Genomic DNA, 46,007 nt, shown 5'->3' with positions numbered 1-46,007 from the left:
TAGCCCGTTTAGACAACCTGGGCTTAAAAACCCTGTTTGGGCGGGTGGAAGCATGGCCAACAAGCCAGGAGGAGGACAAACCACCGAAAGGTTATGCAGAAAAGGTGACCAAGACCTTCGAACAGGTGGCCAGAGACAACATCCCCTACCTGAAAGGTCAGGCCAATCTGCCCGTGTACCGGGCATTAAAGGGATTGGTTGGTTTTTAAAACGGGATAAGAGATGACCAAGAGAGTACCCTCAAACAATGAATCCGCTTACATGAATGAAGGACATAAAAAATTCTGCCCGGAAATACTTGACTCACACCACCATGTTCACTTGTGACTGACGAACAAAACCATGCGGTTGCGGGCGATGAGCACGATGCCCATCAGCAAGATCCCAACCGCACCTACGAGCAAGCCCTGATCAGGGGCTACAGCCAAACTACCCACCACCAGGGGACCAATGACAACCCCCAGAGAGAAAAAAGCATAAAACAAGCCAAATGCACGTCCCCTCTCTTCTCTACGCGCCTGATCAACCACCAGTGCCGCAATGGCGGGAAACAGCAAGGCAAAGCCAGCCCCAAACACCACCATGGCTATAAACATGGCAGGCTGCATGCTGAACAGGCTTAAGACGAGCAACGCCGTGCCGAGCAACAGCAAACCGTATATCATCGGTTTAATGCGCCCCAGCCGGTCAGACAGGCGGTTGGTAGGCAAGACAAACAATACAATGGCCACCAAGCCATAGACACTCATCAGCACGCCTGTCAAAGCTGACCCAAAGCCCAGAGCATCCACTTTCAACGGTAACATCATCGTCAAGATCCCTACTGCAAACATCAAGGCAAACGCACCCAAATAAGCCTGATTCAACTGAGGATTCTTCAACAGCCTCAGCAGATCATACCGATCCGCTTTCCCGCTCCCTGCACCCTGATAATGGTCCGGCAAAAACAAGAAGACCAACACTGCTGTCAAGATCAACAGTATGGCCACACTGACAAACACCCAGTCCAATCCCAGCCGCTGGGCGATAATGCCCCCGTAAGCCGGGCCGACAATGGCAGCCACACCGATAGCGGCTCCTGACAAGGCCATCGCCTGGCCCCGTCCTTTGCCTTTGGTACGGTCTCCCAAAAAGGCATAAGCAGCGGGGACTAACAGACCGCTCCCTATGCCATGTAAGAAGCGTACCACAGCCAACTGCTGTGCGGTGCTGACAAAGGCATACAAGGCCACGCTAACACCCGCCATGAGCATGCCGGCCACCATGATTTTTTTGCGTCCCCAACGGTCGATCCACCGGCCGGCAACCACATTACTTACCATGTTGCTAAAGGAATACAGGCCCACCACTAGGCCAATCAGAAAAGGACTGCCTCCCAGCTCTTGAGCATAGACCGAAATAATGGGCAACTGGGTAAAATTATCAAAAAAGCTGACGATAATTACAAAGTAAATAAAGTAATGCATGGCTGTCTCTCCTTTAAAAGAGAAAAACCGTTTCGTAACTTCATCGTAACAAGAGGGCCCTGGTTCTAATATGAACTATGTCACAACACATGGTCATTTTTTGGGGACATTTCCCTGTTGCAAGAAACGAAACCGGACCGTCAAAAGGCTTAAACCTAAAAACAAAAGTGCAATACCAAACTTAGCAGTTGATGTTAATATCTCCCCGACGAGAAAAATACCCAACAGCGCAGCTGTTAAGGGTTCGGCCAGAGAAAGGGTGACAGCATGCGCAGCAGGTATCCCTGTCAAGCCCCGCACAAACAGCAGGTAGGCCAATGCAGTGGCGACCAATCCAAGATGCAACACGACAGCCCAACCCCTCATCTCCAGCAACCAGCTTAAGTCATAGAAGAATAAGAGAGGAGACAGCAACACAGCACTTAAACTAAAGACGACAGCTACAACCTCTTCAGGCCGATGTTGGGCCAGCAACCCCTTGCTGACCAAAGTATAGACGGCAAAACTAAAGCCTGCCCCAAGCGCCATCAACAGGCCTCCAATATTGATACTCACTTCCCCTTGATGACCGAGCAAAAGGACACAGCCCGCCACAGCCAGTGCAGTAGCCAGCCACCATCTTTGGCCCGGTTTAACGCCGCGAAAAACATATTCTAACATCCCGGCCAAAATAGGGGCACTGCCGATGGCCACCACAGTTCCAACGGCCACTCCCGTTGAAGCGACAGCCGAAAAAAACAGGGGCTGATAAAGGGCCATGCTTACAGCTGCTATCAAGGTAGCCCCAAGCGGCCATGCTTTTTTACGGCTAAGGGTGCCCCGTACGAGTACAAAACATAATAAGGCCAATCCTCCCACTGCCAGGCGCATGGCACCAATGGCCAGGGGACTTGCCCCTTGGGGGGCAAAGGCTTGGGCGGTGCCCGTCGTGCCCCATAAGACTGCCGCCAAAAGAACCAAACTGCCAGCAACTCTTGAATCCATTTTTCCGTTCCCCCTGTAACCGTGTCTCTTACACGCTTGCCTGCCCTTTACATTCTGATTTATGATCTAGTTCTGTCTGTATGACACAGATCTGCCAACACTGCATTGGTGATTTTAATTAAATCTCTGCTCCTTAGCATCATCAGCACGCCCCGTTTGCCACCGCTGACCGCTACTTTTTCTTCCTTTGTCACACGATGGTCAATATAGAACAGGTAATTTTTCTTCATACCCACTGGAGAGACCCCTCCCCGGACATATCCAGTCACTTTGGGGATCTCTTTAACTGGCAACAGTTCTACTTTTTTGTTGCCGCTGGCCCGGGCCAGCGCTTTCAGGTTTAAGTCGCAATCCGCAGGCAGGGAAGCCAGCACAATTCCGGTCTTGTCCCCATTTAGTACCAGTGTTTTAAATACCTGTGACGGAGGCAGGCCGACTTCTTTCGCTGCTTGCGTTGCCTCTAAATCTGTTTCATCATAGGTGAAAGTCAATATTTGATATTCAACCTGATGCTGCTCCAATAACCTCATGGCGTTGGTTTTCATCATGATTCACCCCCGTGTACTGCAGGTTCACCAAATTGTGGGTGACCAATAGTAAACCCTTCATTTATGATAAAACCAGCTGATTTTAACAATCCATACTCTCTGACGATACTGAAATTTTAGTACAAAAGAGAGCCACCATCAACTCCATCCCTGAAACGATGTCCGCCAAACGATGTCAGTCAACAGGCACCATAAAGGGGACCAGCCTCATGAAGCTGATCCCCCGTATTTACACCGCCTATAATAAATGCTGAATTAATTCAATGAGCACCAATACAAATTATATTACTCCTATATGTTGCCGCAGCACCGGAATCGCGTCAACAATATGTCGGTTAATGGCTAATTCTTCCGGTTCGAATCCAAGGGCCAATCCGATGAGCTGCGGGAGATGCAGAACAGGCATGGTAATATTGTCGCGGCATCCTTTTTGCGCATCGGGCTGGTACATATCGAGCTGCATCTGGCATAGAGGACAGGGGGTCACAATGCAATGGGCACCGGCCTTTTTCGGCGACAAGCAGTTTAACGCTGTCAGTCTCATCACTTCTTTTTCCGCTGGAAAAACAGCGTGGAAGCCGCAGCAGGCCAACCTTTGAGAAAATTCGACACTCTCCGCCCCAAGCGCTTCCACGACCATCTCCATCGAACGGGGATTCATATGGTTTTCAAATCCCAACACTTCTTGCGGCCGAATGATGTGACAGCCGTAAAAATTGGCAACCTTCAAGCCCTTGAGCGGTCTTTTTACTTTTGCCCTTAAATTTTCAAGGCCATAATCTTGAATAAGGGCCCACAACAAGTGGGTCACTTCACTTGTACCTTGATATTCCACATTTGCGCTGCTCAATCTTTGATTCGTTATTTCTTTCAGCTGTAGATTTTCATCGAGCGTTTTCTTTGCCGTCCGCAGCATAAGCGTGCAAGTGTTGCAAACGGTAAGCAGCGGCGCGTTCAGCTGTTCGGCCAAGGCGATGTTGCGCGCATTGATCGCCAGAGCCAATTGCTCGTCAACATCTTGTAAATGCGTTGCCCCGCAGCAAGTCCATCCTTCCAATTCAATCAATTCGATGCCTAAGGCGGAAGCGACCTTTTTGGTGGAAATCATCAATTCCGCTGCCGCCGATTCCAATGTACACCCGGGAAAGAAAGCGTATCTCATGATTTGCTTTCCTCCTCTACCTGTTGGTAAATTTTTCTTACCCCTTTAATCCCTTTCACCGCTTTAGGCAAACGAAGCGGGTTTATCTTTCCTTTGACTATCATGCGATAAGCAAAAGGAATTCGTTTGCGCAAGGTGGTGACCATGCCGTCCGTTTTAATGGGCAGCGTCATTTCGTTTAATCTTCCCCATTTTTTTACGTCATGATAAAATGCGTAGGCATGCCGGGCTCCCTGATTATGGACTTCGCCCATTTTCATGGTCTCTTTTCTTAGATAGGCGATTTCATCCGTTAATGGGATCTCTTTCGGACATTTTGAAACACATTGCATACAATGAATACATTTCCACAGCTCGTTTTCCAATACGGGCCTAATGTGTTCTTCAGGTGCGTTATCCCTTGAATCGACGGCAAAGCGGTAAGCTTTGTTTATGATGAACGGCTCCAAATAACCGCCGTCATTAATGGCAAGCTGGCCGCATTCGGAAGCACATATACCGCAAAGAATGCAATCGGTAGAGGAAGAGATTTTGGCAAATTGCTGCTTGCTTTGCCGAAACCCCTCTTCTATGCTTCCTTCCCTGGAAGGAAGCAGCCATGGCTTTATCTTTTTCATCTTTTCCATTTTTGGCTTCCAATCGACGACCAAGTCTCTGACCACGTCATAATTGCCCAGAGGTTCAAAGTATAATACAGATGTATCAAAGGTTTCGAGCAATTTATCCAAAGACGTTTTGCAGGCCAGGAAGGCATGACCGTTAACTTTGACACCGCAACTGCCGCAAATGGCATGCCTGCATGCGGAAGTAAAGTTTAACGTAGGATCAATTTCATCTTTGATTTTGGTTAATGCCCAGAGAATTGTCTTTCCTTTTTCATATGGAAGCCGATATTCTTGAACCCATGTATTAGTACCGTCATAGCGCCGAATTCGAAAAGTTATGTTTTCCATTAGTACTTTCTCTCCTCCGGTGGATATTTCGTAATTTTGACAGGAAGATACTTCAGTTCATAACGATCGCCTCGTTTATAAATTAGCGTATGCTTCAGAAAGTTCTCATCATCTCTTTGCGGATAGTCAGCCCTTGCATGGGAGCCTCTGCTTTCTTTCCGGTTTATTGCTCCTAGCACAACGGCTTTCGCCAGAGTTAGCAGGTTTCCGATTTCGACATAATGGACAAAAGCCGTATTGTAACGAAGGGCGGGATCGCCAATATACGCATGTTCATAATCGTTCAGCAGTTGATCGATCGTCTCCAGGGCAACCCTCATTTCTTGCTCATGACGGAAAATGCCGACATAATTCCACATCACTTCCGCCATTTTGTTGCGTATATCGACCAGACGAATACCTGAAGTTTTATTGCGCATAGTTGCAAACTTGCTCTCCCATTTTTTTGCCTCTTTAATCACCAAAGTTTCGAGGCCAAACGGGCGCTTCCTCGCACTTTCGCGCGCGCCGATGCCGGCATACTTGCCAAACAGCACGACATCCGCCACGGAATTACCGCCCAGACGGTTTGCCCCGTGAATGGAAACACAGGCGCATTCGCCGGCGGCATGAATCCCTTCCACGGGCGTTGCCAATGTGGTGTAATCGCTGACATGTATACCGCCCATCATATAATGGCAGCTCGGGCGGATCGGAACCGGCTCATCGATGAGATCGACGCCTTCGAAATCCATAGCCAGCTCCCTTACTTGCGGCAGACGTTCCATAATTTTTTCCTTACCCAAATGTCTCAGGTCCATCAGCACGTATGCTTCCAAACCTTGGCCGAAACCACGCCCTGCTTTAATTTCCATCTCGATGGACCGCGACACCAGGTCGCGCGGGGCCAGCTCCATTTTTTCCGGGGCATAGCGTTTCATAAAACGTTCGCCCTCCCTGTTGATCAAATAGCCTCCCTCGCCCCGGCAAGCTTCCGACAGCAAAATGCCTGTAGAAGCCAATCCAGTCGGATGAAACTGCACAAATTCAGGGTCTTTTAACGGAATGCCGGCGTTGAAGCAGGCGGCCGTCCCGTCGCCGGTCATGTTGATGGCGTTGGTCGTACGGTTCCAGTAAATGCGGCCAAACCCGCCCGTCGCGATCACAACCGCTTTGGCCAGAAAAGGGTGAATTTCGCCCGTTTTGATATTCATCGCGACCAGTCCATGAAACGTTTCGTCCGCCACGACAAGCGACAGCAAAAACCATTCGTCCAAAAACTCAACGTTGTTTTTCAGGCATTGTTCGTATAAGGCATGCAAAATCACGTGGCCGGTTTTGTCCGCCGAATAGCACGTTCTAGGACTTGAAGCGCCGCCAAACGGACGCTGGGCGATTCTTCCGTTTGGATCACGGGAGAAAGGAACGCCGTAATAATCCAGTTCCGAGATGATAGCGGGCATGTTGGCGGTAAAAAATTCAACCGCATCCTGATCCGCCAAAAAATCGCTTCCTTTCACCGTGTCTCTAAAATGCTTCTCGGGGGAGTCTGTTGCGTCCCGGTAACCCATCGCCGCGTTGATGCCACCTTGAGCCGCGCCCGTGTGGGAACGCGTGGGGAATATTTTCGACAAGCAGGCCACGCGCAAATTCTTGTCTTTACTCGCATAAAGAGCGGCCATCATACCCGCTCCCCCGGCGCCGACAACGATCACATCGTACTTCAACATCTGCATTCACTCCTGTTCCAACGTCTGTTCTTCGATTCTGTATTGTTTGACGCCTATTTCATACAGGTCGTTTCCTTCGCAGTCGACAGCGACAATGCAAGGATAGTTTTCGACTTCCATCCGGCGAATCGCTTCCGGACCCAGTTCCTCGTAAGCCACGACTTCCACCTTTTTGATCGTGTCCGCAATCAGGGCGGCGGCCCCGCCGATAGCCGCAAAATAAACCGCGCCGTACTTTTTCATTGCGGCAATCACTTCCCTGCTTCTCGGCCCTTTGCCGATCATCCCTTTAAGTCCTTGCTCCATCAAGGCCGGCGAATAAGCGTCCATTCGCCCGCTGGTGGTCGGTCCGCACGAACCGATGACTTTTCCAGGCTTGGCCGGGGTTGGTCCCGCATAATAAATCACCTGATTTTTCAGATCGACAGGCAGCGGTTTGTTTTCTTTAAGAGCATCGACCATCCTTTGATGAGCCGCATCTCGCGCCGAATAGATAACGCCTGTAATCGTAACTTGATCGCCGGCTTTTAAAGATCGGATCTGTTCGTCAGTCAATGGAGTCGTTAACTTCTTTACCGTGCTCATTTCTTTTCCTCCCTTATAACACAGCCTCTTTATGGCGCGCCGCATGGCAGTTCAAGGTGACACAGACAGGCAGCATCGCGATGTGAGTCGGATAGGTTTCGATGTGAACGGCCAAAGCTGTCACTTTTCCTCCAAAGCCCTGAGGCCCAATGCCAAGCTTATTGATTCTTTCAAGCAATACTTTTTCCACTTCCGCGTACTCTTTGTTGGGGTGGGGCTGCCTCACATCCCTGACCAGCGCTTTTTTGGCCAGAAGGGTGCATTTATCCATCGTCCCGCCTATACCGACGCCGACAATCACCGGCGGGCAAGGGTTGCCGCCCGCTTGTGTGACGGTGTTTACAACAAAGTCCATCACCCCGTCCAATCCTTCCGCCGGTTTGCACATTTTCACCGCTCCCATGTTTTCGCTTCCGGCGCCTTTGGGCATCACCTGGATTTTAAGTTTATCGCCAGGCACGATTTCGGTATGAATCACCGCGGGGGTGTTGTCGCCAGTATTATGCCGGTAAAGAACCGGATCTGCGACAACCGATTTTCTTAAATAACCGTCTTTATATCCTTGCCGAACTCCTTCGTTAATCGCTTCGTTTAGAGCACCGCCCACAATACGAACGTCTTGTCCTATCTCCACGAAAATGACCGCTATTCCGGTGTCCTGGCACATTGGCACCAGTTCTTCCCGGGACAGATGCACGTTTTTCAAGATTTTCTCCAAACTGTATCGGCCAAAATGCGATTCTTCCACAGACAACCCCTTCCGCAAAGCTTGCTCCACATCTTTAGGCAAATCGCAGGCAGCCTCGATACATAGTCTTCTTACCGTCTTTATCACTTGTTCTGCCGAGATTTCACGCATCTTTTTTCCCCCTTCCAGTCATATCTGCCATTTGCAACAGCGAGACAGGTTCGCCGCACTTAACACAGATGAAAAACGGAACGCTCAACTCGTATTCGTCATCAGCTACATGGTAAAGTTCAATCCGAAATTCCTTGACCACCTTCGCCGAACAACAGGGAGATTCCACCCCATTCATCAGCACCGCCACTTACATCACCTCCTTAAGGAAAAAACGCTCTTACCAAAGTCCTAACAATTTCCACCACAGCCCGCCGATTCCCAACCAGACAAGGATATGAATGATCGAGATAAGGAAGCCGATGGACCACCATTTATTTTGACTGACATAGCCGGTGCCAAAAAACACCGGAGCGGGCCCGCAGCCGTAATGCGTAGTGCATGCGAACAAACTGCTGAAGAAACCGAGAACCAGAGCGGACAATAAGGGCGGCGCTCCTGCCGCAACTAATACAGCTAAAAATGCCCCGTACATCGCACTGACATGAGCTGTATTGCTGGCAAAGAAATAGTGTGAATAGAAGTACACTAGAGCTAAGACAATAAGTGCGACTACCCAAGACATGCCGGACACACTGCCTTCCATTATTCCACTAAACCATGGAATGAAGCCGAGCTGATTTAAAAAGGTGGCCATCATGACGAGGGCCGCAAACCAGACCAGCGTATCCCATGCCCCTTGTTCATTTTTGATGTCTGACCAGGACAAAACCTGAAGCAAAAGCAACGCGCACAATCCGATAAAAGCGGTCGTGGTCGCGTCGATCCCCACTTTTGTTCCGAAAATCCAAAGGCAGAGGATAAGGAAAAACACGCCGACCATATACCATTCCGATCTTTTCAACGGCCCCATTTCCGCCAACTTCTGTTTGGCCAGTTCTGCCGCGCCAGGCGTTTCTTTAATTTCGGGCGGATAAATTTTGTAAATCACAAGCGGGATAAGGATCAAACTTACAATGCCGGGAACAAATGCTGCGACCATCCACCCGGTCCAGGAAATGGTTTCTCCCGTAATTTCAGCCGCAATGCTCACCACTAATGGGTTGGCTGCCATGGCAGTCAGAAACATCGCCGATGTAATCATATCGCCCTGAAAGGCCACTTTGGTCAGGAAAGAACCGATTTTTCTTTCCGTTCCGTCTTCGACCCGGGAACCGTACGCTTCGGACAACGAGCGGATAATCGGCAACACAATCCCTCCCGCCCGGGCAGTATTGGACGGCATCGCCGGCGCCAAAAGCAGATCGCTGAACAGCAAGGCATACGAAAGCCCAAGCGTCTTTTTGCCAAATTTCATAACGAAAAAGTAAGCCACTCTCGAACCGAGTCCCGTTTTAATAAACCCTCGGGAAACAAAGAAGGCGATGACGATCAGCCATATGACGGAATTACTGAAACCGCTCAGTGCGTCGTCTATCGTCAGCGTTTTGGTCAATACGGTCGCCGTCAGACCGAAAATAGCCACAACTCCCATCGGCATGGGCTTAATGATAAGCCCGACAATCGTAGCTACAAATATGGCGAAAAGCTGCCATGCTTCCTTTTCCAATCCAGCCGGGGGAGCAATATTCCAAATACCAATCCCAATCGCTAACGTGATCAATAAAGGAATAAGCTTCACATCGCTTTTTGTCGTCATTTTCTGTCACTCCCTTTGTCCATTCATTTGTCCATTCAAGTTGCACGATCAACAAAGCTGAATTGTGAATTATTTCACATATAACTTTTAAAAAATCGTTCCCCTCTTATAGCCATGATCCTTCACTCTGTAAACACCTATCAAGCTGGCCTGTTAGTGATTAGACTGTTGTCCTTTTCCCAGTCAGGATCAAATAGGCCCGCTGAATGCCCTTATCTGTTGGCGGGCGTACGTCTGCCAAAGGATAATGAAGTCCCAACGCACGCCACTTATGAACACCGAGCTGATGATAAGGGAGAATCTCTATTTTTTGCACATTGGGCAATGTCTTGATAAATTGACCAAGACGGACTAAATCAAGTTCATCATCGGTATAACCTGGCACAAGCACATGCCGGATCCAAACAGGCGTTTCCTTTTCCGCAAGGTAACGGGCAAAATCTAAGATGTGAGCATTGGACCGTCCGGTGAGGCATCGGTGCTTGGCCTCATCAATATGCTTCAGGTCAAGGAGGACCAGATCGGTGACCTCCAGCAAACGATCTATGATCTGGCGCTGTACCCCATGGCCGGTGAAACAACCCCCTGAGGTGTCCAAAGCAGTATGAATGTCCCGCTCCTTACATCCCTTGAACAGTTCTGCCACAAATTCGGCTTGCAACAGCGGTTCACCTCCAGAGACAGTGACACCACCACCGGAAAAAGTCATGTAAGGGACGTACCCTTCCATATCTTGCAGCAATTCCTCTCTCGTGACTGTCTTTCCTCCCTTCAAGTCCCAAGTATCTGGATTGTGGCAGTATTGGCAGCGCAGCAAGCACCCTTGCATAAACACCACATAGCGGATGCCAGGACCATCAACGGTCCCGCAAGTTTCAACGGAATGGATACGTCCTCTTACCATGGCATGCTCAACTCCTCAATTTAATGGTTACATCTGTTCATGGAAGGTCCGCTTCAACACATCTAACTGTTGTTCCCTGGTCAATTTAATAAAGTTAACGGCATATCCAGAGACGCGGATGGTCAGTTGAGGATATTTTTCTGGATGTTCCATCGCATCCCGCAATGTTTCCCGATTGAGCACATTCACATTAATGTGGTGTGCCTGTTGGCTCATATAACCGTCCAAAAGCCCTTTCAGATTGTGGACGCGGTCTTCCTCTTCTCTGCCCAGGGCTTTGGGTATGATGGAGAACGTGTTGGAAATCCCGTCCAACGCATCCTGATAGGGCAGTTTGGCCACCGAGTTGAGGGAAGCCAATGCCCCTTTAGTGTCCCGTCCATGCATGGGATTGGCCCCGGGGGCAAAAGGTTCTCCTGCCCGGCGTCCATCAGGGGTGTTACCCGTTTTCTTGCCGTAGACCACATTGGAAGTAATGGTCAACACAGACAGGGTGGGAATGGCACCCCTGTACGCTTTGTGTTTGCGCAGCTTGTTTATAAAGGTGTGGACGATCTCTTTGGCAATAAAGTCCACCCGGTCATCATCGTTGCCGTATTTGGGATAGTCTCCTTCGATCTCGAAATCTACAGCAAGCCCGTTTTCATCCCGGATGGGCTTCACTGTGGCATATTTGATTGCGCTCAAAGAGTCTGCGACGACGGACAATCCGGCAATGCCGCAAGCCATGGTACGGACAATTTCCCTGTCATGCAGGGCCATTTCAATCCGTTCATAGCAATATTTGTCGTGCATATAGTGAATCACGTTCAACGTGTTCATATACAGTTTGGCCAGCCAATCCAAGATCTGGTCAAAACGCTCCCTGACCACTTCGTAATCAAGGATCTCATCCCTGATTGGTTCAAACCGGGGTGCCACCTGAATCTTTAACTTTTCATCCTTTCCGCCATTGATGGCATACAGCAACGCTTTCGCTAAATTGGCCCTGGCGCCGAAAAATTGCATCTGCTTGCCGATACGCATGGCCGACACGCAGCAGGCAATGCCATAGTCATCCCCAAACTCGGGACGCATCAGGTCGTCGTTTTCATACTGGATGGCACTTGTTTTAATGGACATTTTGGCACAATAGTTCTTAAAAGGTTCGGGCAAGCGTGTCGACCATAGCACAGTCAGGTTGGGTTCAGGAGCCGGTCCCAGATTGTCCAAGGTATGCAAGAACCGGAACGACGTTTTGGTGACCAGCGGCCGCCCATCAACAGCCATACCGCCGATGGACTCGGTTACCCAAGTTGGGTCCCCGCTGAACAGTTCGTTGTACTCAGGCGTGCGTAAAAATTTAACCAAGCGCAGTTTCATCACAAAGTGATCGATCAGCTCCTGGGCTTCTTGCTCAGTTAAGGTGCCTTCCCGCAAATCCCGCTCAATGTAAATATCCAGGAAGGTGGAGACACGCCCCAAGCTCATGGCTGCCCCGTTTTGCTCCTTAATGGCAGCCAGATAGGCAAAGTACAACCACTGGACCGCCTCTTGTGCATTTCCAGCCGGCTGGGAAATGTCATAGCCGTAGCTGGCTGCCATCTCTTTCAGCTCCTGGAGCGCTTTAATTTGCTCAGCCAGCTCTTCCCGCTCCCGGATTGTTTCGTCCAACATGACTTCTGCTTCCAGGAGGGCCAGTTCCTGCTGCTTTTGTTTAATGAGAAAATCGACGCCGTACAGGGGAACGCGGCGGTAATCACCAATAATCCGCCCCCGCCCGTACGCGTCAGGCAGACCCGTAATAATGCCTGCCTTGCGGGCCAACCTCATCTCCGGGGTATAGACATCAAACACCCCTTGGTTATGAGTTTTGCGGTACAGGGTAAAGATTTTTTCCACCCCAGGGTCCAGCTCATAACCATAAGCCCGACACGCTTCTTTGACCATGCGGATGCCCCCGAACGGCATAATGGCCCGTTTAAGGGGAGCGTCCGTTTGTAAGCCCACCACTTGCTCCAGCTCTTGATCGATATAGCCTGGCTGATGGGAGGTGATGGTGGAGACAGTTTTCGTGTCCACATCCAGCACCCCGCCCTTTTCTCTCTCTTTTTTTAATAACACTTGTACTTTTTCCCACAGTTGCTTTGTTCTTTCCGTGGGACCGGCCAGGAATGATTCATTCCCTGTGTAAGGAGACCAGTTCAGCTGGATAAAATCCCGGACATTCACTTCCTCCATCCATTTTCCAGGTTTAAAACCTCTCCACTTGTCCATACCACATGCTCCTTTCAAGTTTTTATGAGTATGCTTTGTTCAGTCTTTGTAACCTTCGTAAGCTTGACGGTAAATTTCCGCTAACTCACTGACCAGCGGCAATTTGGGGTTGGTGGTTGTGCACTGGTCTTCGAAGGCTTTTTCGGCCAGCTGATCCACCTGGGCTTCAAACACCTCACGCCCGACACCGCACTCGGCAATGCTGAGGGGCATTTCCAGTTCTTTAGCCAGATCAATCACCGCTTTGATCAGGCTTTGTACCCCTTCTTCCACTGTCCGGCAAGGCAAACCCAGAACCCGGGCTATCTCGGCATATCGCTGGTCGGCCACAAAGTGTTCATACTTAGGGAAAGAGGAAAATTTGGTCGGCTTCAGGGCATTATACCGGATCACATGGGGCATCAGGACCGTATTGGCCCTGCCGTGGGGAATGTCAAAGGCTGCCCCCAGCTTGTGGGCCAGGCTGTGATTGATGCCCAAGAAGGCATTGGCAAAGGCCATGCCGGCGATGGCCGAAGCGTTATGCATTTTTTCTCTGGCCACTTCATCCCGTCCATTATGATAGGCCCGGGGCAAGTACTCAAACACCAGCTGGATCGCCTTGATGGCCAATCCGTCCGTATAGTCGTTGGCCATGTTGGAAACATAGGCTTCAATGGCATGGGTCAGCACATCCATCCCCGTATCTGCCGTTACATTTTTAGGCACACTGAGCACATACTCCGGGTCAATGATGGCCACATCAGGGGTTAATTCATAATCAGCCAGAGGATATTTCACATTCTCTGCTTTATCCGTGATGACGGAGAAGGGCGTGACCTCAGACCCGGTTCCTGACGTGGTTGGAATGGCCACAAATTTGCCCTTTTTGCCCAACAAGGGATATTTATACACCCGCTTGCGGATATCCAAAAACTTCTGCTTTATGCCGTTTACATCCACTTGCGGATATTCGTATAACAGCCACATTGCTTTAGCTGCATCAATAGGGGATCCTCCGCCCAGGGCAATAATCACATCAGGTTCATATTTTTTCATCAGCTCTGCCCCTTTGAGCACGGTGTCAAAGGAGGGATCTGGCTCCACTTCCGAGAATGTTTCCACCTGGACATAATCGGGACGTTTGCGCAGCCAGTACAGCACCCGGTCTACGTAACCCAGCTTTTCCATGTGAGGGTCTGTCACAATAAAGACCCGGCTGATGTCCCTCATTTTTTCCAGGTATTTAGTTGCGCCTTTTTCAAAATAAATTTTAGGCGGCACTTTAAACCACTGCATGTTGTACGTGCGTGTGGCCATACGTTTCACATTGATGAGATGGATGGCAGACACATTGGCTGTGGTCGAGTTATGGCCAAATGTGCCGCAGCCTAAAGTCAACGAGGGGATGCAGGCATTATAAATATCGCCATCGCCGATGGCCCCCTGTGAAGACGGAGCATTGACAATGATCCGTCCTGTTTTCATGCGCTTGCCGTAGGCTTCAATCACCTTGGGATTGCTGGAGTGAATCACAGCGGAGTGGCCCATGCCTCCAAAGGCGATGATGTTCTCAGCCAGCCTGAGGCCCTCTTCTGTTGTTTTCGCTTGGTAAAAGGCCAAAACCGGACTTAATTTTTCCCTGGAAAGGGGATGCTGGGGGCCGACCCCTTTCAGCTCAGCCACAAGAATTTTTGTCTGATCAGGCACCTTAATACCGGCCAGTTCAGCAATTTTGACCGCTGGTTGACCGACGATATCGGGGTTCACTGCGCAGGTAGAAGGGTTAATCACCAGTTTCTCCACTTTTTTCAACTCAGCAGGTGATAAAAAGTAGCAGCCATTGTCAGCCATAAACGCCTTGACTTCTGGGCAAATGTCTTTATCGACAATAACAGCCTGCTCTGAAGCGCAAATCATGCCGTTGTCAAAAGTTTTGGAGAGCATCAAATCGGTCACAGCCCGTTTGATGTGAGCTGTCTTTTCAATGTAGCACGGCACATTCCCCGGTCCCACACCCAAGGCCGGCTTGCCTGAGCTGTAAGCTGATTTGACCATGGATGCACCTCCGGTGGCCAGAATTAAGGCCACTCTAGGATGCTTCATCAGCGCCTGGGTGGTTTCCACAGAAGGGTTCTCTACCCATTGGATACAATGCTCAGGTGCCCCTGCTTTGACCGCTGCATCACGGACAATACGCGCCGCCTCACGGCTGCATTTTTGAGCAGAAGGATGGAAAGCGAAGATGATAGGATTGCGTGTTTTAACGGCGATTAAGGATTTAAACAAGGTTGTTGAGGTGGGATTGGTGACGGGTGTCACCCCCAGCACAATACCCACGGGTTCGGCAATTTCCACTATTCCGTTGTATTGATCTTCCTTAATGATGCCTACTGTTTTGTCGTATTTGATATTGTGGTAGATATATTCAGTAGCAAAAATGTTTTTGATCGCTTTGTCTTCATAGACACCTCTTCCGGTCTCTTCCACGGCCAGTTTGGCTAAGGCCATATGCTGATCCAACCCAGCGAGGGCCATCTCCTTGACAATGTGGTCCACTTGCTCTTGATTGAGGTGCATATACTCTCGCTGGGCATGCTCAGCATTGGTGATTAACGTGTCAATCACTGCAGCTAAATCAGATGGTTTGGCTTCTTTGTGTTTGACCGCCATGATTTCTCTCCTCCTATCATTATTAAAGGTTTAACAAGTTTAAGCTTGTGAATCGTTTCACATATATAGCTAAAAAAAGAACAGGTGTTGCACAGAACAATTATTTTTTTATCTCTCTTTATGTTTATTTCTCTACTTGTGTACTTCCCTAGACACCAGTTTGTTTAAGCTCCTTACCCCGGTTGAGCAGCGCTTGCACTCCTTGTCTGATGTAAGGAATGACCCAGCGGTCCAAACCGATTTTACCGGCATTGGCCCCAGCAACCAGGATAAATATGGCTACTAGCACCATGTTAGGGTTGGTGCTGATGGTTCCGGAGAACAGGAAAGCAAAGTTCATCACAACACCCATCAGAGTTGCAAATGTTGTAAAAGTCCCTAAAATAAGACCCAGACCGACAAGTAACTCTCCCCAAGCAACTAAAAAATTGAACAACTGAACATTCGGAAGTGCGAATCCACTTAAAAAGTTGGCCCACCACTCTTGTACAACTGGATTGTCTCCGCTGGCTTTGGCAATGGCTCCTTGTAAATACCCTGAAGCGTCAAATTCCCCTGTCACTTTGCCCCAACCTGCCTTCAACCATTTCCACCCCAGCCACAGACGGGCAATTAATAATAACCAAGCAGCAACAGCACTCTCTCTGAGAAACTTGACAAACATCAACCATTCCTCCTTTCAAAATGTAGTGGTGTTGTTTACACTTTAAGTGTACAGTTCTTAGCAGCTAAAGACATGTGAAATACATCACATTTTTGTTTGGTTTCATAATTTGGCCACAGTCTTGTTAGAAATTTTTACCTTGACATCGGCTTTCAACGCTTTATACTTGCAAGAGAATAAGAATGGTATCAGCCAAGGTATAAGCCTGGCAAGAATAAGGAGGGTTATCGATTATGCTGTTGAGGAAAATCAGGGCGCAATCTCCGCTTATTCACCATATTACCAATCAAGTGGTGATGAACTTTGTGGCTAACGGGACACTGGCTGCCGGCGGCAGTCCTGTCATGTCCCACCATGCTGAGGACGTAGAAGAAATGGTCAGCCACGCCCAAGCTTTGGTGATCAATATTGGCACCCTTGACCCTGGCCTGGTCGAAGCCGCGGCACTCGCCGGAAAAAAAGCCAACCAGCTGAACATTCCCGTTGTGCTGGACCCGGTTGGGGTGGGCGCAACCGCTTTTCGCCGCCGTGCAGTGACACGTTTGATGGATGAGGTCTCCTTTGCCGTGATTTGCGGCAATAGAGCAGAGCTCTCCTTTCTGGCCAAAGGCAGCTGGGAAGGAAAGGGAGTGGATGCCGGCTCGTCTGCTGCTCCCGTCGACTGGCCTTTTGAGGCGGTGATGGCTTTGACGGGAGAGACGGACTATGTCAATCACGTGGCCATAACGGGTGGACATCCCCTGCTGGCCAGAGTGACAGGCACCGGCTGTCTAGCCACTTCCCTGATTGGATTATTTCTGGCTGTGGAACAAGACGCTCAGAAGGCAGCGGTTCATGCCTTAAGCATGCTCAAACTGGCCGGGGAGATGGCTGGCGCTAAGGCATCCGGACCGGGCAGTTTTGTTCCGGCCCTTTTGGATGCTTTGTATCACATTACACCTGAACAGCTGGAAAAAAGGGTGGCATCCCTCTTGTAATTTGGGCGGCTGATCTGGCTGCCCTTCATCATCCTCAAAAAGCGGTCCTGACATTAAGCAACCCACTCCGCCAGCTTCCAAGGTAGGTTGCTTCTTTTTTGTACTTGTGCTGTGCTGTCGTGGTTGTTTGAGATTAACAATGAAAGAAACTTTGAGGACTGGCGAACTACCACAAGAGTTGATAAACAAGGGCGTTAGTCTCTATAATGTGAAGGTAAGCTGTCTTGGAGGATGAACGATGAGACCGGAACCAACCCAACGGATAGATAAGAAAGCCTTGACCGTATGGCGCATCAGCGGCAGCCTGATGGCCGCCCTGTATTGGATAGCAGTCCTGATCTATTATGTGCTTTATTCCTATCTCAGTCTCCCACCACAGTTTTCCTGGCTCTTAGCACCTTGGTTATTGTGGATATTGCTATTAACAGCCGCTGTGATGAGTATTGTTCATATTGGAATAGTTCCCGCGGTGCGCTGGAAACGTTGGAGATATGAAGTCAACGAATATGAAATCGATCTGAAACATGGCGTGCTGGTAGTCAAGCGGACGCTGATCCCCATGATCAGAGTGCAACATGTGGACACCAGACAAGGTCCCCTTTTGCGCTATTTCGGCCTGTCCAGTGTCACCATCAACACCGCTGGAGGCTTGCATGAAATCCCAGCTTTGCAAGACACGGTGGCCGATGCATTGCGGGACCGGATTTCGGTTTTGGCCCGGGAGGCGAAAGAAGATGTATGACCCCCGCCGCCTCCATCCTGTGGCCATCCTTTTGCAAACCTTGCGTCTGATAAAAGAATTAGTTTTCACGGTGGTCTTTTTGTTCATCAGTTTCTTGAGTACTGGGGTCAGCCAAAAGCTCTTTCTGCTGGTGACCATTTTGAGCGGAGTTGCCATCGTGTTGTTCATTACCGGATCCGTTCTTTATTGGTGGCGGTTTGTCTATTATGTAAACAATGGTGAGTTGCGCATTGAATATGGAATAGTGGTGCGTAAACGGCGCTATATTCCAACAGAACGCATCCAAACGATTAATTTGACAACGGGCATCCTTCACCGCCTCTTTGGCGTGACCAAAGTGGAAATTGACACGGCCACCAGCAGTGAACAGGCAGAAGTGTCCTTAGCTGCTGTTAAATTGACGGAGGCTAAACAGCTGCAAGAGCTGTTATCCCCTGACAAAACTGAGACGAAAGCGGGACATAGGGATATCAACGAATTAGCCCTTTCCAGACCAACAGCTGGCGTCTGCTTTCAATTGTCGGTCAGGGATTTACTGGTGGCTGCGTCTACCTCGGGGAGTTTCGGGATACTATGTTCTATTTTGGTGGCTGTTCTCTCTCAAGTGGATCAACTCTTTCCTTCACTTAACTTGTTTGAACTGTTGACCAACTTTGTACAATCCAACCTCACACTCATCTTGTATCTGGTTCCGCTGATCGCGTTGATGTCCTGGCTGGCAGCCATAGTGGCGACCGCAGTAAAGTATGCCAACTTTACACTGGTCCGCAGAGATTCAGATGTGTATGTTTCTTATGGATTGTTAGAAAAACGGGAATTTACAATCCCTCTCAGAAGGATTCAGGCCATCAGGATAGCGGAAAATCCCTTGCGCCAGATGTTTGGCCTGACAACAGTGTATATTGAATGTGCCGGATACGGCCAAGAGTATGGGGGATCACGGATACTACATCCCTTAATCCCCCGCCGTGATCTCGAGTCTTTTTTACAGGCGGTTGCACCCCAAGACTGGGGGCTGGACACCCATTGGCCTGGCCAGCTTGGCATCCATTCTGTGCCGAACCGGGCATTATTCTGCTATGAATTGCGCTTGTGTCTGCCTGTTATTTTGGTGGTGATCCCGGCTGTCATTTGGCTGCCATACGGGTTGGTTGCTTTTCTCATCTTGGGGTTAGCTTCTCTTCTCGCTTACTGGCAATATAAAGATGCTGGATGGAGAACATCGGGACCACTGCTAGTGCTACGATACCGTCTCTTATCTAAGGCCACGATATTGATCCCTAAACGATGTGTTCAGTCAGCCCATGTGAACCGCTCTTTTTTCCAGCGGCGGAGAAAGCTCGCTTCGATCGGTGTGCGTGTTCTATCCGGTTTTGGAGGAACATTTTTCTTGGTCAGAGATGTGGATGCACGAGATGGAGAAGCACTGCTGGACTGGTGCCAGCCAAAAAGAGTGCCATCTGGGAATCACTAAACGTCATTGCGTTTTCTGTACAACTCATTCCTTGCAAAAAAACAATAAACAGCCCTCTGAACTACAGAAGGCTGTTTATTTGTAATCACCAGCATCCGGTATCAGTTTGGGCTCATCTTGAAAAATATGTTCTAAAACATAACGCACCTCATCTAAATCATCCAAGTACTTCCAGAACAACTCGCCGTAAATGAGCAAATCAGCATGCAGATGGAGCCCTCCATATTCATCCCCTTTGACGGCAAAGCTGGTACCCGAGTTACCCACATAGCCCAGCACATCGCCCCGCTTAACTTCCTTGCCTACTTCAATCCCCTCCTCAACGGCGGACAAATGGGCATAGCGGATCATCACCCCGTGATCATATTGCACCCAGACGGAGCGTCCTCTTAGTTTGTCCAATAGATAGTTGGGGGTGTCGCTCAGTTGGGCTGACCAGGACAAATAGCCTTCCCGTTCCTCCAGATCCATTTCCACATAATCATGGTCGGCCCGTACCACTACGCCATCGGCCACTGACAAGACAGGCGTATCCAAACCAATCTCAATCCCCGTGGCTCCCCCGTACCAGTCAATCCCTTCATGGTAACCATTGCGGTATGAACGGGGGGCGCCGGGAAGATGAGAGTCCCGCGTGCTGATTTTGGCCCCGGGGATAGGATTAGACAAAAAGGACAGGTAGTCGATCAAATCATCGGCCGATAGTTCCTGAAGGTTAAAGGTGGTCTGACCATGCTGACTGAAAACAGCAACGGCCTCATGATCGAGCGATAACCGCACCTTTTGTTCTGTTTCTACAAGCTCATATTCTGCCTCCAGGGCATTTTCGAGAAAAGCCAGCGGAAGGAGCACATCATTTTCTGTAAACAGGGGCTCCAATTCATAAGGCAAATACACCCCATTTCTCTCCACAACAGACACTTCTTTGATCAGGAAAAAGGGGACACCGAGAATGTCCAGCTCCGCTGTTCCGTTAATCTCATCCACTTCAACCGAACCCTCGGTGACCTTAGCCAGCTGGCGGGCCGATATCCACCACTGCCCTTCACGGTGTTCAGCGTCCAGCGTCAACCATTCGCCTCTTTGATGTTCTACCTGTTTTTCCTGCTGTTTACGTTCATTCTGCTTAACTGTCTGCTTGTCTGAGTCAGGAGAAAGCGCACACCCGGCCAGAATAAGAATCATGACTGTAAATATGGCGATCCATCTACGTCTCTGTAACGTAATCAAGGGCACTCCATCCTTTTGTTAAAACTAATGCTTTTATCGGACTAGTTCCTATTATAAAGGATGAAGCCCCAAAAACAAAACAACTTCTGTTCCAATTAGCTTATTTTTTGGGCAAAGCTGGCTCCCGGTGAATCAACAAACAACCACCCCAAACTGGAGTGGTTGTCATTAATGATTACCGCAACTGCCACATCCGCCGCTGCATCCCCCACCACCGCAACCAATCTGGTCAAAGAATGGATTGCCAGTGGGCACTTTAATGCTATCTGAAACGGCATAGGCAATTTTTTCGCTGATTTCTATCAAAATGGCCTCAAGCGTTCGTTCCGCCTTTTTAAAGTTGGCCACACTTTCATTTAAGTCCAGTTCACGCTTTAATTGGCGCATTTCTTGTTTAATGCGGTCATAATCGGGATGATAGCGTCCAAAACGCTCTACCTCTTCAAATTGTTCCTTCTTTTGAACAAAACGCTTGATTAACTTTTGGGCCTCTTTATCCTGCTTTAAGCGCTGTTTGCATAAACGGTACTGCTTCACTTCTTCGGAGCGGAGAATGAGTTGCGCCAGGCGGTCGGTCTCCTCCAGGATCTCCGCCAAGTCAAGTGAGGCTATCATGAGGACCAACACCTCCGTTATCCAATTGTAACACGTTTTGACTTAAACGGGAAACAACAGTTGGAGGCGGTTCAGCTGGTTTAACTTGTAAGTTTTGCCCTCCTGGTCACTGACCACCCATTCCCCATGCTCCATGCCGAAATCGACAGCCTCAATGGTGGCCACGCTCCCCCGGTCGTCCTCTATTTTCAGCCTTAACTGGTGAGTGACAGCCTGTTGAACCATATCCCGCTTCGTTTTGGCATGATAAGAAGTAAAATGTTTTTTCCATGTTTCGGGAAGCTGTTTCCAGGCCGGAATGGCCTCAGTCCAATCAGGAAAAACATTTTCCACTTTCAACTGCCTGTTTTTGTCCCGGGGGAAAGCAATGAGTTCGTGATCAAACGGTATGAGAGGCCATGGCGTGTCATCATTCTTTTCGGTACTGAGGTGAATGCCTTTTTTGTGCAGAACATGGGCGATCTCATCCACCCTTCCTTTTTCGGCAAGCAACAGGCGTGGTGTGGCGGCACGCAATTCAAAGGGCTGTAACTCAGGCATCTCGAGAATGGCCTGGGCCAATTCTTCCTGATTCACTTCCAGCACCACCATCTCCTGCAGTTTAACCTGATTGGGCTGCTTCAGCCACAGCTTAAGCTGTTCTTTAAATGTCTCAGGCACGGGGATACTGCTGTTCTGTTCTAACCAGATAAACCACTTTTCCAAAGCGTGTCCTCCAGAGGCCATGCTCTGAACATAAGCCTGATCCAGGCGCAAAACCAGCATATCTTGCCACGCATCAAGGGCCAAATACTGTGTCAGACGCCACAGATCACGAAAAGGAATCACCTGGGGAACGAGTACTTCCAGGTGAGGCTGAACCCACCACGGACAACACTGCTCATGCTCCCAACGATAACGCCACACCTTTGCGCCTTGAGGGGTTTCAGCATATTCAACCAGCCCCAGTCCCATAAGCGGTAAGATAATTTCTTGCTCCAAGCGGGCAATAATGTCTTGGGCGGGAGGTAAAGCATAGTTATCTTCCCAAGCTTCAACAGGAGATAAAAGATAGACCCAGTCCGACCCCTGAATACCAGCCGTCGTACCGGTGGCAGCCGGCGAATCTGCCCTGGTTCGGAGCAGGTGCTTCATATCAGCTAAATAACGCTGTAACCAGGTTGCCGAGGGCACATAATGGCTAAACCAATAGTCTAAAAAACGAATACTCATCTCCTGCCGGGAGTTCCCCATCCATTGATCCACTTGATCCAAATCTAGAACAAGGCTATGTTTATACCAGCGAATGAGCTGCTGCCTTGTCATGAAATCTAGCAACAGAGCCATCTGTTTACTATACGTTTCCCGGTCAGTAACGGCCAATGGGCAACCTTCCAAATTCACCTTCCGGTTGGTCAATTTTTCCTCACACATGCGCAAAAAACGCTTATGAATACTTTTACGTTTGGTTAAGGGGATACAGTTGTCCTTCTCCTGGCGCCAGACATACATGAACCAGAACAGGTCAACCAAAACAGAAGGCTGAACAGCCCGAAGATTGATCACCTCCTCCTGGCAAACCTCCCATAACTGGACCTGGTTAACGTCCAGATAGGCTTCGTACAGGCTTTCCCTGATATCTTCCGGCATTGAGTAAGCCACTTCCCCCCGTTGGCGGCGCAAGGTATATACCAGGCCCTTTCTTCTCAAACCAATTAAACCTAGCTGAAACAGATTAGGTTTTAGGACAAACTGTTCCTCTTCCACCTGCCGGCATGTTAAAAAATCCCCTCCTGTTTGAAACAGAAAGTAGTGAACGACTTTCTGCTCATAGGGGGAAAGAGAGCGGTACAACAATTGCATTGCTTGTCCATCAGCAAATAGACGCGCCAATTGTTGGCGCAACATTTGCTCCTTTTGTTCCGGATCAAACTGTGTTTGTCCTTTGTCAAGCAGGATCGCGTGAAACCTTTGATTCATCCTTCCTTCTGTTTTTTCTGTTTTTGCACATGTGAATCTAAGCCATTCTTCTAGTATGCGCTCAATGGTTGAACCGGACAACGACTCAATAAAATCCCAAGCTTTTCGCACCGCTCTGCTCCTTTCACTCTGAGTAATCTTGAAGATAGTCAACAACGTGATAACGATAACCTTGCTCAACCAAGAACAACTGGCGTTTTAACGCGTAGTCCTGATCCTTTGAATCTTTGGTGACAATATGGTAGAAATAGGCTTTATTTTCTCCCGGCTTAGGCCGTAAAATCCGTCCTAGCCGCTGGGCTTCCTCCTGCCTTGAACCATAGGTGCCGGACACCTGGATGGCCACAGCCGCAGCAGGGAGATCGATGGCAAAATTGGCAACTTTGGACACGGCCAAAACCCGGATCTCTCCTGAGCGAAACTGTGCATACAGCCGGTCCCTCTCCCCATGCTTTGTCTTGCCGGTAATAACAGGCACCTCAAAGAGTATGCCTAATGCCTCCATCTGGCGCACATACTGGCCGATAATCAACACCTGGTCCTCCCGGTGCTTATTCAAAAGCTCCTTGACAACGGCCAGCTTTTGCGGATTCTCCTGGGCTATTCTCATTTTGTCCTTCTCTGGGGCCAGATGATACGCCCGTTTCAAAGCCGGATCCAAGTCAACCCTGATTGCGGTGCATATAGCCTCAGCAATGTGCCCCTTATGCTCCAGCTCTTTCCAAGGCAGATCGTAACGTTTGGGTCCGATCAGGCTGAAAACATCTTCTTCCCGTCCATCTTCCCGTACTAAAGTGGCAGTGAGTCCCAGCCGGCGGGTGGATTGCAGCGATGCCGTAGCCCGGTAGACAGGTGCCGGCAACAGGTGCACTTCATCATAGATAATCAATCCCCATCTCCTGCGTTTAAACAGATGCATATGACCAAATGCTGCGGACTGAGACGGACGGAAGGTGAGCATTTGGTAAGTGGTAATGGTAACCGGCTTGATCAGTTTCGTTTGAGTTGTATATTCTCCCACTTCATTTTCCGTCAGTGTTGTTTTTTCTAAGATTTCCCTCTTCCACTGCCTGGCAGAGGTTTCATTGCTGGTCAGAATCAGTGTGGCACACTGCTGTCTGACCATGACTGCAATGCCAATAATGGTTTTTCCTGCGCCGCAGGGAAGCACCAAGACACCCTGCCCGCCATAAGCTGAATCAGGGCCCAAAAAAGCATCCACCGCCTCACGCTGGTAATCCCGCAATTGAAACGGGGAACCGTCAGCCAGCACAGGAGCGAAAGCGCAAGGCAATGATTCTCCGTCATCGTAGCCCGCTTCATCCGTTATTGGGAAGCCAAGACGCATACATTGCTGCTTAAGCTCACCCCTTTTTTGTGGGGCAACAGCAATCCCCCATTTCTGCTCCTTTGTCCATTGCAGTCGTTGTGGCTCACCGCTGAAAAAGGAGGATACTGAAGGATAATGGATGACCGCCTGCAAAGCTTCAAGTTTATCGGCGATTAAAAACAGACTTGTATCCAAAGCAACCAGCGTTAACTGTCCATACTTGTCCATATCCTCCCGTATCGACTGGGCGACATCATTGGTCAGGGGGAACTTAGCATAAGCTTGCAAAAAAGAAATGATGTCCTCTGCCCGTTGACCCCGGGCAGCCGCATGCCACAATGACAGTGGTGTGATACGATAGGTATGTATATGTTCGGGACTCTTAATTAAATCGCTAAACGATTGCAGCTTTTGGCGCACATCTTCATATTGGGGATGGTTAACCTCTAAATAGATGGTGCGGTCTGGTTGTATAACAAGAGGCCGGTCAGCAAAATACTCCATTGTTTTCACCTTTCTAGTCACAAAACCGCTTTCATCTTTTATTCACCTATAGTTTAAACGAAAGGAGAGAGGGTTATGAACCGTTTCGCTGGTGAATATCCGCGCTGGATCGAAGAAAAACTTGAGCAAATCCGAAAAAAAGGAGGTGTCCTCACTGTTTCGGATGACACTCATACCTATATCTTGCTGGCCACAGGGGAACGCCTGACAGGTGGATACAGTATCAAAGTGCTCGATGCCGAAGAACGGGTAGAAAACGGGAAAGCCTATATTCTGGTAAAAGCCAAAGAGTTAAAACCGGCACCGGATGCCATTGTGATCCAAGTCATTACTTACCCCACCGCCGTCTACCGCCTGCCTAAAACAGATCTTCCTGTTAAAGTGGAATGGGTCAGGGAATAAATCCTGCTCCGGACCGGTCTCCACCCAAAATTCCCGGCACCGCGCCATTGCGCTTGCCGGGAACTCCTGGAGGATAGGATGGCCGCTATGGAAGGAACTTCTGGATCAGTGGAAGGAAAGTGCTGGTGGGGATAGCGAAACCCATACTTTGATGAGACTGAATGATAATGGCGTTCATGCCGATCACCTGGCCCTTAGTGTTAAACAAGGGTCCGCCGCTGTTTCCGGGATTTAAGGTTGCATCGGTTTGTAACATGTCTTCGTATTCGTTGTTCGCCGTAGATACTGTGCGGCCCTTGCCGCTTAACACGCCCATAGTTAGTGTGTGTTCAAAACCGAATGGGTTGCCAATGGCAAAAACACGTTCGCCGACACGGGTTTCTTTACAAAAGGTCACCGGCGGCAGTTTCCTGGATGTATTAATTTTGAGCACAGCCAAATCTTTATCAGATTGGGCCCAAACCAGTCTGGCTTGATATAGTTGCGGATTTTTCCCCCATTTGACTTTGGCTGCCTTCATACCTGCCACCACATGGTAACAAGTCAAAATATACCCCTTGGGATGAATAATCATGCCGCTTCCATAACTGATCTTGCGCTCGGCCCTTTCCGGGGAAAGCAAGTAGGGAGAAAAGACAACATCTAATCTTTCTGACAATTCCATTCCTTCAATTGACACAATCCGCCTTTTGAGCTTTCGATATAAATCAGTGATCCGGCTATTCATGTTGTCAACGACTCCTTATTGAATAGTCACCCTTCCCGCCGGCCAGTTGTGATGATACCCGGTTCTTAAGGTTCCTTGCTGAATGGGGGAGCGGGGATCATGATAAACATGCGAGGTCCGGTTGGCTCCCGGGCTAACTTGGGGATAGACAATGTTCTGCATCTGGGGAAAATAGGAAACAGGGGGATGGTGAGTACTTGGTATGCCATTGAGCTGTCTGAGCAGAACATTGATCTGTTCTACAACCTGGTTCACCTCAGCCAGTTTATGTTTCAGTTTCATCAAATCAACCTGCCGGACCAGTTGGGCAAGCTGAGTCCATAAGATGGAATCAGGTGTCACCGCCCGATGATGGGTAACAGGAGAGCCTGCTCTTCTTTTTTGCGTACGGTTATGCTGCCCTTGACGCTCTTCTGTGCGTATATGTTGCATCAGGCGTTCGTCCCTGTTTCCGCTTCTGTTTGTCACACCTCTGGCCGAGTTGGCCCTTCTCTTTCGGTTTGCCATGACTCGCCCTCCTTACAGGCGAATGCTTGTTAACTAGTATCATCTTATGGAACATCTAGCAGATATGTTCCATAAACTAGTGATGGGTGTAAACACATCATAGAGGGGAATACAGGTTCATGATCGTGATCGCACACAGAGGCTCGTCCCAGCTTGCACCAGAAAACACATTACCTGCCATTAAACAAGCGTTAAGAGACCGGATTGAAGCGATTGAAATTGATGTCCAGATGACCAAAGACGGACAAGTGATCGTCTTTCACGATGAATGGCTGGGCCGTACCACGAACGGGAACGGCTTTGTCTATGACACACTGTATGCCGAAATCCGCCGTCTGGACGCCGGGAAGTGGTTTCATCCCCGCTTCACAGGGACCCATGTTCCCCTGCTGGAAGAAGTACTTAAACTGTTAAAAGATCACCCCGTTACCCTTAATATTGAGTTGAAAAATAATCTCATAGATTACCCGGGATTGGAGAAAAGCGTCATTGACCTGGTCCACCGTTACAAAATGGAAAACAAGGTCATTTTATCTTCATTCCGGGTTGACAGCCTCCAAACATGCCTGTCCTTGGCCCCCCATATTCGGCGTGGATTGTTATGCTGGGGAACGTTAGACCCTTTTTTTAGCAATCATGCCTGGCGCGAACTTCAACTCTACTCTATACACCCCCATGTTGCATTACTGGGAGATAATCTGCGCCTGCTGCAACAAGAAGGATATTACATTTTCCCCTATGTGATTGAACGTAAATCCCAACTAACGCTCTGCCAAGATTTTAACGTGGATGGGGTGTTTACCAACTGTCCCCGCCGCATCAAAAAGCTGTTAAGGCAAAACTGAACTAAGGCTCAATATGAGGCTTGTCCAGTAAAAAACCCTCGGGAATTTCCTCTCCCCGAGGGTCACTGTTTTACAAAATTTTGGGTATAATATTTGTCAACGACACCAACACCCAAATGGGTAAACGCCGGTTCGACAATGTTTTGCCGGTGGCCTGGACTGTTTAGCCAGCCATGATGGACATCGGGGGCATCCACGTAGTTCCAAGCAATGTTTTCCCCTGCCCGGGCAAAATCAACACCTCCCCGCTGCAGGCGTTCCCCCAAGCCGCCATAACGGGGAGAATGGTGGTCAAAATAGTTGTATTCAAGCATATCCCGGCTGTGTTCGCGGGCAATCTCCGCCACCTCATCATGCCAATCAAAAGGAGACAGTTCCATAGCAGTCCGGGTAACGTTCACCAAATCAAAGATTTGCCGTTCATTGGCTTGGGCCACAGCTTGCCGTTCGCTTTCACTTAAAGGAGGGGGTTCTGGCAGTGAACCAATATAATTCAGGGTGTACGGCCTGTGTAAAAGAAGCGTCTCCAGATCCATCAGGCGAATGCCAGCAATACTTTCTCCCGCATGGAGGTCAATATAAAGCTGTACAGCCATATCCCCCTCAAAATGAAGGGGCCTCTCCCGTTTGTCATCGTCGGAGAGTACAAACGTATAATAACCCCATTGATCTGTAAACGCATATTCTTCTTGCTGGGACCAGTTCTCCTTCCACTCAGCTTTGGCCTGGCCCACACGCCAATCTTTCCATTGCCAGCCTGGTGCGCTGGTATATACCGTGTTTACCCGGCCATCCTTCATGCCAATCTGAATATATGTTTCCCAATCATCATGATAAATCCACCATTTATAACCAAACGCACTGGGATCAATGCGCTGCGGCTCACCCCATCGTTCTCTTAATTCTGCCGCTGTCATACCCAGGAAAACGTATAAATCTTGATCAGAAACAGAGTACAGGGCTCTATCTTCAGGATGCTTTTCTCTTGTTTCCGTATTTGGCCCTGATTCAACAGCGGGCTCTTTATTGCTAAGCGTAACCGGGATATCAGCAAACTCATCCCATCTCATCTGCCAGCTTTCTGACCATGTGTCCCATCCCACTAGCCACAGATGAATCAGGCAGCCAGCCATCAGCCCCAATATCATTCCACGCCACAGTTTCATTGCTTCACTCCTCTCTCGCTTGTCATATAGTACAGCAACAGTTCTTCACACTCTCCGCGAAGCACATCATTGGCATAACGCTGTTGGTATAAGTACCCTCGAAACTTGGCGGTGACGCGCCGGAAGGTTTTTTCTTGTTCTTCAGAGATAATGTGTCCCCCCAGTTCAGCCATTTGCCGCCGCAGCAGCTTTATATCTTGCTCTACCCGGCCGTGAACACGCTCTAACAGCCGGCAGTACAGGCGGGACAATTTGAGTCTCGAATGCCGCAGTTCCTGCACTTCCAGGGGAATCACTTTTAACAAAATATGCAAAACGGTATATCGTTTTAACAGCTCCGTAAATAATTGATATTCTTTCAAATCCATGATCATACCGCTACAACTCCGCTTCTTGTTATCATTCTTTCCCTCAACTTTCACTTTACAAACATCATAAACGAACATATGTTCTTTTTCAAGTAAAAAAATGAGTCTGCTAAGCAGACTCAAGGCTTTTACTCGATTGGATAAGGAAATAAGAAGCAGCTTACGATTGGTAAGTAGGAGACTGAGTATCCGTTTCGCCCCGTCTTTCGGAAATCTCGCTCAGCGCTGCTTCTGCTTCATCCTCATGAATTTCACGAACAGCCAAATCCCCTAACGCTACAATACCCACCAGCTTGTTGCCTTCTACGACCGGCAGTCTGCGAATCTGATGGCGAGACATTAATTGGGCAGCTTCATCTACCGTTGTGTCAGGACTGCAAGTAATGACATCGGCTGTCATCACTTCTGTCACTTGGGTTGAATTAGGTTTCCGTTCAGCCACCCCGCGAATCACAATGTCACGGTCAGTAATCACGCCGAGCAGCTGATCATTGGAAACAACAGGAATAATCCCAACGTCCCATGTTTTCATTTTAACTGCCGCTTCATAGATGTTGTCTTCAGGAATACAGCAGTTGACCTGACGGGTCATAATATCGCTAATCGTTTGCTGTGCCATGTTTTAACCTCCTTGTTAAGCTGAAAAATGCGTGGTCAATCTTAACCTGCCCAAAGTCAAATGAATCATACATGCTAAAGAAATCCTGTGCTTAAAAGGTGAAACCATTTGCATCTTCATGTCTTTCATACTATCATAGATAAAGATGAAACGGGCAAAAGGAGGAATCGTCAATGATCATTAAGGATACAGGCTTGGAAGGCAAAGAAATTTCGATCCGGGACCTGGACGTTGCCATGAACCATGTGGGCTTTGTGCGCTGGGCTTGGGATTACAAACGGGCCACCTATGATTATAAATATGTCGACAGCAAAGATGGAAAAACTTACTATATTCGTGTACCGGTTGAAGCGGTTGAGGGGATCATTGAAGATAGCGGCCACGCCATTGTGAAAATCGGTGAACCGTACATTGGCGTGCACACCTTTCCTCACGGTGTTGCCTATGATTACGACTTTCCCAAACATGCCTTAAACCGGGCCAAGGAAAAGCTGGCTGAGCTGAATAAGTTGCTTAAAGTGAAAGAAGAGCACGAACAAGAACACATGGCCCATTAAAAGACATTAAAAGAGCAGATCACAATGGAGATTCTGCAAAAAAAAATGACCTCCTGACTCAGGAAGGTCATTTTTTATCACATTATTTCTCTGAGGCCTCAGCCTGTTCGGCAGACTGGCCAAAATCAACCCCTTCTACACGGACGTTCACTTCATTGACATACATGCCAGTCATATTTTCAACGGCTTCTTTTACATTGTGCTGAACATTGCGGCACACCTCATCAATTTTTTGTCCGTACTGCACGATCACTCTCAAATTGATGGTTGCCTCATTATTGTTGATGTTGACCTGCACGCCTTTGTGGACCTGCTTGCCACTCACACGCCGGGCAAAGCCTTCCACAATCCCACCTGACATGCTCGTAATACCTTCCGTATCCAGGGTGGCAATGCTGGCGATAACCGCCACCACATCATCAGCTATGCGCACAATGCCTTTTTCTTTAGTTTCCTCCATCATATTCACTCCTTTAGCATGCTCTACTATCAGTTTATGACCAATGTAACTTTTTTAACAGCAGATCACCTTAGATTTTATCAAATCTACAATGCTTTCACCATTCCTCCGTCTACCATGTAGGTGGATCCCGTCAAATAGGTGTTCGCAGGTGACAAGAGATAGGCAACCAGCTGACCAAATTCATGGGGCTCGCCGTACCGTTTCAAGGGGATGTCTTTAAGGGATTCCTGCTGAACCTCTTCCAGCGTTTTTCCTTCCCGTTGCGCACGGGACTCATCTAAGGCACGCAAGCGGTCAGTGGCGATGCGTCCTGGGCAGACCGTGTTCACCAATATCCCTTTTTCGGCCAATTCGATGGATAAGGTTTTCATCAGCCCTTGAACCCCTGCCCGCATGGTGTTGGAAAGAATCAAGCCAGGAATAGGCACCTTGACGGAAGACGAAGCAATGGCCACGATCCGGCCGCCATTGGCTTCCATAAGTGGCACACTGGCCCGGACCAGACGCACCACACTGAGCAGGTTGGTTTCAAACGCCCGTTGCCAGTCATCGTCAGTAAAGGACAAAAATGAGCCGGCTGGAGGACCTCCTGCATTGCACACCAAGCCAAATAATTGATCACTGACTTTCTTGACCTCATCAAAAAGGCGTTTCACATCTTCCGGCTTGGACACATCAGCCGGAATGGTCAGCACTTTTTGGCCTGTTTGTTGTTCGATTTCCTCAGCCGCCTTAGCCAGAGCCTCTTGGCTACGGCTGGAGATGATGACCCGGGCCCCTTCCCTGGCCAGAGCCATGGCACTCGCTTTACCCAGTCCTTTACTGGCAGCCGTGACCAGCACCACTTTACCATCATAATGTAAGTCCATCAAACTCCCTCCTTCTATGTTTTACCTCTTTATGTTATTCACCAAACATGCCCTAAAGTCCTTGTTGAAAAACTGAAATCATACCTGGGAGGACTAGAACTGTCCGCCATTAAATACTATAATGAAAATAACGGGACTCGTGTCCACAGAAAGGAGAGCAGCATTGAAAGAGATCATCACACCCAAACGTATCCTGATTGCCGTTGTGCTGTTGATCAGCGGGTTCATTTTATATCAGTATTTATCTGTGTTTATGCCCTTGATTCTGGCTTTTGTTACAGCATTAATGCTGGAGCCGCTCGTCAAATTGACCCAAAGAACGTTGCACTTGAAGCATCGGCTGGTGGCTGTCACCATTGTCTTTATTTTTTTTGTCTGTTTTATCGGCATCTTGTTCTACCTGGGAATTACCAAATTGGTTAACGAGGCGATGAAGTTTATCGACCGTCTGCCCTACTACATGATTGAAGTGACTTTCTTTGTGGAGAATGCCATCGAACAATTTAATGAAACGATTGCTACACTGCCCCAGCCGCTGGTGGAAGAAATTCAAAGGCAGAGCTTCCTGATCATCAGCAAAGCTAACCAAATTTCCGGCCAAGCCCTTTCTGCCGTAGCAAGCTGGGTTCAGGCCATACCCAATCTGATCGTTGTCATCTTAATTTATTTGATTGCCCTGTTTTTATTCAGCAAAGAGCTTCCCCGGTACATTGAAGGGTTTTACAGCATGTTTAAGGAGGAAAATGCGGAGAAGGTCCGCTATATGTTTCAGCGCTTGTCCCGCGTCTTTACAGGCTTTTTTAAGGCCCAGTTTTTGGTCAGTATTATTATTTTTATTGTGTCCTATATTGGTCTGCTGCTGATCTCTCCCCACAACGCTTTATTGATGGCGGTGATCATTTGGATTATCGATTTTATTCCCATTATTGGATCTATTGTCATTCTGGCGCCTTGGGGCATATTTAATCTGATCACGGGAGATACGCATACAGGTTTTCAACTGCTAATCCTGGCTATGGTGTTGTTAACCATCCGCCGTACCGTTGAACCAAAAGTGATGGGAGATCAGATCGGATTGCCTCCTTTGCCCACTTTAGTGGGTATTTACCTGGGATTTTACTTTTTGGGTGTGGTTGGCCTCATTGCCGGACCCTTGCTGATTATTGCCTTCCTATCTGCGAAAGAAGCGGGCCTGATCCGCCTCAATTTCAAGATTTAGCCACAGTGCTAACAACTTGAAAAACCAGCTCTGCCCCTGCCTGGTCGAAGATGGCAGGAGAAAAGAGCTGGTTTTTCTTTTGTGCTAACCACTGAGGGATATGCTATTTTCTGTCAGCCGGCAATGACACATAGTTAACTCCGCTTCTGGCCAGCCAGTATAAGACAAAGCTGAGACCAAGCAAAACAGGGGCTTCTAGCCACTTCCATTCCTCCCGAAAAGCACGCAGGTCAGCTAATGTATATCCCCCCAACCAAGACAGGCCCAAAATAACTAAGAACGGCAAGCTTAAGATATTCAAGGTCAGCAGCATGCGCATCCAAAGCCGCTGAGTGAAAACAGCATTGAAAAAAGCGATGCTGAACACAAACACATACAGGGCAAAAAGCAGCGCTGCCAGAGACCAAGCCGCTTTATCAATCGTGCGCCCACCGCTCACCAAGGCCAACAGCCCCAACCACACAAGAAAAATAACACTTAAACTTAAGACACCAAACCACCATTTGCTGCTGAGTGCCTGGCCCCTGGAGATGGGCAACGTGAGCAAAAAATCTAATGTACGCTGTTTTTTTTCCTTCATGACCAGCCGCCCGCCAAAGATAAAGACAGCCAGCAAGTGGAACGGGACAAGAGCAAAAATCCCTCCGTCCCACAGCAAGTTGAACTGAGCTTGCCAAAAGGACCAAGTTCTCCACTCCTGCCAGACAGCAGACTGCTCCAGATGGGGGAGATGGAGCAGGATGGCATAAAACACTGGAGATAACAGAAAAAATAAGAACAAACCCAGGACAGAACCTTTATGATTGAACCATTCTTTCCATAGCAAAAGGCTGCATATACGCTTCATGTCCAACCCCTTTCTTAAGTTCACAAGGAAAAAGTTGCCCCGCTTCCAACCGAAACCCATAATCAGCAAATTCTCTTATCTCGTCCTCTATACTGGTCGTGAACACAATGGTGGTTCCATGATTAACAACATCCTGGGCCAACAACTTTAACATCTCCCGTTTTTCGGCAGGGCTTAATTCTTTTCCAGGTTCATCCACAATCATCAACTTGGGACGGGCGGACAGGGCGATAATCAGGGACAGCCAATTGTGTTTCTCCTTAGAAAGTTGGTTCACTTTCCTATTTAATGGAATTTCAAAACCTCTCACTAAGGAGTAGCACCGCTTTTCATCCCAATGGCGGTACAGACGCTGTAACCAGCGCAACAAATCCTTTACTTTGAACTTGGGATATAGGGCGCTGTCATGTAAGACACAACTGACCAACTGACGATAATAAGGCGTATCCTGGGCAATGTTTTGCCCAAAAATGCAAATTTCTCCTTTGGTGGGGCGGATCAATCCCCCCAAGAGACGGGTCAGTGTTGTTTTGCCAGTTCCCGGAGCACCCACGATGCCACACACATATCCTTGAGGAACCTGCAGATTAATGTTCCGCAGCACAAACCGCCCGGAACGATACCGCTTGGATACATTTTTTATCACAAGACATGGCTGTTCGGACACGGTCAGTTTTCTCCCTCCCGCAATGAATAAAAAGGATCGGCATAACAACCAGTGAAAAAAACATCATGCTTCAAAACTCCCAACAGAATAACCAGAAACAACGCTTTGGCCAACCATCAATATTATACGTCTCTTCGTGTATAGAGGAAAGATTAAAAGCACCCCAAAGATGATCTTCTTAGAGCGGCGATTGCCAAGGTGAAGCATGCATGGAATGAAAGCGAAAAAAATTGGACAATATAAGGTCAAACCAAGTTAGGAGAGGAATTGAATGATGAAAGCAAATGAAAATCGAAAAACCCCTTCCATAGATTCATTGGAGCAAAAGCAAAAAAAGGCCCAGCCGTCAGAAAAAGTGAATCTGACCGACAAAAAATTATCGGGATCAGACCGACCTTCCACTTAGATCCCATCTGTTACCCCTTATAACGATAAAACGGCTGCCATCATTAGGCAGCCGCCCGTTTGTACGGTAAGTTTCCAGTCAATTAAGCGTTGTTGTCTTCTTCCTCTTCTTCTAACTCAGCATCAGTTTCTTCAGCGTCCTCTTCAACGTCCTCTTCTACTTCTGCGTCAGCATCTTCTACTTCATCTGTTGTATCTTCTAAGTTGGTGTTGGTGTCTTCAACACCAGGTTGTTCGGCAGGCTCATCTGCATCTTGGGAGCTACAGCCAACCAAAGCAGCTCCAAGTGCCAGAGTCAAAACCAAGGTGAGCAGCAAAGATTTGTTCAGTTTTTTCATGCTCAATACCCCCTGTTCATTTTAATTTTTTATTGGATTACGCACATATCATTCGGGGGGTGGCCCTGTTTTAAGGGGGGTATGCGCTAAAAAATGTGACTTTTTTCCTATATTTAACTATTTATCTTAACTGAAGGTGAGTTGCCGGTTTAATCCATCACAATCAGCAAATCGCCTGCGGAAATACTTTCACCCTCACGAATCACAATCCGCCCGATTTTACCGTCCCGTGGGGCTTGAATCGTCGTTTCCATCTTCATCGCTTCAGTGACCATGAGATGTTCCCCTTTTTTCACCTCTTCTCCTTCTTTAACCAACACTTTCACCACGGTACCTGGCATGGTGGCGGCAATATGGTTCGGATTGGCCGGATCGGCCTTTTCTTTTGTCACCACTTCTTTTTCGGCTGACTCATCCACCACCCGGATTTCACGGGGCTGACCATTTAATTCAAAATAAATGGTTCTTGTTCCGTCTGCCTGAACCTCTCCCACAGAGACAAGGGAGACAATTAACGTTTTTCCTTGTTCGATTTCAACCGCCACTTCTTCTCCAAGGCGCAATCCGTAGAAGAAGGTTGGCGTATCCAGAACCGAGACATCCCCATACTGCTGGCGGTGCCGTTCAAACTCCTCAAAAACTTGAGGGTAAAGGACATAGGACAGGACCTCTTCCTTGCTGAAGGAACGCTCAAATTTTTCCTCCAGTTCGCGCTGTACCTGCTCAAAATCGATAGGATCCAGCAGTTCACCGGGCCGGCAGGTAATCGGTTCTTTTCCCTTAAGAATCACTTGTTGCAAACGCTTCGGGAAACCCTGATAGGGCTGGCCCAGGTAACCTTGGAAGAACTGAACCACTGAATCAGGAAAGTCAATGGACTCGCCCCGTTCAAGCACATCCTCTTCGGTTAAGTTGTTCTGGACCATGAACAGGGCCATGTCGCCCACCACCTTGGAAGAAGGGGTCACCTTGACAATATCTCCAAAAAGCATATTGACCCGGCTGTACATCTCTTTCACTTCTTCCCAGCGGTCCGCCAGTCCGACAGCTTTAGCCTGCTGTTGGAGGTTGGTGTATTGGCCACCGGGCATTTCATGCTGGTAAACTTCCGTGCTGGTGGACAAAAGACCGGCGTCAAACCCTTGATAGTAACGGCGCACATCTTCCCAATAGCGGCTCAATTTCTCCAAGTTGGCCAAATCCACTTCAGTGTCCCGGTCTTGACCCTTTAAGGCAGCCACCAATGCGTTCATGCTGGGCTGGGAAGTCAGGCCTGACATGGAGCTGATGGCACAATCAACAATATCTACCCCGGCTTCCGCCGCTTTAAGGTACATGGCCACGCCGTTCCCGCTCGTGTCATGGGTATGCAGGTGAATGGGGATATCAACGGCCTCTTTTAATGCTGAAATCAGATCATAAGCGGCATAGGGTTTTAACAAACCAGCCATGTCTTTAATACCCAAAATGTGGGCCCCCGCTTTTTCCAGCTCCTTGGCCAGATTGACATAATATTTCAGATCATACTTACTCCGCGACGGATCATGAATGTCACCGGTGTAACAAATGCTCGCTTCGGCAATTTTTCCGTTTTCTCTGACAGCCTCGATGGCCAGCCTCATCCCTTCCAGCCAGTTCAAGCTGTCAAAAATACGGAATACATCAATGCCGTTTTCAGCGGATGCCTTGACAAATTCCTTAATGACGTTATCCGGATAATTGGTGTAACCTACCGCATTGGCTCCGCGCAACAGCATCTGAAACAGCACATTGGGCACTTTTTCCCGCAACCGCCTCAATCTCTCCCACGGGTCTTCCTTCAAAAAACGCATGCTGACATCAAAGGTGGCTCCTCCCCACATTTCCAGCGAGAATAGATTGGAGACCAATTTACCCGTTGCTTCCGCCACGCGCAGCATGTCATAGGTCCGGAAACGGGTGGCATACAGAGATTGATGGGCATCCCTGAAGGTGGTGTCGGTCAAAAGCAAACGTTTCTGATCCTTAATCCAGTTGACCAGTCCTTCTGGCCCTTGTTGATCCAAAATCTGTTTGGTCCCCTCAGGATAAGGATCTTTGTATGACGTCACCGGAACGCGGGGGTTAGGAAAGTTCGGTTTTTTCTCCACTTTTTCCAGCCCTGGAAAACCGTTGACAATGGTTTCCCCAATATATTGCAACAGTTTCGTTCCCCGGTCCCGGCGTTCCGGGAAGACAAATAATTCAGGGGTGTTGTCCACAAAAGAAGTGTCATACTCCCCTCGCAGGAATGCTTCATGTTGTACCACGTTTTCCAGGAAAGGAATATTGGTTTTGACACCGCGGATGCGAAATTCTTTCAAGTTTCGCAACATTTTGCTGGCCGCTTGTTCGTAAGTGATCGCCCAGGTTGAGATTTTAACCAGCAATGAATCGTAATGGGGAGAAATAACAGCTCCTGGAAAACCGTTCCCCGCATCCAGGCGTGTGCCAAAGCCCCCGGCCGTTCGGTAAGCTAAGAGCTTCCCGGTATCGGGCATAAAGTTGTTAGCCGGATCTTCTGTGGTGACACGGCATTGAATGGCATAACCCCTGTAACTAATGTCTTCCTGCCGGGGAATATTAAGGGGTTCATCGTGCAGTGAATAACCGGTAGCAATCATAATTTGGGATTGAACGATATCTATACCGGTAATCAATTCTGTAATCGTATGTTCAACCTGCACCCGCGGATTCACTTCAATAAAGTAAAATTGGCCGTCTTTGTCCACCAGGAATTCAACGGTTCCAGCATTCACATAATTTACATTTTTCATCAAACGAACGGCTGCCTCACAAATTTCCTGCCTCAAACGCTCATCCAGTGCCACGCTGGGAGCGACTTCAACCAGCTTTTGATAACGCCGTTGGACGGAGCAGTCCCGCTCAAACAGATGCACAATATGGCCCTGTGCATCACCCAAAATTTGAACTTCAATATGCTTGGGACGTTCAATATATTTTTCCAAATAAACATCCCCACTACCGAACGAGGCACGCGCTTCGGAGCGGGCACGATTGAACGCCTCTTCCACCTCTTCCCGGCTGTTGACAATGCGCATGCCGCGTCCGCCCCCTCCGGAGGCAGCCTTAATAATAAAGGGATAGCCATGTTCCTTGGCAAAAAGCAAGACTTCTTGCAACGATGAAACCGGTTCCTCCGTGCCGGGAATCACAGGCAATCCGGCTTCAATAGCCTGTTTTCTGGCCTGGACCTTATCGCCAAAGATCTGAATATGCTCCGGTTTCGGACCGATGAAAACGATCCCCTCTTCCTCGCAGCGGCGGGCAAACGTGGCATTTTCGGACAAGAAGCCATATCCAGGATGGATGGCATCCACATCATGACGTTTTGCTATTTCAATAATGCCTTCAATGTCTAGATAGGCTTCAATGGGACCTTTGCCTTTACCCACCAGGTAAGCTTCATCCGCTTTAAAGCGGTGCAAGCTTGTCCGGTCTTCCTCAGAGTAAATGGCCACCGTGCGGATATTGAGCTCTGTGCAAGCCCGGAATATGCGGATCGCAATTTCCCCGCGGTTGGCCACCAAGACCTTGTTAAAGGGTCTCTGTCTGAGATGGGTTTTGTTCATGGTGACTCTCCTTTCTCCTGTTCTGTACTGCATAGCGGGATATATTAAGTAAAATCCCTGTTGAAACCAGATTAAGTAACAGGGATGATCCACCATAACTTAAAAAAGGAAGCGTTAATCCAGTGACAGGCAGCAATCCAGACACTACACCAATGTTAATCAGGGCTTGAATGCCAATCATCCCTGAAATTCCAATCCCTAACAACATACCGAAGGCGTCGGGAGCGTGAAGGGAAAGCTGAATACCCCTTAAAATCAGCACGAGGTAAGCAAGCAGGACTCCGATGACGCCTACCAGCCCCCACTCCTCAGCAACCACAGCAAAGATAAAATCGGTATGGGGTTCGGGAAGATAAAACTGTTTTTGGATGCTGTTATTAAACCCCATCCCCCATAAACCACCATTCCCAATGGCATATAAGGACTGTATCGTATGATAGCCTGTGTCCAGCGGATCCGCCCACGGATCCAGAAAGGCGGTCAGCCGTTCCAATCGGTATGGCTGGGTCACGGCAAAAATACCCACCATCAAAAAGCCCATCAACCCAAGGGCCAACATATGCCGCATTCTGGCGCCAGCACAAAACAGGATGACAAAAGTAAACAACATGAGCATAGAAGCAGTTCCCAGATCCCGTTGCAACAAAGTTAAACCAAAAAAGAGCCCGACAATCACCAACGGAGGAAGCACACCCCGTTTAAATTGGGAGATATACCCTTGTTTTTTAGAATATATGGAAGCCAAGTACATAATCAAGCCCAGCTTAACAAATTCGGATGGCTGTAAGGTTACCACCCCTAAATTGAGCCAGCGCTGAGCCCCTTTTTCTTTAAGTCCAAATCCGGGAACCAGCACAAGCACCATCATAACCAGTAAGACAAGCAAAATAACGGGCACCAGTTTCCTGTACAAACGGTAAGGGATGTTCATCGTTATGTATAACATCAACAGGCCCAAAAAAGCCCACACTAATTGTCTTTTAAGGAAATACGCACTGTCTTGGTGTTCCCAATAAGCGATATGGTGGCTGGAGCTGTAAATCATAACCAAACCAAAACCTAGCAAGATCAGCGTAACAATCAGTATGATAAAATCTGGCCGCCCCAGCTCAGAGTGTTGTTCAAGGTCTAACCGGGTTTCGCTCATGTTGTCACAACGCTCCCCTTATCTCAACCTGTGTGTTTCATGACAGGGCTATCCTGCTCAAATGATTGGTGTTAGGCTTATTTTAACATAAACAGACCGGGATGGGACAAGTTAAAATTAAGCCCAGTGATGCCGGGGTCGAAAGCATGAACCATGCGATTATGAGTGTTCTGGCGGAAAATCGCTCATGAGTTAAGACTCACTTCAGAGACTCTCCCCATAACCTCCCTGTACAACTTTAAGTATGTTATAATAAATGAGCATACGGAAAAAGAGACGGCGGGGGAATTCCCTTGTATCCAAAAGCTTATGTGGATTATCTGGTTCATTTTCATGGCAGCCGGGACTACTTTGAGTGCCATGAGGTATTGGAAGAATATTGGAAAAGCCAGCCTGACCGGGAAAAAGTATGGGTCGGGCTGATTCAGTTGGCAGTGGGACTGTATCATCATCGCCGGGGCAATTTCAATGGCGCAGCCAAAATGCTGGCCAGTGCCCGGCAGATTTTAGGCAAGGAAAAAGCAGCTGTTCAAAAACTAGGCCTGGATCCGGCGGCACTTTTAAAGCAGATCAGTGAGCGGTTAAATGATGTACAGCAGCGGAAAGCTTATACAAGCCTTAATTTGCCTATTACAGATCACCAGTTGTTGCAACACTGCCGGCAGGTTTGCCAGGAGAAAAACTTAACCTGGGGAAAAGACAGTGATCCAGACAATGCATTTCTCATCCATAAACATAAGCTTCGTGACCGCAGCGATGTGATCAGGGAACGGGAATGGCAGAAGAAGCGCAAGGCAAAGCAGCGCAAAACCTGATAAGCTTTATAGACCTCATAAGCTCACAAAAAAGGATGCCAGATTGGCACCCTTTTTTATTGCTTATCTTTATCCTACCGCCTTAATCTTCCATGGTGGACAGGTCGCCGGTTGGCAAGCCCAGCTCCCAAGCTTTCAGCACCCGGCGCATAATTTTTCCGCTGCGGGTTTTGGGCAATTTATCTCTAAACTCAATCTCACGGGGAGCCGCATGGGCAGCCAAGCCCTTTTTGACAAATTGCCGAATTTCTTCCTTCAGCTCCTCTGACGGCTCATAACCTGCTCTTAGTGAGACGAAGGCCTTAATAATCTCACCCCGGACAGGGTCAGGTTTGCCGATCACTCCTGCTTCTGCCACAGCAGGATGTTCAACAAGCTTGCTTTCCACCTCAAATGGACCAACACGTTCGCCTGATGTCATAATGACATCATCCACACGTCCCTGGAACCAGAAATAACCGTCTTCATCCTTGTATGCGGAATCACCGGAAATGTACCAGCCTTTAATGCGGAAATACTCATTATATTTCTCTTCATTTTTCCAAATCTTTCTCATCATGGACGGCCAACCGGCCTTAATAGCCAGATTGCCCATCTGATAAGGTGGCAGCGGATTGCCTTCGTCATCAATAATGTCTGCTTCAATTCCGGGGAATGGCTTGCCCATGGAACCGGGTCTGATCTCCATGCACGGATAGTTGCAAATCATCATCCCGCCTGTTTCCGTCATCCACCAGGTATCGTGAATCCGCCGTTTATACACTTGTAACCCCCAGCGGATCACCTCCGGATTAAGCGGTTCACCCACGCTTAAAATATGACGCAGGGAGGACAGGTCATAACGCTCTGCCACAGCTTCTCCCGCTCCCATTAGCATGCGGAAAGCGGTCGGTGCACTGTACCAGACTGTGACTTTATATTTTTCAATGGTGTAATACCAATCTTCTGGGCTGAAACGGCCGCCCCGGATGACATTGGTCACACCATTGAGCCAAGGGGCAAAGATGCCGTATGATGTGCCGGTCACCCAGCCCGGGTCTGCGGTACACCAATAAACATCATCTTCTTTCAAATCAAGCACCCATTTGCCGGTCTGATAGTGTTGCAGCATGGCGTAGTGTACATGCAGAACCCCTTTTGGCTTTCCAGTAGAACCGGAAGTATAGTGTAAAATAAGCGGATCTTCTTTATCCACCCAGACGATGTCAAACTCTGTGGACGCTTCAGCCATTTCCTTATGAAAATCATGGAAGGTCACTGTCGGATGATCTTGTTTAAATTGGTCAAGGTCAATGTTTTCCCCAACCAGGACAATGTGTTTCAAAGCAGGCAAATCTTTACTCGGCACACGGGGTAACAGTTCAGGTGTGGTGACCAGCGCAACAGCTTCGGCATTTTCCAGACGGTCTCTAACCGCCCCTTCCATAAAGGCCTCAAATAACGGCCCAACAATTGCCCCCAATTTGATGGCCCCAAGCAAGCTGAAATACAACTCCGGTGAACGGGGCATGAAAATAAACACCCGGTCACCTTTCTGAATACCTAATTTTTTCAGGACGTTGGCAGCCTGATTTGACTTTTCCTTCATCTCCTGGAAAGTATATTGCTCATCTCTGTTGGCATCGCTGTAGTACAGGGCTACCTTGTCTCTGCGCTTCCCTTCAGCGTGACGGTCAATGGCTTCATAAGCCATATTCACTTTACCAGTCTCATACCAGGAAAACGCTTTTTCCACATCAGACCAAGAAAATGTGCGTCTGGCTTCCTCATAATCCTGAAGGTTAAACCCCGCTCCTTGTACTTCAATCGTTTCTGTTTTCATAGCCAACACTCCTCCCCTTGTCATACTCAACATAAGATAAAAATGTTTGTCTACCATTAGAATAGACTATATGGAATGTTTTTTTAAATGCCAACATTTATCTTATTATAAAATGTAAACGCTTGCTTATTCATATATTTTATTGATTTTTTCTCAATTTTCCATACCTGCGGTCCGAAACGTGAGCACTGAAGTCTGAAATGTGTTCAAACACCGTCTAATGGTTTGCTTAAAACAAAAGTACCATTCCCTCCATTTTTCTTCTAAAGCCTTTTTGGTATAATGTGAAAGAGCAGGGGTTTGCCAAGGGAGGTGGAAAGTTGAAGATCTATAAATGTTCAGGGTTTGAATACGAAAAGGCGTTACCCACCACAATGGAAGACCAATTTAACGAATCTGAAGTGGTCTATGATCATCTTGGTGAAAAACGGACATTAACTGTCACCTATGTACGTTATTTTGATACATATGTGCAAGAAAAAGGGATTTATGATCCTGAACAGACAGGCATTCCCTTTTACCATCTGGTCGCTTTGCTGGTTTTAATGAAGCATCACGGTTTTGTCAATGCCCAGCGCTTGTACTTTAACGATACCAAAAAGTTCCTCAACGCCTTTAACCAGGAGGATATTGAAGAGGCGGTCTCCATTTACCGCTCCCTGCAACAATCCGAACCATTAGCAGAAGCAAACCATTCGGAAACCATGTCTTGAACCAAGGCATGGTCTTTTTATGCTTCTGGAGGAAAAAGAATCTAGCCTATGCTCGCACATGGAGTCTAACAAACATTGGCATACTATGAACTGACACAGGAGGTGAAAGCATGGCTAAACGCAATCATGATCCTGATCACGAAGGGCGTGACCGCTATTTTGTGGATATTGACCGGATGATTAATGAGGGCCTGGGTGGCGGACAAGTGACGTTGGACAACGGATTAATTGAAGAAGCTCGGGAGTTATCGGAAGAAGTTAACCGCACTTCCCCCACAAAACAAGAAGAGAGATAGCCGGCAGAGCTACCTCTCTTTTTGTTTCGTGATTTTTAAGCAGGCTGTAAAACGGCCTTAATGCGCTCAAAAGCCCAATCCAATTCTTCTTCTTTGATAATGAGCGGCGGAGCCAGGCGGATGGTATGTTCATGGGTTTCTTTGCACAAGAGCCCTTGTTCCTTTAGGGCTTCGCAATAGGGACGGGCCGGCTCGGTCAGTTCGATGCCAATGAACAATCCCTTGCCACGGATTTCTTTGATCTTTGGATTACGGAGTTCCTGTAATTTGGACATCAAATACGCTCCCAACTTTAATGAACGGTCAACAAGATTTTCTTCTTCAATCACTTCCAAAGCCGCAATGGCACAAGCACAGCCAAGGGGATTGCCTCCAAATGTAGAACCATGGGAACCAGGGTCAAACACACCTAGCACATCCCGGTCAGCACTGACGGCAGAGATGGGGAACACGCCCCCTCCTAGTGCCTTGCCCAGAATATAGATGTCCGGTTTCACATCCTCCCAGTCGCAAGCAAACATCTTCCCTGTCCGGCCAAAACCTGTTTGGATCTCATCGGCTACAAACAAGATGTTGTGCTCATCACATATACGGCGAACCTCCCGCAAATACCCTTCAGGAGGAATAATAATGCCCGCTTCACCCTGAATGGGTTCCACCAGGAAAGCTGCCGTACGGGGTGTAATCGCTCGCCTTAGCGCCTCAGCATCTCCGTAAGGGATGATTTTAAACCCTGGTGTAAAAGGGCCAAACCCACGACGGTATCCTTCTTCGGAAGAGAATGATGTCACTGTGATGGTTCGCCCGTGGAAGTTGCCCTCACAGACAATGATCTCCGCCTGGTTTTCAGGGACTTGCTTGACCTGGTAAGCCCAGCGCCGAACCGCTTTGATTGCTGTTTCCACCGCTTCAGCCCCGGTATTCATGGGCAAGACCATCTCTTTTCCGGTTACGGCGACAATTTTCTCATAAAATTCACCCAGACGGTCATGATAAAACGCCCGTGAAGTAAGGGTAACCCGGTCCGCTTGTTCTTTTAAAGCCCGAATAATTTTGGGGTGACGGTGACCCTGGTTTAAGGCCGAATAGGCACTTAACATATCCATATATTTGTTGCCCTCCGGATCTTCAATCCATACACCCTCTGCTTTGGAAATCACAATGGGTAACGGCAAATAATTCTTTGCACCGTAACGTTCAGTTTGCTCTATAATTTGCTTGGACCCACTCATTTTGTCTATCATCCCTCCTTTCCGCTAAAAGTCCAGAAACACTCCCCTTACATCTTAGCAAAATCTTGCAGCTGAATACAAATAGGTCCCCTAAACTGAAATATTCCTTTAAAACCTATAAAAAGCAAAAAAGCTACCTTCCCAGGTAGCCAACGCTTTCCATCTATCACGATCCTTTAGCCTATTATAATCCTTTACCATTTTGCTGTTCGTACGCCTCATGTAACTGGGCGAGGCGCTGTTCTAGCTCGGAGAGGATCTGCTTTCCGGTTTCTTCGGAAATAAGCCCTAGGCGGATGGCAAAATCTATTTCACGTGATAAACCGAACATTTGCGTGTCTAATACTTCTTCATACAGAGGACACTGGGGCATGGTTAAGTGATCCATTTGCACCGAGATTAACTTTAAAATTTTCTCGGCATCTTGCTTAAGTAAAGCCAAGGCTTTTTCTTTCGTATGTGTTGCCATATCGGTTGACAATCTCGTTCCCTCCGTTCCCATGTCCTACTCCTATCCTTAATAATACGCGTTAATATTAAAAATTTCAAGGAAGGAGGGTCAAAAGTGTGAGTCAAGTATTTCCGGGCAGAGTTTTTTATCCCCATCATGGATGTAAGCGGATTCATTGTTTGAGGGTACTCTCTTGGTCATTTCTTATCCTGTTNCTCCTCCCGGCTTGTTGGCCATGCTTCCACCCGCCCAAACAGGGTTTTTAAGCCCAGGTTGTCTAAACGGGCTACAAGACCTCTCATCATTGCCCGTGCCCCTTTTTCTGACCAACTGCGCCCCTGTTTAAGCCGCTTGGCAAAGACATGCATGGTGGATTCCGCGCTTCCCATGGGCCGCATTCCTGTAGTGTCTATGCCCTGCTCTTGAAGCCATTGCCGGTAATCTTCCACGGCTTGCGGATGTTTTTCGATCTGCTGGATCAGCTGTTCAAGTCGCGCTTCTTGCTCTGCCGTTTGTAGCGTCCCCACGGCACTGTTCAGTTCGGTTAATAATCGTTGACTGTCATAGGCCTCAAGGGCCTCCTGCATCTGACGGTACCGGGGATGCTTGCGGCACAGCCGGCGAATCTCTCTGGCCAAGTGAAAACGGTCCATGCAGTAGAAGGCTCTCTCTTTAAAATATTCTCGACAGGCCGTGATCCACTTCGCGC

The 46,007-nt window shown here is 48.4% G+C and carries 44 protein-coding genes and 2 pseudogenes; 12 read left to right on the top strand and 34 right to left on the bottom strand.

Annotated elements, in window-relative coordinates:
- Window positions 1–209 (top strand): annotated as a pseudogene (locus IEW48_RS10540) (ISLre2 family transposase); the annotation flags it as partial.
- A 108-nt stretch (window positions 210–317) separates the two neighbouring features.
- On the opposite strand, the gene IEW48_RS10535 reads toward IEW48_RS10540, so the two are convergent.
- The 14 genes from IEW48_RS10535 to IEW48_RS10470 all read right to left on the bottom strand — a co-directional run bounded on the left by IEW48_RS10535 (window position 318) and on the right by IEW48_RS10470 (window position 16,381).
- Window positions 318–1,466: an MFS transporter gene (locus IEW48_RS10535; protein WP_188623722.1), complete on the bottom strand. Its 1,149-nt coding sequence runs from the start codon at window positions 1,464–1,466 to the stop codon at window positions 318–320.
- Between the two features lie 93 nt (window positions 1,467–1,559).
- Entirely contained in the window at window positions 1,560–2,450 is an 891-nt protein-coding gene (locus IEW48_RS10530) for an EamA family transporter (RefSeq protein WP_188623721.1), read from the bottom strand.
- 59 nt (window positions 2,451–2,509) lie between these two features.
- Window positions 2,510–2,998, bottom strand: coding sequence for a Cys-tRNA(Pro) deacylase (gene ybaK, locus IEW48_RS10525; protein ID WP_188623720.1), 489 nt, complete (start codon window positions 2,996–2,998; stop codon window positions 2,510–2,512).
- A gap of 280 nt (window positions 2,999–3,278) precedes the next feature.
- Window positions 3,279–4,160: a CoB--CoM heterodisulfide reductase iron-sulfur subunit B family protein gene (locus IEW48_RS10520; RefSeq protein WP_188623719.1), complete on the bottom strand. Its 882-nt coding sequence runs from the start codon at window positions 4,158–4,160 to the stop codon at window positions 3,279–3,281.
- Window positions 4,157–5,113, bottom strand: a complete 957-nt coding sequence (locus IEW48_RS10515; RefSeq protein ID WP_188623718.1) for a succinate dehydrogenase/fumarate reductase iron-sulfur subunit — start codon at window positions 5,111–5,113, stop codon at window positions 4,157–4,159. Before IEW48_RS10515 ends, IEW48_RS10520 begins: the two co-directional genes overlap by 4 nt.
- Window positions 5,113–6,822 carry an FAD-binding protein gene (locus IEW48_RS10510; RefSeq protein ID WP_188623717.1) on the bottom strand — a complete coding sequence of 570 codons (1,710 nt, stop codon included), beginning with the start codon at window positions 6,820–6,822 and terminating at the stop codon, window positions 5,113–5,115. The genes IEW48_RS10515 and IEW48_RS10510 overlap by 1 nt, the downstream gene beginning before the upstream one ends.
- 6 nt (window positions 6,823–6,828) lie before the next feature.
- Window positions 6,829–7,407 carry a Fe-S-containing hydro-lyase gene (locus IEW48_RS10505; protein WP_188623716.1) on the bottom strand — a complete coding sequence of 193 codons (579 nt, stop codon included), beginning with the start codon at window positions 7,405–7,407 and terminating at the stop codon, window positions 6,829–6,831.
- A gap of 13 nt (window positions 7,408–7,420) precedes the next feature.
- Window positions 7,421–8,266, bottom strand: coding sequence for a fumarate hydratase (locus IEW48_RS10500; RefSeq protein ID WP_188623715.1), 846 nt, complete (start codon window positions 8,264–8,266; stop codon window positions 7,421–7,423).
- Window positions 8,259–8,456 carry a hypothetical protein gene (locus IEW48_RS10495; RefSeq protein WP_188623714.1) on the bottom strand — a complete coding sequence of 66 codons (198 nt, stop codon included), beginning with the start codon at window positions 8,454–8,456 and terminating at the stop codon, window positions 8,259–8,261. The genes IEW48_RS10500 and IEW48_RS10495 overlap by 8 nt, the downstream gene beginning before the upstream one ends.
- A gap of 30 nt (window positions 8,457–8,486) precedes the next feature.
- Entirely contained in the window at window positions 8,487–9,905 is a 1,419-nt protein-coding gene (locus IEW48_RS10490) for an anion permease (protein WP_188623713.1), read from the bottom strand.
- A gap of 160 nt (window positions 9,906–10,065) precedes the next feature.
- Window positions 10,066–10,809: a pyruvate formate-lyase-activating protein gene (pflA, locus tag IEW48_RS10485; protein ID WP_188623712.1), complete on the bottom strand. Its 744-nt coding sequence runs from the start codon at window positions 10,807–10,809 to the stop codon at window positions 10,066–10,068.
- Window positions 10,810–10,836: 27 nt separating this feature from the next.
- The gene (gene pflB / locus IEW48_RS10480) at window positions 10,837–13,065 is read right to left on the bottom strand and encodes a formate C-acetyltransferase (protein ID WP_188623711.1); all 2,229 of its coding nucleotides are present in this window, start codon (window positions 13,063–13,065) and stop codon (window positions 10,837–10,839) included.
- 39 nt (window positions 13,066–13,104) lie between these two features.
- Window positions 13,105–15,717: a bifunctional acetaldehyde-CoA/alcohol dehydrogenase gene (gene adhE, locus IEW48_RS10475; RefSeq protein ID WP_188623710.1), complete on the bottom strand. Its 2,613-nt coding sequence runs from the start codon at window positions 15,715–15,717 to the stop codon at window positions 13,105–13,107.
- A 148-nt stretch (window positions 15,718–15,865) separates the two neighbouring features.
- Complete coding sequence (locus tag IEW48_RS10470) at window positions 15,866–16,381, bottom strand: DoxX family membrane protein (protein ID WP_188623709.1); 516 nt, start codon at window positions 16,379–16,381, stop codon at window positions 15,866–15,868.
- A 233-nt stretch (window positions 16,382–16,614) separates the two neighbouring features.
- On the opposite strand from IEW48_RS10470, the gene thiM reads away from it, so the two are divergent.
- The 3 genes from thiM to IEW48_RS10455 all read left to right on the top strand — a co-directional run bounded on the left by thiM (window position 16,615) and on the right by IEW48_RS10455 (window position 19,574).
- Complete coding sequence (gene thiM, locus IEW48_RS10465; protein WP_188623708.1) at window positions 16,615–17,358, top strand: hydroxyethylthiazole kinase; 744 nt, start codon at window positions 16,615–16,617, stop codon at window positions 17,356–17,358.
- A gap of 238 nt (window positions 17,359–17,596) precedes the next feature.
- On the top strand, window positions 17,597–18,100 hold the full coding sequence (locus IEW48_RS10460; protein WP_188623707.1) for a PH domain-containing protein: 504 nt from the start codon (window positions 17,597–17,599) through the stop codon (window positions 18,098–18,100).
- Window positions 18,093–19,574 carry a PH domain-containing protein gene (locus IEW48_RS10455; RefSeq protein ID WP_188623706.1) on the top strand — a complete coding sequence of 494 codons (1,482 nt, stop codon included), beginning with the start codon at window positions 18,093–18,095 and terminating at the stop codon, window positions 19,572–19,574. Before IEW48_RS10460 ends, IEW48_RS10455 begins: the two co-directional genes overlap by 8 nt.
- Window positions 19,575–19,649: 75 nt before the next feature.
- Here the strand turns inward: IEW48_RS10455 and IEW48_RS10450 are convergent, their stop codons facing one another.
- The 4 genes from IEW48_RS10450 to IEW48_RS10435 all read right to left on the bottom strand — a co-directional run bounded on the left by IEW48_RS10450 (window position 19,650) and on the right by IEW48_RS10435 (window position 25,212).
- Window positions 19,650–20,804, bottom strand: a complete 1,155-nt coding sequence (locus IEW48_RS10450) for a M23 family metallopeptidase (protein WP_188623705.1) — start codon at window positions 20,802–20,804, stop codon at window positions 19,650–19,652.
- 168 nt (window positions 20,805–20,972) lie between these two features.
- On the bottom strand, window positions 20,973–21,419 hold the full coding sequence (locus IEW48_RS10445) for a YlbF/YmcA family competence regulator (RefSeq protein ID WP_007506175.1): 447 nt from the start codon (window positions 21,417–21,419) through the stop codon (window positions 20,973–20,975).
- A 42-nt stretch (window positions 21,420–21,461) separates the two neighbouring features.
- Window positions 21,462–23,489 (bottom strand): hypothetical protein, encoded by a 2,028-nt coding sequence (locus IEW48_RS10440; protein WP_188623704.1) that lies wholly within the window; start codon window positions 23,487–23,489, stop codon window positions 21,462–21,464.
- A 13-nt stretch (window positions 23,490–23,502) separates the two neighbouring features.
- Entirely contained in the window at window positions 23,503–25,212 is a 1,710-nt protein-coding gene (locus IEW48_RS10435) for a DNA repair helicase XPB (RefSeq protein ID WP_188623703.1), read from the bottom strand.
- A 75-nt stretch (window positions 25,213–25,287) separates the two neighbouring features.
- Between IEW48_RS10435 and IEW48_RS10430 the strand changes: the two genes are divergently transcribed.
- Entirely contained in the window at window positions 25,288–25,614 is a 327-nt protein-coding gene (locus IEW48_RS10430) for a protease complex subunit PrcB family protein (protein ID WP_188623702.1), read from the top strand.
- Window positions 25,615–25,699: 85 nt separating this feature from the next.
- Here IEW48_RS10430 and IEW48_RS10425 read toward each other — a convergent pair whose 3' ends face one another.
- Together IEW48_RS10425 and IEW48_RS10420 are read right to left on the bottom strand one after the other, a co-directional pair.
- Window positions 25,700–26,341, bottom strand: a complete 642-nt coding sequence (locus IEW48_RS10425; RefSeq protein ID WP_188623701.1) for a S1C family serine protease — start codon at window positions 26,339–26,341, stop codon at window positions 25,700–25,702.
- A gap of 15 nt (window positions 26,342–26,356) precedes the next feature.
- Window positions 26,357–26,848, bottom strand: coding sequence for a hypothetical protein (locus IEW48_RS10420; protein WP_188623700.1), 492 nt, complete (start codon window positions 26,846–26,848; stop codon window positions 26,357–26,359).
- Window positions 26,849–26,967: 119 nt separating this feature from the next.
- Between IEW48_RS10420 and IEW48_RS10415 the strand changes: the two genes are divergently transcribed.
- Window positions 26,968–27,693 carry a glycerophosphodiester phosphodiesterase family protein gene (locus IEW48_RS10415; protein ID WP_188623699.1) on the top strand — a complete coding sequence of 242 codons (726 nt, stop codon included), beginning with the start codon at window positions 26,968–26,970 and terminating at the stop codon, window positions 27,691–27,693.
- Window positions 27,694–27,755: 62 nt separating this feature from the next.
- Here IEW48_RS10415 and IEW48_RS10410 read toward each other — a convergent pair whose 3' ends face one another.
- The 3 genes from IEW48_RS10410 to IEW48_RS10400 all read right to left on the bottom strand — a co-directional run bounded on the left by IEW48_RS10410 (window position 27,756) and on the right by IEW48_RS10400 (window position 29,846).
- Window positions 27,756–28,859: a CAP domain-containing protein gene (locus tag IEW48_RS10410; RefSeq protein ID WP_188623698.1), complete on the bottom strand. Its 1,104-nt coding sequence runs from the start codon at window positions 28,857–28,859 to the stop codon at window positions 27,756–27,758.
- Window positions 28,856–29,233, bottom strand: coding sequence for a YhjD family protein (locus tag IEW48_RS10405; RefSeq protein ID WP_188623697.1), 378 nt, complete (start codon window positions 29,231–29,233; stop codon window positions 28,856–28,858). Before IEW48_RS10405 ends, IEW48_RS10410 begins: the two co-directional genes overlap by 4 nt.
- A gap of 154 nt (window positions 29,234–29,387) precedes the next feature.
- A complete protein-coding gene (locus IEW48_RS10400; RefSeq protein WP_007506185.1) occupies window positions 29,388–29,846 on the bottom strand; it encodes a CBS domain-containing protein in 459 nt (152 codons plus the stop codon).
- A 173-nt stretch (window positions 29,847–30,019) separates the two neighbouring features.
- Here IEW48_RS10400 and IEW48_RS10395 point away from each other — a divergent pair, with 173 nt between their 5' ends.
- Complete coding sequence (locus IEW48_RS10395; RefSeq protein ID WP_188623696.1) at window positions 30,020–30,403, top strand: YugN family protein; 384 nt, start codon at window positions 30,020–30,022, stop codon at window positions 30,401–30,403.
- An 82-nt stretch (window positions 30,404–30,485) separates the two neighbouring features.
- Here IEW48_RS10395 and IEW48_RS10390 read toward each other — a convergent pair whose 3' ends face one another.
- Entirely contained in the window at window positions 30,486–30,863 is a 378-nt protein-coding gene (locus IEW48_RS10390; protein ID WP_188623695.1) for an Asp23/Gls24 family envelope stress response protein, read from the bottom strand.
- Window positions 30,864–30,949: 86 nt separating this feature from the next.
- The gene (locus tag IEW48_RS10385; RefSeq protein WP_188623694.1) at window positions 30,950–31,735 is read right to left on the bottom strand and encodes an SDR family oxidoreductase; all 786 of its coding nucleotides are present in this window, start codon (window positions 31,733–31,735) and stop codon (window positions 30,950–30,952) included.
- A gap of 163 nt (window positions 31,736–31,898) precedes the next feature.
- On the opposite strand from IEW48_RS10385, the gene ytvI reads away from it, so the two are divergent.
- Window positions 31,899–32,954: a sporulation integral membrane protein YtvI gene (gene ytvI / locus IEW48_RS10380; RefSeq protein WP_188623693.1), complete on the top strand. Its 1,056-nt coding sequence runs from the start codon at window positions 31,899–31,901 to the stop codon at window positions 32,952–32,954.
- 103 nt (window positions 32,955–33,057) lie between these two features.
- Here the strand turns inward: ytvI and IEW48_RS10375 are convergent, their stop codons facing one another.
- Together IEW48_RS10375 and IEW48_RS10370 are read right to left on the bottom strand one after the other, a co-directional pair.
- Entirely contained in the window at window positions 33,058–33,801 is a 744-nt protein-coding gene (locus IEW48_RS10375) for an ABC transporter permease (protein WP_188623692.1), read from the bottom strand.
- Window positions 33,752–34,468, bottom strand: coding sequence for an ABC transporter ATP-binding protein (locus IEW48_RS10370; RefSeq protein ID WP_188623691.1), 717 nt, complete (start codon window positions 34,466–34,468; stop codon window positions 33,752–33,754). The genes IEW48_RS10375 and IEW48_RS10370 overlap by 50 nt, the downstream gene beginning before the upstream one ends.
- Before the next feature lie 271 nt (window positions 34,469–34,739).
- Between IEW48_RS10370 and IEW48_RS17435 the strand changes: the two genes are divergently transcribed.
- Window positions 34,740–34,874 carry a hypothetical protein gene (locus tag IEW48_RS17435; protein WP_268236562.1) on the top strand — a complete coding sequence of 45 codons (135 nt, stop codon included), beginning with the start codon at window positions 34,740–34,742 and terminating at the stop codon, window positions 34,872–34,874.
- A gap of 82 nt (window positions 34,875–34,956) precedes the next feature.
- On the opposite strand, the gene IEW48_RS10365 is transcribed toward IEW48_RS17435, so the two are convergent.
- From IEW48_RS10365 to ftsW, 3 genes are all read right to left on the bottom strand, one after another.
- Window positions 34,957–35,211, bottom strand: coding sequence for a hypothetical protein (locus IEW48_RS10365; RefSeq protein ID WP_188623690.1), 255 nt, complete (start codon window positions 35,209–35,211; stop codon window positions 34,957–34,959).
- Between the two features lie 149 nt (window positions 35,212–35,360).
- Entirely contained in the window at window positions 35,361–38,822 is a 3,462-nt protein-coding gene (pyc, locus tag IEW48_RS10360; protein ID WP_188623689.1) for a pyruvate carboxylase, read from the bottom strand.
- Window positions 38,788–39,969, bottom strand: a complete 1,182-nt coding sequence (ftsW, locus tag IEW48_RS10355; RefSeq protein WP_188623688.1) for a putative lipid II flippase FtsW — start codon at window positions 39,967–39,969, stop codon at window positions 38,788–38,790. The genes pyc and ftsW overlap by 35 nt, the downstream gene beginning before the upstream one ends.
- A 293-nt stretch (window positions 39,970–40,262) precedes the next feature.
- Between ftsW and IEW48_RS10350 the strand changes: the two genes are divergently transcribed.
- Window positions 40,263–40,784, top strand: a complete 522-nt coding sequence (locus IEW48_RS10350; RefSeq protein ID WP_188623687.1) for a DUF309 domain-containing protein — start codon at window positions 40,263–40,265, stop codon at window positions 40,782–40,784.
- 82 nt (window positions 40,785–40,866) lie between these two features.
- Here IEW48_RS10350 and acsA read toward each other — a convergent pair whose 3' ends face one another.
- Entirely contained in the window at window positions 40,867–42,606 is a 1,740-nt protein-coding gene (acsA, locus tag IEW48_RS10345; protein WP_188623686.1) for an acetate--CoA ligase, read from the bottom strand.
- A gap of 320 nt (window positions 42,607–42,926) precedes the next feature.
- Between acsA and IEW48_RS10340 the strand changes: the two genes are divergently transcribed.
- Window positions 42,927–43,319: a hypothetical protein gene (locus IEW48_RS10340; RefSeq protein WP_188623685.1), complete on the top strand. Its 393-nt coding sequence runs from the start codon at window positions 42,927–42,929 to the stop codon at window positions 43,317–43,319.
- A 110-nt stretch (window positions 43,320–43,429) separates the two neighbouring features.
- Window positions 43,430–43,615 carry a hypothetical protein gene (locus tag IEW48_RS10335; RefSeq protein WP_007506200.1) on the top strand — a complete coding sequence of 62 codons (186 nt, stop codon included), beginning with the start codon at window positions 43,430–43,432 and terminating at the stop codon, window positions 43,613–43,615.
- A gap of 35 nt (window positions 43,616–43,650) precedes the next feature.
- Here the strand turns inward: IEW48_RS10335 and IEW48_RS10330 are convergent, their stop codons facing one another.
- The 3 genes and pseudogenes from IEW48_RS10330 to IEW48_RS10320 form a co-directional block, all read right to left on the bottom strand.
- Entirely contained in the window at window positions 43,651–44,847 is a 1,197-nt protein-coding gene (locus IEW48_RS10330; RefSeq protein WP_188623684.1) for an ornithine--oxo-acid transaminase, read from the bottom strand.
- A 184-nt stretch (window positions 44,848–45,031) separates the two neighbouring features.
- The gene (locus tag IEW48_RS10325; RefSeq protein ID WP_371874860.1) at window positions 45,032–45,316 is read right to left on the bottom strand and encodes an Fpa/YlaN family protein; all 285 of its coding nucleotides are present in this window, start codon (window positions 45,314–45,316) and stop codon (window positions 45,032–45,034) included.
- Between the two features lie 281 nt (window positions 45,317–45,597).
- A pseudogene (locus tag IEW48_RS10320) lies at window positions 45,598–46,007 on the bottom strand (UPF0236 family transposase-like protein); the annotation flags it as partial.

The organism is Caldalkalibacillus thermarum, assembly GCF_014644735.1.
Taxonomy (GTDB): domain Bacteria; phylum Bacillota; class Bacilli; order Caldalkalibacillales; family Caldalkalibacillaceae; genus Caldalkalibacillus; species Caldalkalibacillus thermarum.
The sequence above is the reverse complement of the archived record's forward strand: the minus strand, read 5'-3'. Positions and strand labels throughout refer to the sequence as shown.

Excerpts from the sequence above, each read along its gene's own strand:
- ybaK (WP_188623720.1), bottom strand. The coding sequence starts at position 2,998 with ATGATGAAAACCAACGCCATGAGGTTATTGGAGCAGCATCAGGTTGAA.
- IEW48_RS10455 (WP_188623706.1), top strand. The coding sequence starts at position 18,093 with ATGTATGACCCCCGCCGCCTCCATCCTGTGGCCATCCTTTTGCAAACC.
- acsA (WP_188623686.1), bottom strand. The coding sequence starts at position 42,606 with ATGAAAACAGAAACGATTGAAGTACAAGGAGCGGGGTTTAACCTTCAG.
- IEW48_RS10365 (WP_188623690.1), bottom strand. The coding sequence starts at position 35,211 with ATGAAAAAACTGAACAAATCTTTGCTGCTCACCTTGGTTTTGACTCTG.
- IEW48_RS10530 (WP_188623721.1), bottom strand. The coding sequence starts at position 2,450 with ATGGATTCAAGAGTTGCTGGCAGTTTGGTTCTTTTGGCGGCAGTCTTA.
- pyc (WP_188623689.1), bottom strand. The coding sequence starts at position 38,822 with ATGAACAAAACCCATCTCAGACAGAGACCCTTTAACAAGGTCTTGGTG.
- IEW48_RS10470 (WP_188623709.1), bottom strand. The coding sequence starts at position 16,381 with ATGTTTGTCAAGTTTCTCAGAGAGAGTGCTGTTGCTGCTTGGTTATTA.
- IEW48_RS10520 (WP_188623719.1), bottom strand. The coding sequence starts at position 4,160 with ATGAGATACGCTTTCTTTCCCGGGTGTACATTGGAATCGGCGGCAGCG.
- IEW48_RS10325 (WP_371874860.1), bottom strand. The coding sequence starts at position 45,316 with ATGGCAACACATACGAAAGAAAAAGCCTTGGCTTTACTTAAGCAAGAT.
- IEW48_RS10500 (WP_188623715.1), bottom strand. The coding sequence starts at position 8,266 with ATGCGTGAAATCTCGGCAGAACAAGTGATAAAGACGGTAAGAAGACTA.
- IEW48_RS10335 (WP_007506200.1), top strand. The coding sequence starts at position 43,430 with ATGGCTAAACGCAATCATGATCCTGATCACGAAGGGCGTGACCGCTAT.
- IEW48_RS10375 (WP_188623692.1), bottom strand. The coding sequence starts at position 33,801 with ATGAAGCGTATATGCAGCCTTTTGCTATGGAAAGAATGGTTCAATCAT.
- IEW48_RS10400 (WP_007506185.1), bottom strand. The coding sequence starts at position 29,846 with ATGGCACAGCAAACGATTAGCGATATTATGACCCGTCAGGTCAACTGC.
- IEW48_RS10415 (WP_188623699.1), top strand. The coding sequence starts at position 26,968 with ATGATCGTGATCGCACACAGAGGCTCGTCCCAGCTTGCACCAGAAAAC.
- IEW48_RS10435 (WP_188623703.1), bottom strand. The coding sequence starts at position 25,212 with ATGGAGTATTTTGCTGACCGGCCTCTTGTTATACAACCAGACCGCACC.
- IEW48_RS17435 (WP_268236562.1), top strand. The coding sequence starts at position 34,740 with ATGATGAAAGCAAATGAAAATCGAAAAACCCCTTCCATAGATTCATTG.
- IEW48_RS10505 (WP_188623716.1), bottom strand. The coding sequence starts at position 7,407 with ATGAGCACGGTAAAGAAGTTAACGACTCCATTGACTGACGAACAGATC.
- IEW48_RS10410 (WP_188623698.1), bottom strand. The coding sequence starts at position 28,859 with ATGAAACTGTGGCGTGGAATGATATTGGGGCTGATGGCTGGCTGCCTG.
- IEW48_RS10510 (WP_188623717.1), bottom strand. The coding sequence starts at position 6,822 with ATGTTGAAGTACGATGTGATCGTTGTCGGCGCCGGGGGAGCGGGTATG.
- IEW48_RS10405 (WP_188623697.1), bottom strand. The coding sequence starts at position 29,233 with ATGATCATGGATTTGAAAGAATATCAATTATTTACGGAGCTGTTAAAA.
- IEW48_RS10430 (WP_188623702.1), top strand. The coding sequence starts at position 25,288 with ATGAACCGTTTCGCTGGTGAATATCCGCGCTGGATCGAAGAAAAACTT.
- pflA (WP_188623712.1), bottom strand. The coding sequence starts at position 10,809 with ATGGTAAGAGGACGTATCCATTCCGTTGAAACTTGCGGGACCGTTGAT.
- IEW48_RS10395 (WP_188623696.1), top strand. The coding sequence starts at position 30,020 with ATGATCATTAAGGATACAGGCTTGGAAGGCAAAGAAATTTCGATCCGG.
- IEW48_RS10420 (WP_188623700.1), bottom strand. The coding sequence starts at position 26,848 with ATGGCAAACCGAAAGAGAAGGGCCAACTCGGCCAGAGGTGTGACAAAC.
- IEW48_RS10330 (WP_188623684.1), bottom strand. The coding sequence starts at position 44,847 with ATGAGTGGGTCCAAGCAAATTATAGAGCAAACTGAACGTTACGGTGCA.
- IEW48_RS10490 (WP_188623713.1), bottom strand. The coding sequence starts at position 9,905 with ATGACGACAAAAAGCGATGTGAAGCTTATTCCTTTATTGATCACGTTA.
- IEW48_RS10445 (WP_007506175.1), bottom strand. The coding sequence starts at position 21,419 with ATGATAGCCTCACTTGACTTGGCGGAGATCCTGGAGGAGACCGACCGC.
- ftsW (WP_188623688.1), bottom strand. The coding sequence starts at position 39,969 with ATGAGCGAAACCCGGTTAGACCTTGAACAACACTCTGAGCTGGGGCGG.
- IEW48_RS10385 (WP_188623694.1), bottom strand. The coding sequence starts at position 31,735 with ATGGACTTACATTATGATGGTAAAGTGGTGCTGGTCACGGCTGCCAGT.
- IEW48_RS10425 (WP_188623701.1), bottom strand. The coding sequence starts at position 26,341 with ATGAATAGCCGGATCACTGATTTATATCGAAAGCTCAAAAGGCGGATT.
- IEW48_RS10460 (WP_188623707.1), top strand. The coding sequence starts at position 17,597 with ATGAGACCGGAACCAACCCAACGGATAGATAAGAAAGCCTTGACCGTA.
- IEW48_RS10535 (WP_188623722.1), bottom strand. The coding sequence starts at position 1,466 with ATGCATTACTTTATTTACTTTGTAATTATCGTCAGCTTTTTTGATAAT.
- thiM (WP_188623708.1), top strand. The coding sequence starts at position 16,615 with ATGCTGTTGAGGAAAATCAGGGCGCAATCTCCGCTTATTCACCATATT.
- IEW48_RS10515 (WP_188623718.1), bottom strand. The coding sequence starts at position 5,113 with ATGGAAAACATAACTTTTCGAATTCGGCGCTATGACGGTACTAATACA.
- IEW48_RS10390 (WP_188623695.1), bottom strand. The coding sequence starts at position 30,863 with ATGGAGGAAACTAAAGAAAAAGGCATTGTGCGCATAGCTGATGATGTG.
- pflB (WP_188623711.1), bottom strand. The coding sequence starts at position 13,065 with ATGGACAAGTGGAGAGGTTTTAAACCTGGAAAATGGATGGAGGAAGTG.
- adhE (WP_188623710.1), bottom strand. The coding sequence starts at position 15,717 with ATGGCGGTCAAACACAAAGAAGCCAAACCATCTGATTTAGCTGCAGTG.